The organism is Actinoplanes sp. NPDC051470 (genome assembly GCF_040682035.1).
Taxonomy (GTDB): Bacteria; Actinomycetota; Actinomycetes; order Mycobacteriales; family Micromonosporaceae; genus Actinoplanes.
The window spans coordinates 1-57,671 of the sequence record NZ_JBFBAA010000040.1 but is presented as its reverse complement, the minus strand read 5'-3'; the positions used below and the strand labels follow the sequence as shown (position 1 = coordinate 57,671).

The 57,671-nt window shown below is 69.1% G+C and carries 50 protein-coding genes, 3 tRNA genes and 2 pseudogenes (1 of these 55 running past the window's edge); 25 read left to right on the top strand and 30 right to left on the bottom strand.

Annotated elements, in window-relative coordinates; genetic code table 11:
* The 4 genes from AB0M54_RS42225 to AB0M54_RS42210 all read right to left on the bottom strand — a co-directional run.
* Positions 1-35, bottom strand: the 5' end (the start) of a protein-coding gene (locus AB0M54_RS42225; RefSeq protein WP_364330240.1) for a hypothetical protein. The gene continues 127 nt to the left of window position 1, outside the view; the window shows 35 of its 162 coding nt (coding positions 1-35); the start codon lies at positions 33-35; its stop codon lies off the left edge, out of view.
* Positions 36-117: 82 nt separating this feature from the next.
* On the bottom strand, positions 118-681 hold the full coding sequence (locus AB0M54_RS42220) for a dihydrofolate reductase family protein (protein ID WP_364477974.1): 564 nt from the start codon (positions 679-681) through the stop codon (positions 118-120).
* A 46-nt stretch (positions 682-727) separates the two neighbouring features.
* Positions 728-1,468, bottom strand: a complete 741-nt coding sequence (locus AB0M54_RS42215) for a DinB family protein (protein ID WP_364477971.1) — start codon at positions 1,466-1,468, stop codon at positions 728-730.
* Positions 1,465-1,830, bottom strand: coding sequence for a MerR family transcriptional regulator (locus tag AB0M54_RS42210; RefSeq protein ID WP_364477968.1), 366 nt, complete (start codon positions 1,828-1,830; stop codon positions 1,465-1,467). Before AB0M54_RS42210 ends, AB0M54_RS42215 begins: the two co-directional genes overlap by 4 nt.
* A 29-nt stretch (positions 1,831-1,859) precedes the next feature.
* Here AB0M54_RS42210 and AB0M54_RS42205 point away from each other — a divergent pair, with 29 nt between their 5' ends.
* The 5 genes from AB0M54_RS42205 (at position 1,860) to AB0M54_RS42185 (ending at position 6,176) form a co-directional block, all read left to right on the top strand.
* Complete coding sequence (locus AB0M54_RS42205; RefSeq protein ID WP_364477965.1) at positions 1,860-2,597, top strand: nucleotidyltransferase domain-containing protein; 738 nt, start codon at positions 1,860-1,862, stop codon at positions 2,595-2,597.
* 9 nt (positions 2,598-2,606) lie between these two features.
* Positions 2,607-3,347, top strand: a complete 741-nt coding sequence (locus AB0M54_RS42200; RefSeq protein ID WP_364330226.1) for a class I SAM-dependent methyltransferase — start codon at positions 2,607-2,609, stop codon at positions 3,345-3,347.
* A gap of 189 nt (positions 3,348-3,536) precedes the next feature.
* The gene (locus AB0M54_RS42195) at positions 3,537-4,487 is read left to right on the top strand and encodes an S-4TM family putative pore-forming effector (protein WP_364477962.1); all 951 of its coding nucleotides are present in this window, start codon (positions 3,537-3,539) and stop codon (positions 4,485-4,487) included.
* Between the two features lie 145 nt (positions 4,488-4,632).
* Positions 4,633-4,872, top strand: coding sequence for a hypothetical protein (locus AB0M54_RS42190; protein ID WP_364330220.1), 240 nt, complete (start codon positions 4,633-4,635; stop codon positions 4,870-4,872).
* Positions 4,873-4,979: 107 nt separating this feature from the next.
* Positions 4,980-6,176, top strand: coding sequence for an HEXXH motif-containing putative peptide modification protein (locus tag AB0M54_RS42185; RefSeq protein ID WP_364477959.1), 1,197 nt, complete (start codon positions 4,980-4,982; stop codon positions 6,174-6,176).
* A gap of 20 nt (positions 6,177-6,196) precedes the next feature.
* Here AB0M54_RS42185 and fxsT read toward each other — a convergent pair whose 3' ends face one another.
* From fxsT to AB0M54_RS42145, 8 genes are all read right to left on the bottom strand, one after another.
* A complete protein-coding gene (gene fxsT / locus AB0M54_RS42180) occupies positions 6,197-10,495 on the bottom strand; it encodes an FxSxx-COOH system tetratricopeptide repeat protein (protein ID WP_364477956.1) in 4,299 nt (1,432 codons plus the stop codon).
* Positions 10,496-10,802: 307 nt separating this feature from the next.
* Positions 10,803-10,885: transfer RNA gene (locus tag AB0M54_RS42175), tRNA-Leu, on the bottom strand.
* 102 nt (positions 10,886-10,987) lie between these two features.
* Entirely contained in the window at positions 10,988-12,577 is a 1,590-nt protein-coding gene (locus AB0M54_RS42170) for a methyl-accepting chemotaxis protein (RefSeq protein WP_364330212.1), read from the bottom strand.
* Positions 12,578-12,654: 77 nt separating this feature from the next.
* Positions 12,655-13,119 (bottom strand): thioredoxin-dependent thiol peroxidase, encoded by a 465-nt coding sequence (bcp, locus tag AB0M54_RS42165; RefSeq protein WP_364330209.1) that lies wholly within the window; start codon positions 13,117-13,119, stop codon positions 12,655-12,657.
* The gene (locus tag AB0M54_RS42160) at positions 13,116-14,081 is read right to left on the bottom strand and encodes a hypothetical protein (protein ID WP_364330207.1); all 966 of its coding nucleotides are present in this window, start codon (positions 14,079-14,081) and stop codon (positions 13,116-13,118) included. The genes bcp and AB0M54_RS42160 overlap by 4 nt, the downstream gene beginning before the upstream one ends.
* On the bottom strand, positions 14,078-14,791 hold the full coding sequence (locus tag AB0M54_RS42155; protein ID WP_364477953.1) for a thioredoxin domain-containing protein: 714 nt from the start codon (positions 14,789-14,791) through the stop codon (positions 14,078-14,080). Before AB0M54_RS42155 ends, AB0M54_RS42160 begins: the two co-directional genes overlap by 4 nt.
* Entirely contained in the window at positions 14,788-15,279 is a 492-nt protein-coding gene (locus tag AB0M54_RS42150) for a MauE/DoxX family redox-associated membrane protein (RefSeq protein WP_364330201.1), read from the bottom strand. Before AB0M54_RS42150 ends, AB0M54_RS42155 begins: the two co-directional genes overlap by 4 nt.
* Before the next feature lie 77 nt (positions 15,280-15,356).
* Positions 15,357-15,905, bottom strand: a complete 549-nt coding sequence (locus AB0M54_RS42145; RefSeq protein WP_364330199.1) for a sigma-70 family RNA polymerase sigma factor — start codon at positions 15,903-15,905, stop codon at positions 15,357-15,359.
* A gap of 81 nt (positions 15,906-15,986) precedes the next feature.
* Between AB0M54_RS42145 and AB0M54_RS42140 the strand changes: the two genes are divergently transcribed.
* The 3 genes from AB0M54_RS42140 to AB0M54_RS42130 all read left to right on the top strand — a co-directional run bounded on the left by AB0M54_RS42140 (position 15,987) and on the right by AB0M54_RS42130 (position 22,579).
* Positions 15,987-17,648 (top strand): copper resistance protein CopC, encoded by a 1,662-nt coding sequence (locus tag AB0M54_RS42140; protein ID WP_364330196.1) that lies wholly within the window; start codon positions 15,987-15,989, stop codon positions 17,646-17,648.
* A 103-nt stretch (positions 17,649-17,751) separates the two neighbouring features.
* The gene (locus tag AB0M54_RS42135) at positions 17,752-21,999 is read left to right on the top strand and encodes a hypothetical protein (protein WP_364477950.1); all 4,248 of its coding nucleotides are present in this window, start codon (positions 17,752-17,754) and stop codon (positions 21,997-21,999) included.
* 61 nt (positions 22,000-22,060) lie between these two features.
* A complete protein-coding gene (locus AB0M54_RS42130; protein WP_364477947.1) occupies positions 22,061-22,579 on the top strand; it encodes an aminoglycoside nucleotidyltransferase in 519 nt (172 codons plus the stop codon).
* 616 nt (positions 22,580-23,195) lie between these two features.
* Here the strand turns inward: AB0M54_RS42130 and AB0M54_RS42125 are convergent.
* From AB0M54_RS42125 to AB0M54_RS42115, 3 genes are all read right to left on the bottom strand, one after another.
* Positions 23,196-23,271, bottom strand: a tRNA-His gene (locus AB0M54_RS42125).
* A gap of 95 nt (positions 23,272-23,366) precedes the next feature.
* The gene (gene orn, locus AB0M54_RS42120) at positions 23,367-23,957 is read right to left on the bottom strand and encodes an oligoribonuclease (RefSeq protein WP_364330187.1); all 591 of its coding nucleotides are present in this window, start codon (positions 23,955-23,957) and stop codon (positions 23,367-23,369) included.
* A 356-nt stretch (positions 23,958-24,313) separates the two neighbouring features.
* A complete protein-coding gene (locus AB0M54_RS42115) occupies positions 24,314-25,015 on the bottom strand; it encodes a GAP family protein (RefSeq protein ID WP_364330185.1) in 702 nt (233 codons plus the stop codon).
* Between the two features lie 100 nt (positions 25,016-25,115).
* Here AB0M54_RS42115 and AB0M54_RS42110 point away from each other — a divergent pair, with 100 nt between their 5' ends.
* From AB0M54_RS42110 to AB0M54_RS42100, 3 genes are read left to right on the top strand one after another with little or no spacing between them, the layout of a single operon-like run.
* Positions 25,116-26,429, top strand: coding sequence for a serine hydrolase domain-containing protein (locus tag AB0M54_RS42110; protein ID WP_364477944.1), 1,314 nt, complete (start codon positions 25,116-25,118; stop codon positions 26,427-26,429).
* Entirely contained in the window at positions 26,426-27,331 is a 906-nt protein-coding gene (locus AB0M54_RS42105) for a histidine kinase (protein ID WP_364330179.1), read from the top strand. Before AB0M54_RS42110 ends, AB0M54_RS42105 begins: the two co-directional genes overlap by 4 nt.
* Positions 27,328-27,978: a response regulator transcription factor gene (locus tag AB0M54_RS42100; RefSeq protein ID WP_364477941.1), complete on the top strand. Its 651-nt coding sequence runs from the start codon at positions 27,328-27,330 to the stop codon at positions 27,976-27,978. Before AB0M54_RS42105 ends, AB0M54_RS42100 begins: the two co-directional genes overlap by 4 nt.
* Positions 27,979-28,031: 53 nt before the next feature.
* Here the strand turns inward: AB0M54_RS42100 and AB0M54_RS42095 are convergent, their stop codons facing one another.
* From AB0M54_RS42095 to AB0M54_RS42085, 3 genes are all read right to left on the bottom strand, one after another.
* Positions 28,032-28,493, bottom strand: coding sequence for a hypothetical protein (locus tag AB0M54_RS42095; RefSeq protein ID WP_364477938.1), 462 nt, complete (start codon positions 28,491-28,493; stop codon positions 28,032-28,034).
* Between the two features lie 51 nt (positions 28,494-28,544).
* Positions 28,545-29,780: an Ig-like domain-containing protein gene (locus tag AB0M54_RS42090; protein ID WP_364477935.1), complete on the bottom strand. Its 1,236-nt coding sequence runs from the start codon at positions 29,778-29,780 to the stop codon at positions 28,545-28,547.
* A gap of 111 nt (positions 29,781-29,891) precedes the next feature.
* Positions 29,892-31,127 carry an Ig-like domain-containing protein gene (locus AB0M54_RS42085; RefSeq protein ID WP_364477932.1) on the bottom strand — a complete coding sequence of 412 codons (1,236 nt, stop codon included), beginning with the start codon at positions 31,125-31,127 and terminating at the stop codon, positions 29,892-29,894.
* A 164-nt stretch (positions 31,128-31,291) separates the two neighbouring features.
* On the opposite strand from AB0M54_RS42085, the gene AB0M54_RS42080 reads away from it, so the two are divergent.
* Positions 31,292-31,364, top strand: a tRNA-Lys gene (locus AB0M54_RS42080).
* Positions 31,365-31,618: 254 nt separating this feature from the next.
* On the opposite strand, the gene AB0M54_RS42075 is transcribed toward AB0M54_RS42080, so the two are convergent.
* The 3 genes from AB0M54_RS42075 to AB0M54_RS42065 form a co-directional block, all read right to left on the bottom strand.
* Positions 31,619-32,035: a hypothetical protein gene (locus tag AB0M54_RS42075; RefSeq protein ID WP_364477929.1), complete on the bottom strand. Its 417-nt coding sequence runs from the start codon at positions 32,033-32,035 to the stop codon at positions 31,619-31,621.
* Between the two features lie 540 nt (positions 32,036-32,575).
* Positions 32,576-33,310, bottom strand: coding sequence for a dienelactone hydrolase family protein (locus tag AB0M54_RS42070; protein WP_364477927.1), 735 nt, complete (start codon positions 33,308-33,310; stop codon positions 32,576-32,578).
* A 354-nt stretch (positions 33,311-33,664) separates the two neighbouring features.
* Positions 33,665-34,579 (bottom strand): aminoglycoside phosphotransferase family protein, encoded by a 915-nt coding sequence (locus tag AB0M54_RS42065; RefSeq protein ID WP_364477924.1) that lies wholly within the window; start codon positions 34,577-34,579, stop codon positions 33,665-33,667.
* A gap of 295 nt (positions 34,580-34,874) precedes the next feature.
* Between AB0M54_RS42065 and AB0M54_RS42060 the strand changes: the two genes are divergently transcribed.
* On the top strand, positions 34,875-35,114 hold the full coding sequence (locus AB0M54_RS42060) for a CPCC family cysteine-rich protein (RefSeq protein WP_364330542.1): 240 nt from the start codon (positions 34,875-34,877) through the stop codon (positions 35,112-35,114).
* A gap of 64 nt (positions 35,115-35,178) precedes the next feature.
* Here the strand turns inward: AB0M54_RS42060 and AB0M54_RS42055 are convergent, their stop codons facing one another.
* Positions 35,179-35,469, bottom strand: a complete 291-nt coding sequence (locus AB0M54_RS42055) for a hypothetical protein (protein WP_364477921.1) — start codon at positions 35,467-35,469, stop codon at positions 35,179-35,181.
* 353 nt (positions 35,470-35,822) lie between these two features.
* Here AB0M54_RS42055 and AB0M54_RS42050 point away from each other — a divergent pair, with 353 nt between their 5' ends.
* The 3 genes from AB0M54_RS42050 (at position 35,823) to AB0M54_RS42040 (ending at position 38,728) form a co-directional block, all read left to right on the top strand.
* Positions 35,823-36,611 carry a tetratricopeptide repeat protein gene (locus AB0M54_RS42050; RefSeq protein ID WP_364477918.1) on the top strand — a complete coding sequence of 263 codons (789 nt, stop codon included), beginning with the start codon at positions 35,823-35,825 and terminating at the stop codon, positions 36,609-36,611.
* Positions 36,612-36,757: 146 nt separating this feature from the next.
* Positions 36,758-37,297 (top strand): hypothetical protein, encoded by a 540-nt coding sequence (locus AB0M54_RS42045; RefSeq protein ID WP_364477915.1) that lies wholly within the window; start codon positions 36,758-36,760, stop codon positions 37,295-37,297.
* 726 nt (positions 37,298-38,023) lie between these two features.
* Positions 38,024-38,728, top strand: coding sequence for a DUF6082 family protein (locus AB0M54_RS42040; protein ID WP_364478039.1), 705 nt, complete (start codon positions 38,024-38,026; stop codon positions 38,726-38,728).
* A gap of 1,051 nt (positions 38,729-39,779) precedes the next feature.
* Here AB0M54_RS42040 and AB0M54_RS42035 read toward each other — a convergent pair.
* The 3 genes from AB0M54_RS42035 to AB0M54_RS42025 all read right to left on the bottom strand — a co-directional run bounded on the left by AB0M54_RS42035 (position 39,780) and on the right by AB0M54_RS42025 (position 40,698).
* Positions 39,780-40,019: a hypothetical protein gene (locus AB0M54_RS42035; protein ID WP_364477912.1), complete on the bottom strand. Its 240-nt coding sequence runs from the start codon at positions 40,017-40,019 to the stop codon at positions 39,780-39,782.
* A gap of 165 nt (positions 40,020-40,184) precedes the next feature.
* Positions 40,185-40,421: a hypothetical protein gene (locus AB0M54_RS42030; protein ID WP_364478041.1), complete on the bottom strand. Its 237-nt coding sequence runs from the start codon at positions 40,419-40,421 to the stop codon at positions 40,185-40,187.
* On the bottom strand, positions 40,312-40,698 hold the full coding sequence (locus tag AB0M54_RS42025) for an AAA family ATPase (protein ID WP_364478036.1): 387 nt from the start codon (positions 40,696-40,698) through the stop codon (positions 40,312-40,314). The genes AB0M54_RS42030 and AB0M54_RS42025 overlap by 110 nt, the downstream gene beginning before the upstream one ends.
* Before the next feature lie 92 nt (positions 40,699-40,790).
* Here AB0M54_RS42025 and AB0M54_RS42020 point away from each other — a divergent pair.
* From AB0M54_RS42020 to AB0M54_RS42010, 3 genes and pseudogenes are all read left to right on the top strand, one after another.
* Positions 40,791-41,441: pseudogene (locus tag AB0M54_RS42020) on the top strand (response regulator transcription factor).
* 650 nt (positions 41,442-42,091) lie between these two features.
* Positions 42,092-43,222, top strand: a complete 1,131-nt coding sequence (locus AB0M54_RS42015; protein ID WP_364478033.1) for a M23 family metallopeptidase — start codon at positions 42,092-42,094, stop codon at positions 43,220-43,222.
* A gap of 33 nt (positions 43,223-43,255) precedes the next feature.
* A pseudogene (locus tag AB0M54_RS42010) lies at positions 43,256-43,609 on the top strand (VOC family protein); the annotation flags it as partial.
* A gap of 351 nt (positions 43,610-43,960) precedes the next feature.
* Here AB0M54_RS42010 and AB0M54_RS42005 read toward each other — a convergent pair.
* Complete coding sequence (locus AB0M54_RS42005; protein WP_364478031.1) at positions 43,961-44,467, bottom strand: SMI1/KNR4 family protein; 507 nt, start codon at positions 44,465-44,467, stop codon at positions 43,961-43,963.
* Between the two features lie 87 nt (positions 44,468-44,554).
* Entirely contained in the window at positions 44,555-45,217 is a 663-nt protein-coding gene (locus tag AB0M54_RS42000) for a DUF5074 domain-containing protein (protein ID WP_364477909.1), read from the bottom strand.
* A gap of 20 nt (positions 45,218-45,237) precedes the next feature.
* On the opposite strand from AB0M54_RS42000, the gene AB0M54_RS41995 reads away from it, so the two are divergent.
* Complete coding sequence (locus AB0M54_RS41995) at positions 45,238-45,453, top strand: hypothetical protein (protein WP_364477906.1); 216 nt, start codon at positions 45,238-45,240, stop codon at positions 45,451-45,453.
* Between the two features lie 473 nt (positions 45,454-45,926).
* Entirely contained in the window at positions 45,927-47,009 is a 1,083-nt protein-coding gene (locus tag AB0M54_RS41990; RefSeq protein ID WP_364477903.1) for a serine/threonine protein phosphatase, read from the top strand.
* A 355-nt stretch (positions 47,010-47,364) separates the two neighbouring features.
* Here the strand turns inward: AB0M54_RS41990 and AB0M54_RS41985 are convergent, their stop codons facing one another.
* Positions 47,365-48,984, bottom strand: coding sequence for an ATP-binding protein (locus AB0M54_RS41985; RefSeq protein WP_364477900.1), 1,620 nt, complete (start codon positions 48,982-48,984; stop codon positions 47,365-47,367).
* 150 nt (positions 48,985-49,134) lie between these two features.
* On the bottom strand, positions 49,135-49,572 hold the full coding sequence (locus AB0M54_RS41980) for a chemotaxis protein CheW (protein WP_364477897.1): 438 nt from the start codon (positions 49,570-49,572) through the stop codon (positions 49,135-49,137).
* A gap of 566 nt (positions 49,573-50,138) precedes the next feature.
* On the opposite strand from AB0M54_RS41980, the gene AB0M54_RS41975 reads away from it, so the two are divergent.
* The 3 genes from AB0M54_RS41975 (at position 50,139) to AB0M54_RS41965 (ending at position 56,150) form a co-directional block, all read left to right on the top strand.
* Positions 50,139-50,504: a hypothetical protein gene (locus AB0M54_RS41975; RefSeq protein ID WP_364330576.1), complete on the top strand. Its 366-nt coding sequence runs from the start codon at positions 50,139-50,141 to the stop codon at positions 50,502-50,504.
* A complete protein-coding gene (locus AB0M54_RS41970; protein ID WP_364477894.1) occupies positions 50,498-52,480 on the top strand; it encodes a PAS domain S-box protein in 1,983 nt (660 codons plus the stop codon). The genes AB0M54_RS41975 and AB0M54_RS41970 overlap by 7 nt, the downstream gene beginning before the upstream one ends.
* A gap of 529 nt (positions 52,481-53,009) precedes the next feature.
* Entirely contained in the window at positions 53,010-56,150 is a 3,141-nt protein-coding gene (locus AB0M54_RS41965; RefSeq protein ID WP_364477891.1) for a PAS domain S-box protein, read from the top strand.
* Between the two features lie 59 nt (positions 56,151-56,209).
* Here the strand turns inward: AB0M54_RS41965 and AB0M54_RS41960 are convergent, their stop codons facing one another.
* On the bottom strand, positions 56,210-56,779 hold the full coding sequence (locus tag AB0M54_RS41960) for a Tn3 family transposase (protein ID WP_364478028.1): 570 nt from the start codon (positions 56,777-56,779) through the stop codon (positions 56,210-56,212).
* A gap of 140 nt (positions 56,780-56,919) precedes the next feature.
* Between AB0M54_RS41960 and AB0M54_RS41955 the strand changes: the two genes are divergently transcribed.
* Positions 56,920-57,519 carry an integrase core domain-containing protein gene (locus tag AB0M54_RS41955; protein ID WP_364477888.1) on the top strand — a complete coding sequence of 200 codons (600 nt, stop codon included), beginning with the start codon at positions 56,920-56,922 and terminating at the stop codon, positions 57,517-57,519.
* The last annotated feature ends 152 nt before the right edge of the window (positions 57,520-57,671 follow it).

The following is a 57,671-nucleotide window of genomic DNA, read 5'->3' as shown; positions in this document are numbered from 1 at the left end:
TCGAGAAAGGCCTGGGTACGGCGGAGCCCGTCCACGCCGACGGCAACGTCGATCTCACCCGCGCCGATGGTGTCAGCGTCGCTCCAGGCGCCGGTTCCTGGGCCGCCTGAGCGGCCGTCAGCGGGACGTCACGCGGTAGGCGAGGTAGACGACGCCGTTGGCGAAGCGGCGCTCGTCGGTGAGGTCGAGGTCGAGGCGGACGCGGTCGGCCAGGAAGTGGGTGCCGCCGCCGACGATCACGGGGGAGAGGAAGACGCGGATCTCGTCGATCAGGCCGGCGCGCAGAGCATGCGCGGCCAGGCCGGGGCCGCCGATGGTGAGGTCGCGGTCGCTCGACTCCTTCAGGGCCCGCACGGCCTCGGCGTCGAAGGACCGTTCGACGCGGGTACGCGCGCTCGACGGCTCGGCCAGGGTCGTGGAATACACGATCTTGTCCGCCGCCTGCCACAGGCGCGCGTAGTCGAGCTCGACGGCGGGCAGGCCGGGCTGCTCGTGCGCGGTCTCCCAGAACGTCATCACGTCGTAGAGCCGCCGCCCGTACAGGTAGGTGCCGATCGGGCGTTCGAGGTCGTTGACGAACGCGTGCACCTGGGGGTCGGGCACGCCCCAGTCGAACTTGCCCTGCTCGTCGTTGATGTAGCCGTCCAGGGACGTGATGGAGGTGCTGATCAGTCTGCCCATGCCGACGAGCCTACGGTTAACCGTAGGCAAAGCGCAACCGGTTGCGCTAAGGCAGCAGTTTGTCGAGGTCGCGTTCGGCGTACTGCCGGTGCGAGTACTCCTCGCTCAGCACGGTGACGAACACCTCGCGTACATCCATCGCCTGGGCCGGAGGCCAGGAGCCGGGGCCGTGGACCGGCTGCGTCTGCCCGTTCAGCCGCTCGTCGGTCAGGCCCGCCAGCACCTCGCGTACGCCGGCGACCCGATCCTCGCGAACCGCGAGCACCTCCTCGAAGGACGGGCGCGACGTGCGGTCGACGGTGAAGCCGACGTCGTCGCCCGCCTCGTCCCACGGCAGGTCGAGCGGGTGCCACGGCGCGGGATCGCCGAGGTAGGCCCGGCGCACCCAGGCGTCGGTCGCGTAGCAGAGGTGCCGCAGTGTCTGCAGGAACGACCACTCGTCGTCGACCGAGGCGTTGAGCTGGTCGGGCGTCAGCGTGCGGGCCCGCTCGATGGTTCCGGCCCACAGCTCCTCGAGGATTGCCCACGCCTCGCGGAAACCGTCCGCGTCGGCCGGGCGCATCTTGGCCAGCAGCGGGTCGCGGCGTTCCAGCTCGGCCGCGATCAGCGGCGCCACGTCGACCCCGTTGATCACCACGTTCTTCAGCTCGCCGCTGATCTCGACGTCGCACAGCTCGACGCCGCGCATGCGGACCTGGAAGAAGCTCACCGCCCGGAAGTCGGCGCCGGCCAGGTTGACGTCGCGGAAGGTCGAGCCGCTCAGGTCCTGCCGGCTGAACTCGGTCATGCCGGGACGCTCTCGGCGGTCAGGCGCTCGCGCGCGGCCTCGATCACGCCGTCGAGGCGGTCCCGGGTCGCGGCGAGCGTACTCATCTGCTCGTCGATCCGGTCCCGCTCGGCGGTCAGGTGGTCGAACATGGCCGGCGTGATCTGCCCGGTGTGCATGCAGGGCATGATCTCGGCGATGCGCCGGCTGGGGATGCCGGCGGCGAGCAGGATCTGGATGAGGTGTACGCGCTCCACGGCATCCGGCGGGAACGTGCGCTGCCCGCCCTGCGTACGCGTGGGAAGAATGAGGTCTTGCTCCTCGTAGTAACGCAGCGAGCGGACGCTCACCCCGGTCTGCTCGGCCAGCTCACCGATGCGCATGACGTTCTCCATACGGACTCGAACCTCACATGAACGTCAGATTCTACCTTCTGGACCGCGTGACCTTCATGACCACGTGCCATGCTCGGGTGGTGCTCGACGACTTCGCCTCGCGGCTCGCGGCTCATCCCCGGGTCACCGATCTGCTGGTCGCCGGCTCGCTGGCCACCGGCGACCATCTCCCCGGGGTCAGCGACCTCGACCTGGTCGCCATCTGTTCCGCGCCGCTGACCGAGCCCGAGGTCCGCGCGCTGCACGACGGCATCGACCCGGCGCTCGCGCTCGGCTGCGTCTACGTCGACCAGGCGTCGGTCGCCGACGTCGCCCGCCGCCATCCCACGTGGACACACGGGGTGCTGGTGCAGCGCATCCTCTCCGGGGTCACGCGCGCCGAGCTGGTCCGGCACGGCTACGCCGTCCTCGGCCGGGCGCCGGGTGAGATCTTCCAGGCCATGACCGACGATGACGTACGCGAGGCCGGCCGCGCCGAGCTCACCGGCTACTGGTCGTGGGCCGCGCGCCGGCCCTGGCTGTTCCTCGACCCGGTGATGGCCGACCTCAGCCTCACCTCGATGGCCCGCGGCCGGCACACCGTGGCCCACGGCGCCCTGCTCACCAAGTCGCGTGCCGTCGGGCAGGCCGCCGCCCCGCCGTGGCTGATCGACCAGCTCGCCGCCCGCCGCCGCGGCGAGCAGGTCACGTCCCCACGGCTGCGCACCGCGTGGATCGCCTGGCGGGACGCTCGCCGCACCGTACATCTGACGTAGATTCTCGCCGTGGACCGACAACGGCTCAGCAGCATCGCGCACTCGCACCACCCGATCGCCGCGCCCATCTCCGGGGTGAACGTCAACCGCCTCCTGCGCCGCGCCGGCCGCGGTCCGGCCGCGCGCATCCTCGACCTGGGCTGCGGCGAGGCGGCCTGGGCGATGCAGGCGCTGGCCCACTACCCCGACGGGGTGGCCGACGGTATCGACCTCAGCCCGTACGCGCTGGAGCGGGCCGCCGAGGCCGCCGCCGTCCGCGGCCTGACCGAGCGCCTGACCCTGCACGAACGGGATGCGAGCGGCTACGTGCCGGACGGCGACTACGACCTGGTCATGTGCGTCGGCATGACACATGTCTTCGGAGGCCTCGGCGAGACGATCGCGTCGGCCGGCCGGCACGTGCGCCCGGACGGCGTCCTGCTCGTCGGGGAGCTGTTCTGGGCGTCCTCACCGACCCCCGATCTGACGACGTTCTTCGGCGAGCTGACCGACCTGGCCGGCCTGGCCGACGCGGCCGAGGGGAGCGGCTGGACCCCGATCTACGTGCACGTGAGCGACCAGGCCGAGTGGGACACGTACGAGTGGTCGTGGGTCGGCTCGCTCACCGAATGGGCATTGGACAACCCCGGTCACCCCGACGCCGCGGACGCCCTGGACGAGGCCCGCAGCCACCGCGAGCAGTGGCTTCGCGGCTACCGCGGCATCGCCGGCTTCGCGACGATGGTGCTGCGCCGCGTCGAGAAAGTCTGATGTCCGCCGGGATACCGACGTCGACCGCCCGGGCCTGCTGGTCTCGATCGCCATGGTCGCGATGATCGACTGAGGCGCTGGCCGATCCGGCCGACATCACCGGTTGGCGTGAACGGCCAGTACCTAAGCCATCACTCCTCGTGCAACCATGACGCAAGGCGGCTGGGATGTTCGAGCGGTGCGGGGTTGATGATGCGGGCCGAGCGGCGAATCGATCTATTGCAGAACGACGCTCGGTCCGTCGTGCTGCTGCGCGCGATCGCCGTGACGCATCGCAACGTGCAGCGGGTCCAGGCGGTGAGCCTCGCGATGTCCTTGGTGATCGCCGGGTCCGGCATCGTCGCCCGGATCACCGATGCCGGCCTTTCCGCGGTCGCCGTCGCCGGAACGCTCTGGGCCGCGCTGTATGCGCTGGTCCTCGCCCCGTCCGCCCGGCGTTATCTCCGAACCAGCGCGACCCTGCAGGAGTTGTTGGACACGACCCTGTTCAACCTTCCGTGGAACAGCGTGCTCGCCGGTGATCCGCTGTCCGAGGAGGAGGTCAGCCGGCTCAGCCGGCGGTACCGAGGCGACCAGAAGCCGCTGCTGGACTACTACCTGGTCTCGACGGCGGGGTGGCCGTACGACGTGCTCTTCTGTTTCGAACAGAACCTGGCCTGGGGGTCGAGGGTCCGGCGTCGCCTCGCCGACGGGCTGATCGGTCTCGCCATCGCGTGGTGCGTGGGCGGCGTGGCTGTCGCGTTCGCGACCGAGGCGACCGTGACGGCGCTGGTCAGCTCGTGGCTCATTCCGTCGCTCGGTCTGCTGCTGTTCTGTTCGGACCAGGCTCGCGCCCAGAACGCGGTCACCCAGGAGCGCTCCCGCGTCCTCGGCCTCGTCCGGGCGGTGATCGACGACCCGACGTCATCGCATCTCGCCGACGAGGCCGAGTTCACCCGGTTCGCCCGTCAGGTTCAGGACTCGCTGCTGCTGGCGCGCCGGCAGCAGCCGCGTACGCCGCAATGGTTCTTCCGGCTGTTCCATGACGACGATCTGAGCGACTTCCGCTACAAGATGCGTGCCCTGGAGAAGAGGATCACCGCGGCTGATCTTGACTCCAGATTGGACTCACAGTCACATCGTGATCGCTTCCAGTTATGAAATAATGACGGTCGTCAACGTGTCGTCGCCGGAGGGTGCCGTACCGAGTCGCCTCGCTGGAGCGGCTGCTCACCGCGATGGTTCACCGGACCTGGTCTGACGATCTCAGATCGACGTCCGCTCATTCTCCCAGGGAGGCCCACCCATGCCCCACCGCGAGGAACCGTCAACCAGCGCGGCCTCCGACGAGGAGACGGATCAACCGGTGGTGATCGCCGACGTCTCCGGCATGACGATGCTCGAGCTGCTGCAGTGCGAGGACGCGAAGGTCGTCGAGGGCGCTCGGCGGCTGGTGGCCGATTATCTCGTTCTGCCCGTCACCTCCAGTTGGAGCAGCTTCCTCGATCCAGGCGCGCGGCCCGTCGAGAGCCGTGAGGACTCTTGATCCAGCCCCACGCATTGCCGGTCGGGTCCTTTGATCAGCTGGCGAGCGGACGGTGCGACGCCGGCACCGTCGAACGCATTCGCGCGGCCCAACACAGCAAAGACCTCTTGCTGGCCAGTCATGTGCTGCGAGATCGTCTCGGCGACGACCCACGAGTTCTCGGCGTGGCCGAGGTTCTCTCGCGGGCGCAGTCGAGGTCGCCGGTCCGGGCGGCCGAGACGTTCCGCCGAGGATGGCTCGGGAGCTGGGCCAGCCGATGCCTGCACTCGGGGCCGGAACGGACGGCTACTGCCGACGACGTCAGCGCCCTGGGGAACCTGGCCGCGGCCACGGCCCTGCGGACGGGCGTCGACGCTTCCGTCGATGTCGCCATTCGCGCCGGCCGGATCCACCTGCCGACCATGGGTTCGGCGACGGTCGACCAGTCCGCCGGGACCGACGGGACGGCGACGTTGATCGTCCGGCCGGGACGCCCGAGGCTGATCAACGACGGCGGTCATGAGGAAGACCTTCCGATGGGCGATGATCCCCGCTGGATGAGCTTGCGCGAGATCCGTCTCGGTTCGGGCCGGCGATCCCTGACGCTGACCATCGACGATCTCGACCCGACCCGTGACTGTTTCGTGAGCCGACCGGCCGACCGGTTGACGCCCGAGGCCGTCCGGCTGTGGTGGTCGCGTGGTGAGCTTGCCTGGTCGCTTCTGCGGAATCACGCGCCGGAATCGAGCGAGCTGACCGCGCGCTGGACGGACACCTTGGTTCCGTTGGAACCCGCCGCCGACGATGCCAATCTGAGCATCAGCTCGCGTGCCGCCCTCGGAAGTATCGCGTTGAGCCTGCCCGCGGGCCCGGCGGAGTTCGGGGCCTGCCTGGTACACGAACGAGCTCACTCCATGTTGAACGGCATCCTGCTCTTCTGGCGGCTCGCGGATCCGGCCGCGACGGCGACCTACTTCGCGCCATGGCGAAGAGATCCGCGACCCATTCTCGGCGCGTTGCACGGCATCTACGCGTTCACCGCGGTGGGCGAGCTGTGGCAGCAGCTGCTGGCCGTGCCCGAACTCCGAGGCGAGGCGGCCGGCCAGCTCGCCCGCCGGCGCGTCCAACTTCGCGCCGCGATCGAGGCCGTGACCGGCTCGCCCGAACTGACGCGGGCCGGGGAGGCCCTGGTCGCCCACTCCCGCCGGCGGGTCGAGCGGCTGGAGGCCGTCGAGCTGCCCCACGAGCTGGGTCGCCGTGCCGAGGATGAGCTTGTGCAGGCCTACGACGCGTGGATGCTGCGCAACTCAGCGCCGAGGGGATAGGCCGGGTCACGCGACGCGACCTAGCTGGGCGGCGGCTCGATATCGAGCTCGGCGCGTTCCCCGCCGCCGATCTCGGTCACGATCGGATGCTCCGGATGCAGGACCTCGCGGAGCTGCACACGGGCCTTGAGCAGCAGGTCGCTGCCGGTCGGGTCGCCGGTCGCCTGGAGATCGATCGCGGCGTTGACCGCGGTCAGCAGCGTCTCCGGATGGCCCGGACCGAAGAATCGCTCCGCCCGTTCGTACGTGGCGACGGCCAGATCACGGGCTGCCGCGGATTCGCCCGCCTCGGCGAAGGAGTTGGCCAGCCCGGTCGCCGCGGCGAAGGAGTACGGGTGGTCGTCCCCGAACACCTGGCGGGCGAGCGCGAGGTTGCTTTCGGCGAGCCGGCGTGCCTCGGCGTTGTCGTCCCGCAACCTCCGCAGAATGATGGCGAGGTTGATGCTGGCGGCGAGGGTGAGGGCATGGCTCGAGCCGAACAGCCGTCGATAGCGCTCAACGGTGTCGCGAGCCATGCTCCGCGCCGTCTGCAACTCGTTGCAGACCCGCAGGGCGTTGGCGAACGTGAGTGCCGCGGACAGGCTGTGTTCGTGGTCCTCGCCGAAACGCGCGCGGTGATCGTGGTAGTTCTCCCGGGCGCTGTCCCGGGCATCCGCGTAGGAACCCGTGCGCCGCAGGGCGATCGTGATGGCTCGGGCGGCCATCAGCACGGCCGCGTGCCGGGCCGACAGCAGGTCTCGGTAGATCGGCAGACCCCGGCGCTGGAGTTCGAGCGCGGCCGAGTATTTCCCGAGTCCGATCAGGTCCCGCGTCAGGTTGGTCAGCGACTCCTGAGTGGAAACGTGGTTCTCGCCGAACCGATCCCGTCTCTTGTCGAAAAGGTCGCGGTCGATCTGCTCGGCCTGGGCGAAGAGGCCGAGGAACCGCAGGTTGACCGCGAGGTTGCTCCGCGCCCGGAGGGTGCTGTCGTCATCCGGCCCGAAGGTGATGGTGTGCAGCTCGACGTTGCGTTCGTCGTGCTTTCTGGCGGCGGCGTAGTCGCCCAGAATGCGAAGGTCGTTACTGACGTTGTTGGCCGTGTACAGGGTGTGTTCGTGGTGCTCGCCGAAGCGCTCGGTGTCCTCGGTGAGGATCCGGAAGACGTGTTCGTCGAGGTCCCGGGCCGCCTGGGATTCGCCCAGCAGCCGGAAGGCGTTGGCCAGGTGACGACCGGCGATCAACGTGATCTCGTGGTCGGAGCCGAGTGGGTCCTGCGGATCGGTCCACGCCTCGTAGGCGAGCATGCCGAGCCGGCGGCTGGCCTCGTAGTCGCCGATCGTGAAGAGGTACCGGATCTGGTCCAGAACGACCGTGCGTGCGTCCGGCGACACCGCGCTGATCAGTTCGGCGGCCAGGATGTGCGGGCCGATCTCCTTATGGGCCCGGCGGGTCTGGATGTCATCCGGCTCACCCGGGTTGGCCGACGACAGGATGTTCTGTACGTTCCGGCGGGCCTGCCGTAGCCGGTCCTCGACCAGTTCTTCGCGTAGCACTCGCTGAACCAGGCGGTGGACCTGGAGCCGCTGCCCTTCGGAGTCGGTGATCTTGACAAGGCCGTAGGCGTTCACCCGGCGGATGGCGCGGTTGAGGTCGATCTGGTTGCGCAGCGCCGCGGAGAGGTCGTCCGACAGATCGGCGAGCCGGCCACTGCGCAGGACGGAGACGGCGACTGGTTCGGCGCCGAAGAACGCGAACGCCTCGAGCAGCTCGGCGGCTCCGGGGGCCTCCCGGCGCAGCTGCTGGACGGCGAGCTTCACGATGGCGAAGACGGTTTCCGGGTACGCGACCGGCCGGCCCTCGGAGAGGAGCTGCTCGATGTTGCGGTCGAACAGTTCCAGGTACTCCGGCACCGGCATCTTGGTCTGGGCGTTCCAGATCGCCGCCTGCTCCAGCGCCAACGGAAGGTCGCCCAGCTTCTCGGCCAGCCGGTCGGCATCCTCGGGGCTGATGTTCTGCCCGTGTCGTTGCAACAGTTCGATGCTTTCCTGGCGTTCGAAGATGTCGACCTCGATGGAACCGCTGTCCGTCGCGAACTCGGCGGTATTGCGCGAAGTGATGATCACATGGCCGCTGCCGGCCGGCGGCACGATGCCCGCCAGATTCGCCCGGTCGGTGACGTTGTCGTAGACCAGGAGCCAGCGCCGATCGCTCTCCGGCGCGGCCAGGGCTTCGAAGAGCAGGCTGATGGTCTGCTTGACCTCGTCCCCGGCCGGCAGGTCGAGGCGGGTCGCGAGTTCGGCCAGCGTCTGGCGAACCTGGGCCGGATCCTCGGCGGGGATCCACCAGATCAGGTCGTACTCGCCGGCGTGTCGATAGACGTACTCCACGGCCAGCTGGGTCTTTCCCACGCCGCCCAGGCCGTGCAGCGTCTGGGGCACGACCGCTGCGTGCTGCCGGGCCAGCAGAGTCGCGGTGAGCCGCTGCAGGAGAGTCTCGCGACCGGTGAAGTTGGGGTTCTTCGACGGCAGAGCGGGCCCAAGGATGAGCCGGCGTTGATTCGCTCGGGAATCGTTGGGCGCATCTTGCAGCGGGCCGGCTGTGGTTCGCGCGTTCACGGTGTCTCCCGGCTCTGGATTATCACGGGGCAGGCTACGTGGTAGGACTAATCGGGACGTATCACCCGGGGGTGATGGTCTCATCTCCTGAGATGAAGATCCGGTAAGTTCGCTCATTGATCCGGCGGCGAACCGCTCGGAGATCTGGCACAGACGTGCTCGCAGGACAGACTGACTCACCTGCAGACGACGTTCCGCACACTGGTCCAGCCACTCGTGCAGACGGTGCGAGGCGACGCCGCCGACCAGATGGGCGCAGCGGTCGACCAGCACCATAGACCGGGGCATCTGGTCGTGCGAGGTGCCGTCGCCGATCAGTTCGCCCACCTTCGCCATGACGGTGGCATGGTCCGGCCGGCCCGTGCCGGGGGCGGCTCCGGTCACGTCGTCGTAGGCCATGGCCAGAACGGCGACATCGACGTCGGACAGCAGGCTCAGCGCCGCTTCGTGGTCGGACCGGCTCAGGCGGTCACCGTCGTGCGGGGTTCCGGCGAGGACTTCCGGCGCCGTCACCGTGGGCCACGAGGTCGGACGATGCAAGGGGCGGGTCGATGCGGGCAGATAGTGGTTGTGAAATTGAAGGAATCTGCGTCCGGCATGCGCCGCCAGGCGGAAATACCACCATCGTCCGCGTGGAGTCAGGTTCTCATAGCAGGCGAACAGCATGGCGCCGGCGAGGACGGAGAGCAGGAATTGTGATCGCCAATCGCCCTGACGCATGATTTTCAGCGATTCGTAGCCGGCTTCGTGAATGGTGTTCAGGGTCGTCCTGAGGTAACCGGTGAGACGAGGTGATCCCGCCGTCCAGGGGTGCAGGACGAAATCGAGCAACGCGTCCTGCTCCTCCATCCGGAGTTCGTCCACCGTCTGGGCGATGACCGACAGCATGAGCGTCACCGGGTCGCGGCTGAGGGGCGCGTCGGCCTCGAAGGTCGACAGATCGACCAGCCGGAAGTTCTCCGCCTGTGGCTGGTCCCGCTCGACCGGGACCAGGACGTTCTCCAGATGGAGATCGCCGTGTGACGCGCCGGTCGACACGTCGAAGGTGATGGCGCCGCCGATCCGGCCCGCGGCCATCAACACCGGATTGGGCAACGGATTGGTGCGGTCGCTGCCCTCGAGGAACCAGGACGTGTCCTGTTCGAACAGTCCCAGAGCGGTGGCCCAGTCATGAATCGAGCCGCCCCCCTCCAACGCCCCGTGCAGTTCCCGATCCAGGAAGCCGGCCGTCGTCATCTCGACGGACCGCACCACGTGGGGGGCCCAGTCCCGGAGGACAGATTGGACGATGATTCCGCACGTCTTGTCGAAGTGCACGTCGGGCACCTGGGTCAACGGGGTCAGCCCGAACGTCGCTCCGGCGACGTCCTGGAACATCAGGTGGCCGCCATCCCCGACGGGGTAGGGGTCGAACGGTTGGTCGACGAGGTGGTCCGTGATGAAGGCCGCGGCCGAGGCGGCCTGCGCTCGTCGATGGGCCGCCGGCTCACGGGCGTAGACCCCGGCCGGGCAGACCTTCAGCACCAGTTTGACGTCGGCTCCGCCGGGCTGCCGAACATTGATGGCGGCCAGCTTGGCGCCGGTGTAGCCGCCGGCCCGCCAGACCGGTCGCGTCAGCCGGACGGCACGGCCGTTGGCCTCGGCCCAGCGCGACAGGGCGGATGCCGCCGGCCCGCCGAGCACGCGGGCCAACTCCTCCTGCTCCGGGTGCGCTGTGCCGGACAATATCGACCTCACCGAAGTTCGGATTGATGATCCGTTGGTCATGGACGGGGTGGAGAAAGGACTTCATGCCGTCCGTCCACCGTATCGACGCCAGGAGGTGTGGGTCCAGCCGCGACAAATTGTCCGTAGCCTATTTTGGTTGATCGAATAAGACGCGGCAAATGCTCGTCCGGTCAACAAGATCTCGACCTCTGCGCGCCGGCCGGGTCGGCGACGGGATCGGTCCGCACGACCGACCCCGGATGAGGGACATCGATCTCGCCGGGCCGCGGACCGCGTCACCCGCGACCCGCGGGCTCCACCCACGTGCGGAAGGGGGGACTCGAACCCCCACGCCCGTTAGGACAAAGGCTCCTAAGACCTTCGCGTCTGCCATTCCGCCACTCCCGCGTTCCGGTGAGTGTAAACACTCCTCGGCGGACGTATGTACAGGCCACGGCGGTCGCCTCGCGGATCGGGCCGCGTGACGACCGCCGTGGGTCTGTGGTGTTTCTAGAAGCGGAACATCGCCAGGCTCCGGCTGATGTCGCTCGCCACGCGGGAGAGTTCGTCGGCCGCCGCCTCGGTGTGGGCCGCCGCGCCGGTGGTCTCGGCGGCCGCCTCGGCGACCGCGGCCATGTTGGTGGAGATGTCGGCGGTGCCGGCCGCGACCTGGGACACGTTGCGGCTCATCTCGTCGGTGGTCGCGGTCTGCTCCTCGACCGCGGCCGCGATCGCCGTCTGGGTCTGGTTGATCTGGTCGATCACGGCGCCGATCTCCGCGATCGCGGCGACCGCGGCGGCCGAGTCGGTCTGGATCGCGCCGACCCGGGTCCGGATGTCCTCGGTGGCCCGGGCCGTCTCGCCGGCCAGCTCCTTCACCTCGCCGGCGACGACCGCGAAGCCCTTGCCGGCCTCACCGGCCCGGGCGGCCTCGATGGTGGCGTTGAGGGCGAGCAGGTTGGTCTGGCCAGCGATCGACGTGATGATCTTGACGACCGAGACGATCTCGGCCGAGGACGTACCCAGCTTCTGCAGGATGTCGCCCGCCTCGCTGGAGATGCGGACGGCCTTGCCCGCCACCTCGGCCGCGCTGTTGGCACTGCGCGCGATCTCGCCGATGGAACTGCTCATCTCCTCGGCGCCGGCCGACACCGTGGTGATGTTCTGGCCGATCTGGCTGGACGCGGCCGACACCGTGCCGGCGCCGGACGCGGACCGGCCGGCCGAGGCGTTCATCTGCCCGGCGACCGAGGTGAGCTGCGTGGCCGACGAGGCCAGCGTGGTCACGTTGTCGCTCACGTCACGCAGGGTGCCGGTGAGCCGGTCGAGGGCGGTGTTGAGGGCGTTCGCCATCCGGCCGACCTCGTCCTTGCCCTCGACGTCGAGCCGCTGGTCGAGCCGGCCCTCGGCCAGGCCCTCGAGGACCTCGACGGTGCGGCGCAGCGGCCGGGACATGGCCCGGCTGACCAGCAGGCCGAGCAGCAGGGCGATCAGCAGCGCGCCGCCGATCAGACCGCCGACCAGCAGCTTGGCCCGGTCGGCGGCCCGCTGGGCCAGCGTCATGTGGTGGGCGGTGTCGGCGTCCTCGGCCATGGCCAGGGAGTTCAGCGCGGTGGTCATGGCCTCGGCGAGCGGCTCGGCCAGGCTGCCCTGCGCGGCCAGGTAGGCGTCCATGTTCGCGGCGCGACCGGCCGTGAACAGCTTGTCGTTGCGCACCTTGCGGTAGTCGGCCAGCGCGGTCTCGAACGTGCCCCGCTGCGCTGCCTGCCCCTCGACCCCGCTGGTCCGGTACTGGGCCCAGGTGCCGTCGATCTCGGCGTCCTTGCGCTTGATCGCCTGCTCGATGTTGTTGGCGTCGGCGGCCGGCGAGTGCAGGATCAGCGACCCGCTCAGCACCCGCAGCTCCTGGACGTCGGAGCGCACCTCGCCGAGCAGGTCGGCGGCCCGCAGGTTGTCGCGGCCCACCTCGGACAGGCGGTCGTTGGCCGCGTCGACCTGGATCAGGCCGGTCGCGCCGACGCCGATCATCAGGAGGCACAGCACACCGAAACTGACGAGCAGTTTCTGCGCTACCGGCAGATTGCGAAGCAGGGCTGACATCACGTTTCTCCGGAAGGTGGCGGGGCGGGTGCACCGCACCTATCGGCAGTTGCCGCCGGGACGTGAGGGAAGAGAGGTCAGTCGATGCCCAGATCACGCCGCAGCTTGGCGACGTGCCCGGTGGCCTTCACGTTGTACATGGCCCGGTCGACGGCACCGTCCTCGTCGATCACGAAGGTCGAGCGGATCACCCCGGTCACCGTCTTGCCGTACAGCTTCTTCTCGCCGTACGCCCCGTACGCCGTCAGCACGCTCTTGTCCTCGTCACTGACCAGCGGGAACGTGATCGCGTCGCGTTCGCGGAACTTGGCCAGCTTGGCCGGGGAGTCGGGGGAGATGCCGATCACCTCGTAGCCGGCCGCCTGCAGCGAGGCCAGCGAATCGCGGAAGTCACAGGCCTGCTTGGTGCACCCGGGGGTCATCGCGGCCGGGTACGCGTACAGAACGACCTTGCGCCCCCGCAGATCCTTCAGCGCCAGGCGGTCGCCGGAGTCGGTGGGCAGGGTGAAATCGGGGGCGGTGTCGCCGTGGCTGAGGCTCATCCTGCGACCTTAGCCGTGGCGCCGGGCTGGTGACGCAGCCGCATCATGCCCTGGACGACCAGGCCCAGGCCCCCGCCGATGGCCAGCGTCACGGCCGTCCGGGCGATCCAGGCCGGCCCGGCCACCGGGACCACGGCCTGCTGGAGGACGCCGAGGTCGATGAGGCCGCCGAAGACCGCCACCACCGCGCCGGCCAGCGTGGTCAGGAACGCCGACCGGGTGAGGAAGGCCGAGGCCAGGCCGATCAGCCCGGCCGCGTAGGTCACCGTCGGCGCGGGCGCGTCCAGGGTGCGGAGGATCGCGTACGCCAGGAGCGCCGCCCCCGCCACCGGCCCGGCCGCGACCGACCACCGCCCGGCCGCGGCCACCGCCAGCATGATCGCCACCGCGCCGGCCCACCACAGCCATTCCGGAGGCGGCGGCAGGTAGTCGAGGGTCCCCTGGATCCGCAGCTCAGTGGTCTCCTGGCGGAGCGGGACGACCCAGTCGCGCAGGTGATGTCCGCGGTAGGGCTCGGCCGTCGCGGCCGGCGGCAGGCCGTCACCGGTCCAGTGCGTGCGCTGGTCGTGCCAGCGCACGGTGAGGTCGCCCGAGACGCGTCGCCATTGCGGGGGTGCGGCCGGGTCGGCGGCCGCCGGCAGCGGGGTCTCCCCGGCCAAGGTCTGGTTGAGGTACGTCGCCGGCGAGTGCACGTTCTCGTACGTGCCGTCCGGTCGCACCTCGAGATAGGGCTCGCCGGAGTAGCCGAGCACCTCGACCGTGCGCCCGGTGTCGTTGGTCAGCTCGAGCCGTGCGCCCGCCTCGATCGCGGTCACCACCAGGCCCGGCACGGCCGGGGCGAGACCCGTCACCTCCGTACGGAAGGAGGTCGCGTCGGGGGTGTCGCCGCCGTGCGCGAACGCCGGGGCGGGCAGCAGCACCACCCCGGCGACGACCGCGACCGTGAGGAGAGCTCGTCTCACCCGACCGCGCTCGTGATGGCCTGGGGGGTCGGGTTGGACAGCCGCTTGCCGTTGACCAGAACGGTCGGTGTGCCGGTGACGCCGCGCTTGGACGACTCGGCGGTGACGTTGGCGGCCCACCCGCTGTACTTCCCGTCGGTGACCGCGGCCGCGAATTTGTCGCCCAGCCCGGCCGACTTGCCCAGCTCGATCAGCTTGGCGTTGTCGAGGCCGTTGCTGCCCTCGGTGGGCTGGTTGTCGAAGAGCACCTGATGATATTGCCGGAACTTGCCTTCCTCGGCGGCGGCGGCCACGGCGCCCGCGGCCCGCGTCGAGTACTTCGTGCCGTTCGACTTGTCGTCGAGGATCGCGATCGGGTGGTAGCGCACGGTCACCTTCTTCGCGTTGACCAGCTGCGTCAGCGTGGCCCCGGACTGGTTCTCGAACTCGTGGCAGATCGGGCACATGAAGTCTTCGTACACGTCGATCGTGACCGGGCCGTCGCCCACCGCGAACGCCGTGCCGTTGTCGACCGTGCCCGGCGGGACGGCGGCGTTGCTCGTGTCGGAGCGCTGGCCGGCCAGCACGCCCCAGCCGATCAGGCCGGCGATGAGCAGCACCCCGACCACCGCCACCGTGGTCCACAGCGTGACGGTGCGGCGTTTGTCGGCCGCCTTCTGCTGCTCGACGATCCGCTTGGCGGCCGTCCGCTGCTTCGTGCCCTTGCTCATCGCGTACCCCTCATCAACAAACCGTCCAGCGAGAACCGTGTCCGCGGACGCCACACCAACAAACCCGCCAGCGCCAGGAAGCCCACGTCTCGCGCGATCTCCCAGCCGTACGCCGGGCTCTCGCCCGCGCCCAGGTCACCGCCCTGGCTGAAGCAGCCGCAGTCGATCTGCAGGCCGCGGGCCCAGGCCGAGACGATCCCGGCGATGAAGATCACCATCAGCAGCCCGCCGATCACCGCGGTCAGCCGCGTGGCCAGGCCGATCAGCAGCAACAGGCCGAGCGCGATCTCGAGGAACGGCTGGACGGCGCCGACCACCTGGGCGGCCTCGAACGGCATCAGCCGGTACGCGTTCACCGCGCGACCGGACGCCGCCAGGTCGGACACCTTGAGCCCGCCGGCGATCAGGAAGACCGCGGCCAGGCCGAGCCGAGCCACCGTCGAGACCCACGGCCACACCGCGGTCCGGCGCACAGCAGTCACCGTCATCACGTTCCATTAGTCGGCGGGGGCGCCGCCGCGGTTCCGTGATTTCGGCTGGGGGTTTCCTGGGGTCTTCTTGTGAGTCAGCTGGCCTGGGCGTCGGCCACGGCCGCGGCCAGGTCGTCACGCGCGCGGGCCACCCGCGACCGGATCGTGCCGACCGGTACCTCTTCGATCTGGGCCGCCTCCGCGTACGACATGCCCATCACCTGGGTGAGCACGAACGCGGTGCGGCGCTCGGGGCCCAGCCGGCCCAGCAGATCGGCGGCGCTCAGCCGGCCCGAGGAGTCCGGCGCGGGCATGTCGGTGTGGGCCTGGGCGGTCAGGCGGGCCCGCAACCGCCGGCCGCGCACCACCGTGCGCAGGTGATCGGCGCAGGTCCGGCGGGCGATGCCGAGCAGCCACGTGCGTACCGAAGAACGCCCCTCGAAGCGCGGCAGCGCCTGGAACGCGCGCAGAAACGTCTCCTGCGTGAGGTCGTCGGCGACGCCGGGATCGACCAGCGCGGCGGTGAAGCGCCAGACGTCGGCCTGGGTCGCGCGGACGAACGCGGCCTGTGACCCGGCGTCGCCGGCACGCGCCCGGAGCGCGAGGACAGTGGTCTCGTCCAGACCGTTTTCAGCCGGGGTCACGACCCGAGATCGTACGCGGGGCGAAACTGGCAGGCGTACCCACGTTGGGCGACCCGGGAGCAATCGGGGAACATGGCTCGCATGCCTGGTGATCGACGATCGTTGCGCCGCGTCCTCGCGACCGGTGCCGGTCTGCTGTTCGGCCTGCTCCTGACGTTGCTCGGCCCGGCCGCGCCGGCCAGCGCCCACGCCGCGCTGGTGGGCAGCGACCCGAGCAACGGCACGGTGGTCCCGGACGCGCCCAACCGGATCACGCTCTCCTTCAGCGAGTCGATCCAGCTGCTGGCCGGCAAGATCCAGGTGCTCGCCCCCGACGGCAGCCGCGCCGACCAGGGCGAGCCGGAGGCGTCCGGCACGTCGGTCACCATCCCGCTGCGCTCCGGCGGTGCCCGGGGCACCTACCTGGTCAGCTACCGCGTGATCTCGGCGGACAGCCACCCGGTGGCCGGCAGCCTCACCTACTCCGTCGGCGCGCCGTCGGCGGCGCCCACCGAGGACGCCGTCAGCGAGAGCGTCGACCCGGTGGTGCGCGCGCTGATCCCGATCGGCAAATACCTCGGGTACGCCGGACTCGTGCTGCTCGTCGGCCCGGTGCTGGTCCTGGCCCTGCTCTGGCCACACCGGCTGTCCCGGGTCGGACCGGCCCGTCTGGTCTGGTCCGGCCTCGGGCTGATCGGGTTCAGCACGCTGATGGGCCTGTGGCTCCAGGCGCCGTACGCGATCGGCGCCGGCCCGTTCGGTGCTTCGCCGGCCGACTTCCAAGACGTGCTGGGCAGCACATTCGGCGCGGTCATGCTGGTCCGCCTCGGCGTGATCTGCGCGGCCGCGTTCCTGCTCCGCCCGCTGCTCCGCGGCGACGGCGGCGAGTCCAAGGCCGACCTGGCGCTGCTCGGCGTCCTCGGCGTGGCCGCGCTCGCCACCTGGCCGCTCACCGGGCACCCGACCGCGTCACCGGTGGCCGGGGTGTCCGTGGTGGTCGACGCGGTGCACCTCTCGGCGATGTCGGTGTGGCTCGGCGGCCTGATCATGCTGGTCGCCTTCCTGCTGCCCAAGGCCGACGAGCGCGAACTCGGGGCGATCCTGCCGATCTGGTCCCGCTGGGCGTTCACCGCGGTCGGCGCGCTGGTCCTGGCCGGCGTGGTGCAGGCGCTGATCGAGGTCAGCTCGATCTCCGGCCTGTTCAAGTCCACGTACGGGCAGCTCATCCTGGTCAAGTCCGGCCTGGCCGCGGTGGCGATCGGGGTGGCGGCGCTGTCCCGCAAGATGGTGCTCAACCGGTCGGCGGCGGCGGGACCGTCCCGGCTGCGGCGGGCGGTGCTGGTCGAACTGGCCGTCCTCGCGATCGTCCTCGGTGTCACGTCGGCGCTGGTCCAGATCCCGCCTCCGCGTACGGCCACGGCGGCGTCGACCGGCACCACCAGCACAACGGTCACCCAGACGCTGCGGGACAGCTCCGTCTCGCTCCAGGTCGACGTCTTTCCGGCCAAGATCGGCAACAACAGCATCCATCTGTACGCGTACACGCCGGACAACAAGCCGCTGCCGGTCGTGGAATGGACGGCCACGGCGGCGCTCGCCTCGGCCAACATCGAGCCGATCGAGATCCCGTTGCTGCGCATCACCGACTTCCACGCCATCGGCGACATCGCGCTGCCGCAGGCCGGCGACTGGAAGCTGACGTTCACGGTGCGCACCACCGACGTCGACCGCTCGACGCTCACCACCACCGTCAAGGTCAACTGAATCTCCCCACTTCTCTCCTTCTCGTACGCCTGGACCGGCCTTTCTGGCTTGTTGCCGTCCGTTTGACCACTTTGGTGGCATTTCGGTATGTATGGTCCTCGCAGTGACACCCGAGAAGGGGGAGAAGCTCATGCGGGCGCTGCGCACGATCCTCGGCATGCTGTTGCTGCTCATCGGACTTCCGGCACTGCTCATCGGGGCAGGCTTGTGGTCCGCCATGCAGCACCGCGACGCGGGTGGCGCGTTCAGCGGGCCACTCCAGACCATCACCACCAGCGGCCACGCCATCGTCGTCGACGACGTGGACGCCCTGCTCCGCACGGACGCGCCGTTCGCCCGCCTGGGCAACGGCAGCCTCCGCCTGGCCGCCAGTTCCTCCGGCGCCCCCACCTTCATCGGCCTGGCCCCCCGAGCCGACGCCGCGCGCTACCTCCAGGGCGTGCCGCGCTCCGTCGTCGGCACAGTAGACATCGGCACCGGCGCCCTGCCGGTCAAGACCGCTCGCGTCGCCGGGACGAAGGCCCCCGCGAAGGTCCCCGCCGCCGAGACCTTCTGGCTGCGGGCCGGCCTGGGCACCCTCGACTGGAACCCCGCCGAGCTCGAAGGCCGCCCGTACAGCCTGGTCATCATGAACCGGGCCGCCGAGCCCGGCCTCCAACTGACCAGCGCCGTGTCGCTGAGCCCTCGCTGGCTCAACTCGAGCACCTGGGCCCTCCTCATGCTGGGCAGCCTCACCCTGATGTCCGGCCTGATCATCATGGCTTGGCCCGGTCGCCGCCGCGAGATCGTCTACGTGGTCGAGCCCAGCCAGGTCCCCGACCTGATGAAGGCCATCGGCGCCCCCCTGTCCCTGACCCGCCAGGGCGGCCGCCACGCCGCCACCGGCCGCCCCCGAACCCTCGCCGACACCCCATCACCCGCGGCTGCTCCTTCCTTGACCCCCGCCGCTTCTCCCGCTTCCTCTGCTTCCCTTGCGACCGCGGCCTCCATGGCCGCCTCCTCCGCGGCCGTAGCCACCACCGCCGGCCTGGCGTCCGTTGCCGCCTCCGCGTCCCGCTCAGCCACCGCCCTGGCCGAGCCACCCGCATCCCAGCCGTCGTCATCCGCCTCTTCTTCCACCGCGGCCTCTTCTGCCGTGGCCTCTCCTGCTTCTGCGGCCTCGCCCGCCCCGGCCACCGTGCCGATGGGATCCTCGATGGACAGGCCCGGCCCGACCTGGCCGCCCGCCGTCCCCCCATCCGCCGCGGCCTACGCGGCAGCAACCGCCCTCCCACCCCGCCCCGGTTCCCACCGAGCTCCCGCCCCCGGCGCCAAAACCCCGGCCCCCGGCGAGCCCTTGGAGTTCTTCGGCAGCGGAAGCACCTCAGCATCCGGCCTCCCACCCATGGCCGGCCTGGTAGGCGCCCCCGGCCCAGCCGCAACCACCACCCGCGACCCGCTGTTCACCCGCCCGTCCCGCCGCAAGCCCACCCAGCCCGACGACACCGCCCCCTTCGAGGCCTCCGCCGTAGGTGCCTGGGTAGCCGAAACAGCAGCCGCCCGAGCCCGCGAAACCGAGGCCCGAGCCGCGGCCGCCCTGGCCCGCGAACGCCGCAACGCCGCAACCGAGGACGCAGCAGCCGCCGCCGCAGGCGCCTGGGAGGCAACCGGCCTACGCCGAGCCGAAACCCGCAAGGTAGGCCTGACCCTCCCGCCCACCGCGACTCCCACTCCCGCCTCCGCGTCCCCGTCACCGGCCGAGCCCACGCCCGCCGCAGCCGCCACCGACTTGAAGCCCGCGGCTGCCGCCACTGACCCGAAGCCCGCGGCCACCGACTCGAAGCCCGCGGCAGCTCCCACCGGCCTCAACCCCGCTGAGCTTTCCACCGCCTCCGCCGACAAGCTGAAGCCCGCAACGGCCTCGACCAAGCCGCAGTCCCCGGCAAACCCGGCTGAGCCCAAGCCGGTCGCCCCGCCCGCCAAACCGGCCAATACTCCGGCCTCCACCAAACCTTCACCGACTGAACCGCCGGCCCCGCGCCGCGAGTCAACGCCGACCACAGCCACATCCACGGCGCCCGCCGCCAACGCGAAGCCGTCCACCTCCTCCGCAACGCCCACGCCCAACGCAGAGCCGGCGAAGGCCTCCGCAACGCCCGGCGTGGAGCTGGCCAAGGCCTCCGCAACGCCCGACGCGGAGCCGGTCGACGCCTGGGCAGCCGCAACAAGCGGCTCAACCTCCGCCGCCTCAGCCGGGACGTCCACGAACGGCCCGAAGCCGGTCACGCCCACCAATCCCGCCGCGCCCACCGCAACACCGCAGCCCGCCACGGCGTCTGCCAAGCCAACGGGCTCCGACACCAAGCCTTCAGTGACTGAAACACCGTCACCGCGCCGTGAGGCCACAAAGCCTTCGCAGTCCAAGGCGTCAACGGCTGCGCCGTCCACGACCACCGCGCCGGCGGCATCCACAGCCACGACGTCGACGGTTCCGCAGTCCGCAGCCGCTTCGCGGCCGGGCTCGCAGTCCGCGAAGGCCACGCCGACGCCAGCGTCCACGAGCGTCACGCGGACGCCGACGCCGTCTCTGGCGAAGGTCGCTGATCGCGCTGATAGCAACGGCGGGGCGGCATCCGGAACGGCGACCAAGGAGAGCGAGCCGACGGTTGGCGCTGGCTCTGAGCAGTCGGCGGATGTGCCCTCCAAGGGTGACCCCGCGGAAGGCGGCGCGAAGCAGTCGTCGGGTTTCGCTCGATTGCTCGCGTCGTTGTCGGCGCCGCCGACGCTGCCTGGGCAGACCTCGGCCGCTCCGAAGCCTGCCGCAGGCTCGGACCGTAGCGGGCAGCCATCCGCGACGACACCCGCCCGCACGGACGACACGACGGGCGACAAGCACCAGCCCATGACACAGCCTGCTGCACCGTCCATGGCCAAGCTCTCGCCGTCCGAGCGCACGACCAAGCTCTCACCGTCGAAGTCGGACGGCGAGATCGCCGCCCTACGCCAGGGCGCGGCGGACGCAGCCGCCCTCCGCGCGGCGATCGGACTCCCGAAGAAACCCACCAACTCACCCGCCGCGGGAACCGGACTGGCCACACCAGGATCGGCGTCAGAGGCGTCGCGGGCGTCGGCATCCGCCTGGGCGTCGGCATCGCAGCCCGGCGCGGCCCGGCCTGGAACGACTTCCGCGCCCACGGCGAACGCCCCGACGGCGACGAGGCCGTCAGCCCCGGCGTCCTCGGGTGGGTCGGCGTCACCGCGTTCCGCGCTCGGCGGTGCTGGTCGTTCGCTGCTGAGCGCGGCGATGGCCCGCACCGGACAGCCAACCGCAGGCAAGACCGCACTGGAGCGGTCGGCTCAGCAACCTGCCGCGAGCAGCGCGGCCGGAACGTCGGCCCGGCAACCCGCTGCGAAGGACGCGGCCGGAACCCCGACCCTTGGCAGCACATCGGAACCGGCGGGCACGAACGACGCGCCCGGCGGGTCGGCCACGAAGCCGGGGGAGCAGGGTGCCGCCAAGGCCGGACCGGCTGCCGCGAGCGCCCAGTCGGTGCCGTCACAGGCTGTCGGCTCGGAGGCGGGCGATGACTCGGCCGGGGGTGGGGCGGCCCGGTCGAGCCGGCCCGTTACCCCTCCGACCGGATCTGCTGGTAGCGCTGCCTCGGCGGCCGGTGTGGTCGGCGCGAGTATCGGTTCGACGCACTATCGGGATCTGACCACGGTGGCCGCCAAGCCTGCGATCGCCGAGGCGGAGACCGCGACCGCTCCGGCGCCCGCCCCGCCGAGGCCCACACCGACGCGGCCCACTGTGCCGGCGCCGTCCAGGCCTACCTCGCCCAATCGCCCGGTGGCTCCTGAGCCGGCCCCGAGCCGCCCGGCCGCCACGAAGACTCCGTCCCGGAACTTGGCAGCTCCGAGCGGCTCTGGGGCGGCTGAGGTAGGCGGGGCTTCGGCCGCCGCGGAAACTCCAGCCCGGAACTCGGCAGCCCCGAGCGGGCCCGGGACGGCTGAGGAAGGCGAGGCGTCGGACGCCAAGGCAAAGCTGGCCGCGGGGGCGCCGGCGCGAGCCGCTGCCACGGGAAATGACGTCGAGGCGGGCGCTCCCACCCGGGATGAGCTCAACGCGCTCGGCCGGCCGGGCTCGTCGCTGCGGCGGGACTACCCGGCCACGGGAAAGTCCGCCGGCAAGGGCAACGACACCGCCAAGAGCAGCGGCCCCGGCAAGAGCGAGGGCGCGGGCGCCGGCAGGAGCAGCGAGGGCGGGCCGGACGACAAGCAGAGCGCCGCGGCTCGGCTCTCGGGGTATCAAGCTGAGGCGGCCAAGCTTCTCGCCGGGTCTCGGCTCGGCCGGAAGAAGCCCAAGACCGACTGACATCCAAGATCGACGAGGGCCGTCCCACCACGGGGGCGGCCCTCGTCGCATGCTGGGCGGCATGCACACGATGTCCGCGGCCGACGCGGTGGATCTGCTGCGTTGCCTCGAAGCTCATGATGTGCCGGTCTGCCTGGGTGGCGGCTGGGCCGTTGACGCGCTGCTGGGTGAGCAGACCCGCGAGCACTCCGACCTTGACCTCTGGGCGCCCGCCGCCCGGCTGGAAGGGCTGTTCGCGGGCCTGGCCGAGGCCGCCGTCGACCGGGTCTACCCGTGGCCGGGCGACCGGCCCTGGAACTTCGTCCTGCACGACGGCGCTCGCCGGCGGGTCGACCTGCACCTGTACGAGCCTCGCCCGGACGGCGACCTGCACTACGGCTCGGCGCTCGACGGGGTCGGCTTCCCTGCAGCGGCCGTGGCCGGCCGTGGCCGCATCGCCGGCACGGAAGTCCGCTGCGAAGCCCCCGAATGGTCGCTCCGGTGGCACACCGGCTACCCGCCACGCCCCACCGACCATCACGACATGTCAAGGCTGTGCCGACGCTTCAACTTGCCGCTGCCAGAAGATTTCAGCGACTGAAACGCGGTTGGTCGCACTCACGCGAGACCCGCGTTCACGGCCTGTAGTCCCGCCAAGATCGCGGAGTGTCACGTCGCCCCGCCGCTGCGCTTGGAAACCCGCCGCCCGTACTCAAGCACCTATGTGAGGATCCGCCGCTGATCGACGAACACGTCAGGCTCGCCAATGAACATGTCCGCAGAGCACGCCCCATACGCGACGTTGAACGTCGCCAACCGGTACAGCCACTGCCCACCGCTCGTCCTCTGGAGATAGCGATAGTTGATCATCCACCGTGCCCACTGGCCGGGCCCGAGCCGCGCGGCCGGAGGATGCTGCCGCCGCCGGAGCATGAAGAAGTCGCCGCCTTGATCCGCAGTCGGCCATCACCCTCAGTAAGCAGAAGCTCGCTCTCATGCTCGGACCGTCGCATCGGCGGCACCACGTCCCGTGACGACGAGGAGGATAGACCCGCCACCACCGTGAACCCGACGGGGCAGGCGTTGCGCAACGCCGCCGCCGGCCCGCCGCGCGACCGCTTGGACCATGACGTACGCACCCGCTGCACGATCGCATCCACCGGACCGCCCCCAGAGACGCCGAAAGGGCCCCCGTGCAAAAGGGGCCCTCTCGAAGATGGGGTGACCGACGGGACTTGAACCCGCGACCCCCGGGACCACAACCCGGTGCTCTACCAGCTGAGCTACGACCACCATCGCGGCACGCGGAACCGAATCCCACGGCGCCGGACCATCATAGCCACACGCCACCGGCCGCCGTCGACCGGGTTTGGGAGTGGCGACGTGACCTACAACTCGGCAGCGATCGCCTTCGCTTGCTCGACGTCGGGTCCGGGCGGTGGCACAAAGATCGTGCGACGGTAATATTCCAGCTCACGGATGCTCTCGCGGATGTCGGCGAGCGCCCGGTGGGCGAGCCCCTTGGCCGGCTGACCGAAGTACACGCGCGGGTACCAGCGCCGGGCCAGCTCCTTGATCGACGAGACGTCGATCATGCGGTAGTGCAGGTAGTTGTCGAGCGTCGGCATGTCCCGGGCGAGGAAGCCGCGGTCGGTCGCGATCGAGTTGCCGCACAGCGGGGCGGTCCGCGGGTTGGGCACGTACTGCTTGACGTACGCGAGAACCGCTTCTTCGGCCTCGGCCATCGTGACGACCGAGCTGCGCACCTCTTCGGTCAGCCCGGACTTGGCGTGCATGTTGCGCACCACTTCGGGCATCGATTCGAGCGCGGCCTCGTCGGCATGGATGACCAGGTCGACGCCCTCGCCGAGCACGTTCAGCTCAGGATCGGTGACCAGCGCCGCAACCTCGATCAACTTGTCTTTGCCGAGGTCGAGGCCGGTCATCTCACAGTCGATCCACACCAGAAGATCCGCCACGCCGTTCAGCCTAGTACTCGCCGGTCCCGGCGTGCGGCGCCTACTTCTTTTGTCCGTTTCGGGCAGGGACTTCCTAGATGCGCGTTCGCCGGATAAAGTGGCGCTTAACGGACGAAGCCCCCCTTCGGTTACTCCGTTTCCCCGGTAAAGGGCCCTCCGCGTCGGCAGCGCGGAGGGTTCTTTCGTTGTTTCCGCGAAGATCCCAAGATCAAATTCCACCGCCTTGGGTACGCCCGACGCCCTACCCCAACCGCAACACCGGAGCGACGTGGCACTCCGCGACCCAGGCGACAGCGCAAGGCCGTGAACGCGACTTTCGCGTGAGTGGTCACCCGAGCCGCGCTGCTCGTGGCGGGTCAGGATCCCAGGAGCTGCGGGAACCAGAGCCGGGCCGCGGCGTCCCGGGCGACCAGGAACCCGGCGATGCCGAGCGCCCACGACAGCATGGCCCCGCCGCTGCGGAGGGCCCAGGCGTTGAGCCGCGCCAGCAGCCGGTCGATCCAGGCCGGCCCGAACGCGCGGAGGGCATAGAGCCCCAACGCCGGCAGGACCATGATCAGGCAGTACGCCCCCAGCAGCGGGACCACGGTGTACCAGGCCAGACCGGCCGTGGCCAGCAGCCCGATCGCGCCCAGGTAGGGGAGCATCGTGGCCACCTCGGCCAGCGCGGCCAGCAGGGCCAGCCCGGTGAGGCGGCCGGCGGCGCCCAGGGTGGCCCGCTCACGCCAGCGGGCGATCGCGGCGGCGGTCTGGGTCTTGCGGCGGTCGACCCAGAAGCTCAGGGCGAAGAGGACGACACCGATCGCCAGCTGCACGATCAGGAACGGGCGGCTGACCGTGACGCCCTCGAAGGCGCCGGCCAGGCGGCTGCCGCCCAGGGCCAGCCCGGCGCCGACGACGAAGTAGAACCCGGCGATCGTCGCGAGGTAGCCGAGGAACTTCGCCGCCGGGATGCGCGTGGGGGCCAGCAGCAGCCAGATCGGGATGAACAGCGTGCCGATGCTGGTGCTGTCGATGATCGCGAGGACGGCCAGCGACAGGATCAGAACAGCGCTCATGACCAGACATCTTGGCAAGAACCGCCTACTACTTTCGTCTAGGAATGGCGGCGACGATCGTCAGATTCGTGCGACGTTCGCCATCCCTAGCGTCGGTGACATGCGAATTCTGCTCAGCCTGGTCGGCGTCCTGGCCCTCCTTCCCGTGCCGGGGAACAGCGCGCCGGCGAACAACGAGCCCGGTCTGGCCTATGTGGTGACCAAGGGCGACGGGGTGGTGCGGGTCGTCGGCGAGGGTCGTGACTCGAACGGCGACCCGGTCGGTCCCGACACCCCGATGCGGGTGGCATCGGTGAGCAAGTCGTTCACCGCCGCGGCCGTGCTGACGCTGGTCGACGAGGGCCGGGTCGCGCTGGACCGGCCGGTGGCGAGCTATCTGCCGGAGTTCCGGATGGCCGACCCCCGCGCGGCCTCGATCACCGTGCGTCAGCTGCTCAACCAGACCTCGGGCCTGTCCGACCGGACGGTCGACATCGACGCCACCCAGGAGGCGCCCGACCTGGCCGGCTATGTCGCCGCGCTGCGGACCGGCCGCCTGGCCCGGACGCCGGGCACGGACGGGGAGTACTGCAACGTCAACTACGACGTCGCGGCGCGGCTGGTCGAGGTGGTGGACGGGCGGCCCTTCGCCGAGGCGATGCGCGGGCGGATCTTCGGGCCGCTGGGCATGACCCGCAGCAAGGTCGGCGACACCCCGGCGAACGGCTACAACTCGGTGTTCGGGGTGTGGGTCGAACGGCGTGAGCTGCCCGCCTTCCGCGGCGGCGCCGGCGGGGTCGTCACCACGGCCGCGGACATGGGCCGGTGGCTGATCAGCCAGACCGGGCACGGCCCCCGGATCGTGTCGGCGGCCGGCCTGCGCGAGATGCACACGCCGGGACCGGCGGCCGGCACCTACGCCATGGGCTGGGGCGTCGAGCACGCCGACGGCCGTACGCTGCTGGTGCACTCCGGGAACCTGTTCACCTACACGGCCGTCGAGGCGATCGACCCGGCCACCGGCGAGGGCTGGGCGGTCATGACCAACAGCGCTTCGCCCGTCGACCGTACGTACGACCAGCTGCTCGCCCTGGCCGGCGGCCGGGAGCCCGAGCTGAACTGGCGCCCCGGGACCCTCGAGACCGCGCTGGGCGTGATCGCGCTGCTGGCCCTGGGTCTCGGCGTGCTGGGCGTGCTGCGGGCCCGTCGCTGGCGGGGCCGGACCTGGCGCCTGGTGCCGCTGCTGGTTCCGACGGTGGTCCTGGCGACCTGCCCGCTGTGGATGTCGGTCCTGATCGGCCGCACGGTCACCTGGGCCCAGATGACCTACTTCCCGGTGCCGCTGACCATCACCCTGGCCGTGGCCGCGCTGGCCGGCCTGGCCACCGCGGCGGCCCGGGTGCTGGTCCGGCGATCGGTAGGGTCGGCCCGGTGAGGAACGGACTTCTGCTGGTCGCCCTGTGTGGCGCGGTCGTGGCCAACGGCCTGTTCCTGGACGCCATCCCGCCGTCGCGGCAGGCGCTGTTCCTGGCCCTGGGCATCCTGGCCTACCTGCACGGGCGCTACCTGCCGGCCCGCCGCGGCCCGGCCCTGATCGGGCTCTGCGCGGTGCCCGCGGCGGCGGTGGCGGTGTGGTCGGTCTCGACCGCGGTCGGCGCGGTGTTGGCGCTCGTGGTCTTCCTCGCCCTGCCGTGGCTGCTCGGGCACTTCCAGCTGGGCCAGGCCGGACGGGTGGCCCAGCTGGAGCGCGAGCAGGAGTTCGTACGCCTGCGTGAGCGGGCCCGGATCGCCGCCGACATGCATGATTCGCTCGGCCACGACCTGGCGCTGATCGCGTTGCGGGCCGGCGCGCTCGAGCTGGCGGCCGGGATGACCGACGCCAACCGGGCGGCGGCCACGCAGCTGCGTGAGTCGGCGGTGTCCGCCACCGACCGGCTTCGCCACACCGTTCATCTGCTGCGGGAGGCCGGTGTCCCACCGCTGCCGTCGTCGCTGTCCGAGCTGGTCGACGGGGCCTGCGCGGCGGGCATGACGGTGCACGTCACCGGCCCGGATTCGGCCGATCCGACCGTGCACCGGGTGGTGCAGGAGTCGCTGACCAACGCGTCGCGGCACGCCCCGGGCGCCCCCGTCCACCTGGCCGTGACCCAGCAGCCGACCCACACGACGGTGACAATTCACAACCCCGCGAGGGGTACGCCGACAGCGGCGTCCCGTGGCACCGGCTTGGCCGGCCTCCAGGAACGGGTGACCCTCCTGGGCGGCACCTTCGAGGCCGTCCACACCGACGGCACGTTCACCGTGACCGCGACCATCCCGGCCGGTGGGGCCGGATGATCCGCCTGGTCCTGGCCGACGACGAGCCGATGATCCGGGTCGGTGTGCGGACCATCCTGACCAGCGATCCCGGCATCGAGGTGGTCGCCGAGGCGGCCGACGGCCGGGAGGCGGTCGAGGCGGTGCGCCGGCACCGTCCCGCCATCGTGCTGCTGGACATCCGGATGCCCCGCTTCGACGGCCTGGCCGCCGCCCAGGAGCTGGCCGTCATCGCGCCGGAGGTCAAGGTGGTGATGCTGACGACGTTCGACGAGGACGAGTACGTCGCGCGCGCCCTGGCCGTGGGGGCGAGCGGTTTCCTGCTCAAGGCGGCCGACCCGAAGGAACTGATCCTCGGGGTGCGCTCGGTGGCCGACGGCGCCGCGTTCCTCTCGCCGCGCATCGCCCAGAAGGTCATCACCCGCCTCGGCGACGGCCTGGCCCGCGGCGACACCGCCCGGACCCGGATCGCCCGGCTGACCGCCCGGGAACGTGACGTCCTCGTGCTGGTCGGCCGCGGTCTGTCCAACCAGGAGATAGCCAGGACCCTCAAGCTGGCCGAGGGAACCGTGAAAGCGCATGTCAGCGCCATCCTGCTGCGGCTCGACCTGAACAACCGGGTGCAGGCCGCGATCCTGGCCTACGAGGCCGGCCTGGTCACCGGCTGACCGCCGCCCCCGCCGCCGGGAGCAACCGGCTCGGCGATGCGCCTGGGCGTGGCTCAGCCCACCGTGTCGAGGCCACTCTCGCCGCAGATGTCGGACATGTCGGCGGCACTGGCGCTGACCTCGGCCACCGCGTCCGGCTCGTCCTCGGTCCCCACCGCGGCCGTGGCCGTGGCGTACGAGGCGGCCAGCCGCTTGGCCGCATCCGCGATGGGCGCGTCGGCCGTCCCGGAGGCGGCCACGATCGCGTCGACGATGCCGGGATTCATCAGGGTGCCGTCGTTGATCGCCGAGGCCAGGGCCCCGCAGACCACCGTGCCCGGCTCGTCGTCGGTGGCCGAGGGGTCGGTGGTCGAGGGACCGGTGGCCGAGGGGTCGGTGCTGGGCGACATCGCCGGTGACGCCGCCGCGGGCGGGGCGGACCGGGCGCCGGACGAAGACTGCTCGCCACCCGAAGAACAGGCGGCGAGCAGCATCAGAGCGAAAACCAGAGGCACGAAGGCCGGACGTCGCAGCACACCCTCAGACTACGAGCGTTATGCCCGATTAGCCCGACACCGGGCGGAGTGTCAGAGGGCGCTGCCCTTCTTGTACTCGTCCCAGCTGAGGCTCCAGTCGGTCCAGCCGTTGCCCTGCTGGAGCTTGCGCCCGGTGCCCGTGACCGTGATCGGGTCGCCCATCAGCGTGCGGGAGAACAGCCAGGCGCCCATCTTCATCGACACGTTGACACAACCGTGCGAGACGTTCACGCGGCCCTGCACGCCGTCGGACCACGGAGCGGCGTGGATGAATTCCCCGCCCCAGGTCAGCCGCTGCGCGTATTCGATCTTGGTGCGGTAGCCCTCTTCCGGGCCAAGCGTGTCCGTCGTGTCGAAGACGGTGTGCCGCTTCTTCTCCATCACGATCATGGTTCCGCTGGACGACGGCGTGGACTTCTTGCCCAGGCTGACCGGGATGGTCTGCACCAGCTTGCCGTTCTGGCGTACCTGCATCTTCTTGTTCTGGTTGTCGACCGTCATGACGAACGAGCGGCCGACCTTGAGGCTCACGTCGATGTTGGAGCGGCCGTACCAGCCCTTGCCCATCGGCACGCCCTGCAGGTCGGCGTTGTACGAGATCTTGGTGCCGGCCTTCCAGAACACCTTGGGCCGGTAGTGCACCTCGGTCCCGCTGTACCAGTGCCAGGTGCCTTCCTGCTTCGGGGTCGTGGTCACCGGCATGCGGCGCTCGACCTCGGCGCGGTACTTCTCGGGCACCGACCGGCCGAACCGCATGATCAGCGGCATCCCGACGCCCACGGTGTTCTTGCCGCCCAGGAAGCTGGTGACGCGCACCAGGTTGGCCGGCTTCTTCATCACCGTGAAGCTGCTCTCGGTGGTGGTCGTCTTGCCCGCCTGCTCGGGGGCGCTGACCGTCACCGTGTACTTGCCGCCCCAGGCGAGGCCCTTGGCCGGCGTCCAGGTGCCCTTGTCGGTGTCGAGCTTGCCGTCGATCTCCTTGCCGTCGGCGTTCTTCACCGTGACCTTGGTGTTGGCCATGTCCTCGCTGGCGAACTTCACCGGCTCGAGGGCCTTGACGCCGCTCGCGCCGGCGGCCGGCGAGCTGACCGAGACGATGCTGGGCGGGGGAGCGGGCGATTCATTGCCGCCGCTCGGCCCCTCGGCGCCCGGCTTGGCGCCGTCGCCCTCCCAGGAGGGTGACTTGTCGCCGCTGCAGCCGGCCCCGAGCAGGACGGCGCCCGCGGCCACCACGGCCATCGCGTACCGCAGCCCGCGGCGGCGGTTGAGCCGAACCACACTCGTCACCTTGGTCTCCTCATCAGGACGTGATCCCGGCGACCATCCTCCGTCATGAATGCCCGGCCGCCCAGTCCCGCGTGTGCCACCACGTCACGTCACCGGATGATCACGCAAATCTCAACCCAGGTCCGTGGGTACGGGCAGCGCGCTGCCCTTGGCGAACTCTTTCCAGCTGACGTCCCACGGCGTCCAGCCGTTGCCGTAATCCAGCTTGTCGCCGGTGTTCTGGACGGTGACCGGGTCACCGATCAGGGTCTTGTCGAACAGCCACCGCGCGTTCGCCGGCGACATGTTCACGCAGCCGTGTGACACGTTCCTGCGGCCCTGCGCGCCCGCCGACCACGGCGCCGAGTGGATGTACTGCCCCGACCAGGTCAGGCGCTGGGCGTACTCGATGTTGGCGCGGTAGCCGGCCGCGCCGTCGGTGTCGGTGGTGTCGAAGACGGTCGACGCCTTCTTCTCCATCACCACCAAGTTGCCGCTGGACGACGGTGTCGACTTCTTGCCCAGGCTGACCAGCATCGTCTTGATCGTCTTGCCGTCCTGGATGACCGTCATCTTCTTGGTCTTGTCGTCGACCTTCATCTGGAAGTCGCGCCCGATCTTGGCGGTCGCGCTGCGGTCCTGACCGCCGTACCGTCCGCCGCCCATCGGCAGGCCGGCCAGCCCGAGCCGCACGGTCAGCTTGGTGCCCGGCTTCCAGTGTTCCGGCGCGCGGTAGTAGGCCTGGGTGCCGCTCGAGGTCCACGACCAGGTGCCGGGCTGCGGCGGGTCGGTCTTCACGAACAAGCGCTTCTGTACGGCGGCGCGATCGGCCTTCTTGATCCCGGGTGTGAACTCGGCCACCACCGGCATCGCCACGCCGTAGGTGTGGTCGTCGAACAGGTAGAGCCCGGAGCCGGTCTTCTTGCCCGGCTTGGCCATGGTGGTGAACTTCGTGGTGGCGGTCTTCTCGGCGCCCGCCGCATCCGAGGCGACGACCGTGGCCTCGTACCCCACCTTGTTCTTGAGGGGCTTGGCCGGCACGAAGCTGGAGCCGTCCTCGCGCATCTCGCCGGCGACGGCCCCGCCCTTGGCGTCCTTCAACGTGACGGTCTTCACCGTGCCGCCGTCGACCTTGACCCCGATCTCGGCGCTGATCGGCACGTCCGTCTTGCCCGTGGCGGGCGTCACGCTGATCTGGACGTCACCCGCGGGCGCCTGTTCCTGTTGAGCGACCTCGGAAGGGGTGGACGAGGCCGGCGGCGCATCGCCGTTCGAGGTGACCGGCTGCTTGTCGTCACCGCACGCGGCGAGACCCAGCGGGGCGAGAACCGTCACCGCCATGACCGCTATCAGGCGCCTGCTGACCATCCGTGATCCCCGTTCTCGTGTTGTCGCGCGCACATCTTGCCTTACTCAAGCAACTTTCGCTGTCAACCTCTTGGCCCTTATGACGCGTCAGGACTGCCCTGGCGTTGCCCGGTTGGAGTCACGATCTGGGGCCGTGCTAGAGTTTTCCTCGTTGTCACGAGCAAGCGCCGCTAGCTCAACTGGCAGAGCAGCGGACTCTTAATCCGCGGGTTGTAGGTTCAAGTCCTACGCGGCGTACGGGTGATCATGGCCCTGATCAGGCGTTTCGTGCCTGGTCAGGGCCATTTCTTCGTCCCTTGTGGACGAGGCGTGATCCGTGCGTGATCTGGAGGCGCTGACACCTGGCGGCAGCGGGCGGCATTCGCCGCCACGGCGGCCCCAGGTGATCCAGGCCACCCGGGGAAATGGTGGCCGTCGCCGCCCGGATCCGTGGTTCGCGGGGCCCGCGTGCCGTCTCGTTCCCGACGCTCAGGATCGTCCGATCGCGGAGCCTAGGTGCTCTCGGATTCTGGGTCGGTTGCGCCAGTGAGAGGCTGGGCTTGGGTGGCCGTGAGCGCGGAAAAGTCGGACGGTTGGCTGTGGGCGAGCAGCTCTGCGGCTCGGGCCAGCGATGCGATCGATGCATCTCCGCGCCCGGCGGTTACGGTCATTTCCGTAAAGTCAACGTTCAAGTTTCCGAGCTTCTCGTCGTCGTCGGGCCGGCGGACGTGAACCTTGCTGACTTGGTAACGGTCATCGATCGATGACCGGATCCGCGCAACGTCTGACCTGACGTCACCGCTCCCTTCGGCACCGACGTAGATCCGCCGCGACAAGCCGCGAAGGTTGACTGAGTCGAGCGCGAATTCGCTGATCAGTGGCGAGATGTCGTCCCAGTTCGCGGCGGCGCTGTCGGTGCGTCTCTTCAACCTGCGAGCATCGGATGCGATGAATAGCCGCCACGGACCCGCGTCGGCGGTAAGCAGCCGGGTGCTGAGGGGACCAGAAGGAGCCGCCGCCGTTCAGGCCTGCCAGCTCGGACTCGTCTTCCACCTTCCTAGAACTGCCGCGTCGGACGTCCGACGCGGCTCGCCGCTTGCTCACAGACTGCGGATGGAACATGTGTACGACGGCGGGGAGCGGAGTCGCCGTGGGAGAACTCGGCCAGAGAGTGTGTGACTTTCGGTCCTAGTTGGCACTTTTCGGCGGTGGTCGGCACCGATCGCTGACCTAGCGAACCGGGAAGTCACTCCTGCGGCTTCCGACTACCCTCCGTCACAACGTGCGGCTCCACCGATGTCCGGATCTGCCGAAAGTAGTGCGTTCACGTCCGGGCGTGCGGAGCGGAGCCGATCGGTCGAGGCGTCGATTCGAGGTTGGTGGTGAGCGTCTTTGCATCAGCAGTGACGAAAACGTTGCGGGGGCCAGCCCGCCGCTCGGGCAGCCTGACCCCAGAACAACTCGAACGATCAGCTGGTGGTCAGGGTGTTGCCGAGTAGGGACAAGAGGCGGTCCCAGTGGCGTTGCAGCGCGGCCGGGTTGAATGCGTCGGTGTCGGACATGGTGAAGCCATGGATGGTGCCGGGATAGATCTCGGAGGTGTAGCTGACGCCCGCGGCATTCAGGGTCTCGTTGAGCTCCTTAAGAGCCCCAGGGGTTATGTCGCCCTCGGCGTGACCGAAGTGGAGCTGGGCGGTGAGCTTGGAGAGGACATCCGGCCCGTCGGCGCCTACGGGGGCGTGGAATCCGGCCACCGCAGCCACCTGGTCGGGGTAGGCCGCAGCGGTGCGTACCGCCATGAGACCGCCTATGCAGTACCCGGTCACCGCGACCGGTCCGGTACTGACCTCGGGTTGGGTGGTGAGGAACCTGAGATAGGCGTCGGCGTCGCTCAGGGCCCGTTCGGCGGTGTGCGCCTTGATCATGGGCATGAGTCGAGCGAAAATCGCGGGCCGGGCTTCGTCTCCGATGTGCTCGGGAAGCTCGATCACGGGTGTCGGGCCGTGCCGATAGAAGACGTTGGGGACGAGCACGTAGTATCCGTGCTCGGCCAGTTCAGAGGCCATCTGCCGCAGCACGGTCCGGATGCCGAAGCCGTCCGGGTACATCAGCACTGCTGGGCATCGCCCGCTGGCGTCGGGGAGAGCGGCGAACGCGTCGGCCTGGCCGTCTGCAGTGGGGATGTGCAGCGTCTTGGTGGGCATGACTTCTCCTGTCGTCGTTGAGGTCTCGACCTTGATCAACACGACAGAGGTGGAGCCCGCGCAGAAGTGCAGGATTCTCGATCCATAAGCGGGCCGGTACCGGCCCGTACGGCGCTCAGAAGGGCACCGGGTCACCAATCTGTGCGTGGCGTGATGCCGTCCCGGTAGTCATGACTGCATAACTTAGCCGATCGGATGAGGACGGATCCGGCCGCCGGCCCGTGCGTCCGCATCTGCCGCGATCCGCTCGGCGGCATGCCCGTCACGGTGTGAAGTGGGCCTGGTGTTGCTGTTTGTACAGCTGTCATCGGGCAGGCGTTGGCCGATCTCGGCTTCGCTTGGTCAGCTCGGCGATCAGTGTTGTCGCAACTGTGCGATGGCGGCTCGAAGGAAGTCGTCACGCCGACGTGCGGCGTGGGGGCCGTAGGACTCGGTGGGCGTGTTGAGAGCAGCCACGGCGTCCCAGTAGGGGAGGTTGTCGGCCCGCGTGCCGCTGGCCCGTTCCCAGCCCTGCAACACGTGCCTGGGGGCGGCATCGTCGTAGAAGATCGCGACTTGTTTGCGGAGCTCGCCGAGATCCACGCCAGGGTTGCCGACGCCGGCGGTCTTCCAGTCGATCAAGGCGCGGACCCGGCCGTCGGCAACCACCGTGTTGCCGGGCCACACATCGCCGTGCACGAAGACGCCCGGCAGGTCCGGAGCCTTGATCGCCTGAATTTGTTCGTCGGCCAGCTGGAGTAGTGCGGTGGTTGGCATCCGGCCGACTCGGCGGTCGTGGGCGAAGTCGTCAACCGCGATAGGGCGGGGCCGGAGTGGGAGCTGCGGTTGCGGGTCGAGGATGACGGTGTGGACCTGGGCGATTGCGGCGCCTGCCGCCAGAAGCAACTCGGTGGAAGGCGCAGCGGGCCATGTGCTCGTCCCGGGCACGACGGTCTCCAAACTTGCTGATGTCTCAGCCACGCGACCGTCGAGATCGGCCGCGAGCAGGCGGGGAGCTGACAAGCCGTGCTTCTCGGCGACAGTGAGCGCCGCGGCATTCGTCGCAATTTGATCCGGCGAGATACGGCTGCTCGGGAAGCGAAGGACCGCTGAGAATGTCGACCCGTCGGGCGCCATGAGATCGATCCACCACGGGCTTTCCCCGTCGTGCAGAGAACGAACGGCACCGACAACGATCCGACTGCTCAGCTGTGACTCAAGCCAAGCGAGCAGCGGCTCCGAAAGACCAGGACTGCGCTGGTTACCCTTCCCGCACTGGACGACCCTCATACAGGTAGGGCCACCTGTCAAGAGCCCCACCAAGCTGCAGATTCGCGCGCGGTACCGCCCATGAGAAGGCGTGACCTGGTGCGGGATCGGTTCACTCTCAAGTAGCCGCGATTCGCTCGCTGCCCGCCGCTGCACCCGGGACCATCGGCTGGATCCCGGCCATGCCGATGACAAACGCTGCGGAGGGCAGCCATGCCCATCCGCTGCTGGGCGCGCGGCGATGCGAGGATCACGACATGAGTGACCCGTTCATCAACGTGATCCAGCCACCCGAAGGCGGCCCGTATGCCTGCCCTTGCTGCGGGTTGTCACCCTGAGCCAGCGTGGCTACTACGAGATCTGCCCGGTGTGCTACTGGGAGGACGACGGACAGGACGATCATGACGCTGATCAGGTTCGCGGTGGCCCGAACCGCTCAATGAGCCTCTCTCAAGCGCGGCGGAACTTCGTGAGCTATGGCGCCTCAGAGGAACGACGCCTGGCCCACGTTGGTGCGCCACTGGACACAGAAAAGGCGGGAAGCGGGCAGCAGTAGCGGCAGACGCGGGCCATCGGCACCACCCGGCGCACCTGACCGCCGACGGGCCCACAGCGGGTAGCTACCCCGTGGTGGAGAGGCGACGCAGCGCCGGCGGCGCGACGATCCGCAGGGCCGCGTTCTGGTCGGCGCACACGGCGAGCGCATCCCCCAGGGCTTCCCGGGTGGCCACGACCGCGTCGTCGTCGGCGATCGTTGCGGCCTCGTCGAATGCCAGGGTCAGGGTGGTGAGCGGTTTGTCGCGCAACTGGAACGCGCCGTTCACCAGCGGTAGCAGCCGGCGCATGTCTTCGGCCGACAGCGTTCCGACGATGTGGATGGTGTCCTGGTCGTCGGCAAACATTCTGCTCATCACAAGATCGTAGACGGCACGCGCACCGACGGCCCCTATGCGATGGCCTAGGCAGGCTCGAGAGAACCCTCTTACCAATGAGCCTTTTCCAAGCTGATCTTGCAGCTCAGGGCGGGGGCGGCGGGCCCGGTGATCGATGGAGGCGAGGCTCCAGGTAGGACAGCAAATCGACCAAACCCGATGCCCCGACCGGGAGCCTCGCCATCATGGCGTGCCAGGCTGGAACTGCTTAGGCCAGACCAGTCTGGCCTTAAGAGTTTCGGAGACGGTGCGGTCGTCCTCGTTTACCTTGGTCCTTTCCTGGCCGGTGCGGAACGCTGGTCCTGCTGGATCGCGCGGCCGCGGCGCGGCCGGTGGTCGAGGAGGCCATCGCCCTGCTGCGCCGCCCCGGCGAGACCGGCCGCTGCGCTCATCAGTCCGATTTGGCCAAAGCGCTGCTCAACCTCAGCACCGTCCTGGGCCGGCTCGGCCGGCATGCCGAGGCGGTGGCGTCGGCTCGGGAAGCCGTCGAGATCCAGCACGAGCCGGCCATGGACGATCCCGACCGGTACCTCCTGGATTACACCCACGCGACCACCAACTTCGCCCTGGTGCTGTCCCGGGCCGGCTGCCACGACGAGGCGACCACGGTGGCCCAGGAGGCCATCATGCGGTATCGGCGGATGCTCGACTACGGGCCGGACGATGTCCGGCCGTGGTTGCCCGTTGCGCTGACCAACCTCGGCGTGGTGCTGACCGAGCAGAATCGCCACGAGGAGGCCGTGCCGTTCATGACCGAGGCAGTCGAGCGCTATCGAGACCTCGTCGGCACCGACGAGAGCTACCGGGCGAAGTTCGGCGAGTCGCTGTACTACCTCAGTATCGGCCTCGCCGCGATCGGCGACCGCGACTCGGCGCTCAAGGTCAACGAGGCGGCGATCCTCGTGTTCCGTCAGGCTGCGCATACGGATCCGGGTTATCTGCACATGGTTGCCACGGCGCTGGAAACTCACAGCCTGCTGCTTTCGGAGATGGGCCGCCCGGACGATGCGGCCGGGTACGAAGCCGACGCCGCCGAACTGCGCGGGACGCTGCGTCTGCTGCTGTCCGAGGCGGACAACCCGGACGAGGTGGTTCCGCCCCGGACGTCCGGCTCCGGCTAGGCGCGCTCGACGATGCTCGCCAAGACCTCATGGGTACTCCTGCCGGTGCTTGACGGGTGGGGTCGGCGCCCGATCGCCGGACGGCGACCTCAGCGCCTCCGATATTGCCTTGATAACGCCGCGCCGATGCGGATACACAGGGCCGCATGTCCACCGTGCTTATCATCGCCGGGCCACCCGGAGCCGGGAAGTCGACCGTCAGCTCCATCGCTTCTTCGCGTCTCTCGCCTAGCGTCCTGATCCGCGGAGACGCCTTCTTCCGATTTCTGGACCAGGGTGCGCAGACGCCGTGGCTGCCAGAGGCGAAGGATCAGAACCAGACGGTCATCCGCGCCTCGGGTGCGGCAGCTGGGCAGTTCGCGCGGGGAGGATACGAGTCCGTCTTCGACGGAGTCATGGGGCCATGGTTCCTGCCGACCTTCTTCGAAGCTACAGGACTGAACGAGTTGCACTACGCCGTTCTGCTGCCCTCGGTAGAACGCTGCGTGCAGAACGTCACCACCCGTGAGGGCAACCGTGACGACGAGCCCGGTACGCGGCATATGCACAAACAGTTCGAGCAAGCCCGCATCGACGCCCGACACCTGATCATCGACCCAAGAGGGACTCCGGAGGAAATGGCTACAAGCATCTTGTGTCGCTACCGTCAGGGCGCCTTTGCCTATAGTGCTCGAGACGTCACATAGCCCGAGCGACCCATCGTATTGGCGCTGCGCCTAATGCTCGGTCTACCGCGACCCGCGGGGGCGATGGTCTCGTTGTCTCAACTCCGACCCCGCAATTTCCTTGACTCAATACACCGGATATTCAGCAGTGACAGCCGCGCGAATGGACTTGATGATCGCGGCCGATGCACTGATCTACCGCAGATATTGCGCGATACCCGCGCACCGCGGGCCCGCCTCCAAGCGGGGACGCCCGCCGGTGACGTCGGGCTCGGCGGAGTGAATCTTCAGCGGGGGAAACAGCCGGACTTCCACGGGAGCGCCTGGACGGTCAATCGCCTGCTGGACAACGGATACGTCAAACGCGGTTGAGTTGCCGATTGCCGCTACGGGCCAGGCCGTGGCGGCTGGTGTCCTCACTGCGGTGGTTGCTCCGGCCGTCGGTAGAGATCGAGTGGATGGCGGGCCGTCGACATGTCCCGCAATAGCCCGCGAGCCTGGCGCTGCCTGCTACGCTTCTGCTCCCAACTCTCGCGCGCTCGCGTTCGTCTGCGACGCAGCCGCCGAACATACGCCAGAACTCCAGTTCACACCCGGTGAGCCTGTACAAGGTGTCGTCTCTTCCTGTATCCGATCCTTTATGACCCCCAAACAACTGGTCGCCACGCTAGTTCTCGTCGTTACGGCAATCGCCACCCTCGCAGGCGCCGCGTGACCCCATATGCGCTCGCCGCCGCCAGCGAGCTCATGCACCTTGATTGGAAGACCCTCGCCGATATAGGACAGACCTACGGTGGTGCCTCCGCCCTGATCTCCGCCGTAGCTCTCTCCGGTGTTGCAGCGTCCATCGCTTACCAGGTGCGAGCCGTCCGTCAGCAACGCCACCAGGCCGTCCGCGACCAGCAACGGGAACTACTCCTATTACTGGCTAGCGACCCGGAGACGTACGCTCACGCCTTCACGCGGGAACGCGCGGCGATGCACCCGTCGGAATTGCGGCGCGACGTTTATGCGCAGATGTGGCTGCAGTCTTTCTCTTTTGCCTACGAAACTGGACATTTCACCGAGTCGGATATTCGATCCCCGGAAGGCGAGAGCCTCTTCAGCACTGAAGCCTTGAGAAGCCACTGGGCCGGCCACCGAGACGGGTGGATGTCGAGTCCCAATTCAAAGGCTCGACGATTTGCCGAGGCGGGCGAGCCGGCTGAGCACGGCGGGGAAGGCCGCGGCCGCACACAAAGATTAGGTGCGGTCGGCGCAATGGCGGCCGATCGCGGCGGGGCGCTCCACCCGCCGCAGGCAAGCGCGTGTTGGGCCGCAGCCTACGTGCTGCGGCCCACTTGTTCGCGGTGCTCGGGTGTTCTGCCTTCGGTGGGGAGATTGCGCAGCCAGGGGGGACCAGATCGGCGTCCTGACCGTGCAGGTTGTGGGGTGGTTCGATGGCGGCGGTGAGTTCTGGGCGCAGCGGGAACCGGGGCACGGTCGTGGCCCCGGCGTCGGCCTGGCGTGTCCTGGCGGTGTGCGAAGGCCCGCGAGGGTTCCGGATCCAGGTGCGCCGCCACCAGTCGGGTTCCTCGGCGCGCCATCGCTGGTGCCCTGGCAGGCCGACAGCCAGCCTCCGCGCGTAGATGTCGGTGGACCCTGACCGGGTGACTCGGTCGGCGAGGTCACCGACGCCGATGCCCGTCGACCGGGGTCGACGCGGCAAGGTGCAGGCGGGTGTGGGCCAGCTGCCACACGGCGAGGACGTTCTCCACGGCCGGTGGGCTCTTCCCTCACCGGTGGTCTGGGTGCGCATCCACTGCAGGAACGTCAGCAGCCCGTCGAGGTCGCCGCGTCCGGCGCCGTCGGGCGGTGCCTCGAGCGCCGTTCGTTCATCGCTCTGAGCCGCGCCGGTGCTCATGTCCGGCGTTTGGATCCGTTGCTGCCAGCTTGGTTCACCGGCCAGCCAGCACCGGTACCGGCGGTGGCCATCCCACAGCCGGTACCGATACATCGTCGCCGAGTTCGCGGCCAGGCCGTCGGCGACCAACCGCTACGCCGTCGGCGACCTGCGGTGCCAACCGTATGGCGCCTGCGTCTTTGGCGTCTGGGTCGACGTCGCCGTGCCACCGACGGCGTGACCGGCCGGCGTGGACCAGTCAGGTCGGGGTGGATCGGTCGCTTGCACTCAGGTCGGTTGCCGCAGGCGCGGGCGCGTCGCGGGAGTCCGGCTCCCGAGTGTCTGGGCTGATCTCGGCGAGCCAGTCCAGCAGCTTCGGCAGGTTCCGGTTCGGGCCGTAAGCCAGGAACGTTCCGTCTGCGGAGTGACAGCCCATCGCGACGGCCCGAAGCAGTCTGCGGCGGCTATTGACCCGGCTTCTGTGGGCAGTAGTCCTGTCCGGCTCCGTTCGTGTTGCGGATGTGGTGGAGCCTGAAGTACGGCGACAGGGATCGACTCATTTCGCGCGCCGCCATGCTGGCCCACGCGCGAAGGTGCGCCGGTGCGGCTGGTCGACACTGATTAGGTGATGGTGTTGCCGGCGCGGGCGAGTTTGAGCCAGCGCGGCACCGGTGTGCGGCTGCCGGCCAGGTCCGTCGTGGTGCCGGTGCGCGTCCGCACGCCGTGGCCGGGGGTGACCATGACCGCCGCGTACGCCGTACCCTCCTTGATGATGACGCCGGCCTTGGCCCACGGGTGGCTCGCGTCCTGGGTGCGCACGTGGGCGACGACCGTGACGTCGCCGGCAGCCGGCTGATGCACGAACTGGAAACCGGTCGGCCGGCCCGGCGTCGGTCCGCGGCGGGACGGTGCTTCCCGACGACTGCAGCACGGCGAGTACCACGATCATGCCCACTGCGGCGAGCAGGCACCACACGGTGGAGCGCACGGTGCGGAACTTCGTCCACTCGGACCGCAGGACCGCTGTCATGCGACCCTCGCGGCGGTGTACTCGGCCCCGTCGCGGGTGAGTTCCAGGTATGCCTGTTCGAGCGATACGCGGTACGCGGTCAGCTCGGAAAAGGGCAGGCCGGCGAGCAGGGCGGTGATCCGCTCACCGGGGAGGCCGGTGACGGTGAGCGTCTCGGGACCGGTCAGCGCGGCCGTGGCGCCGCCGGCGGTGAGGGCGGCCATCGCTTCGGCCGTCCGCGTGGTGCGCAGCACGACCCCGGTCGCCGGGCGCCCGGGCGAGCAGGCCGGCGATGCTGATGTCGGCGACGAGCCGGCCCCGGGCCACGACGATGAGGTGGTCGGCGGTGTCCTCCAGTTCGCTCATCAGGTGGCTGGAGACGAACACCGCCCGTCCCTGTCCGGCGAGCCCGCGCAGCAGCCCGCGGATCCAGTGGATGCCCTCGGGATCGAGACCGTTGACCGGCTCGTCGAACAGCAGCACCGGCGCGTCACCGAGCAACGCAGCCGCGATGCCCAGCCGTTGCTTCATGTCGAGGGAGAAGCCACCGGCCCGGCGCACGGCGGCGCGCTGACCCTGTCCAGCCCGCCCGGCGGACCGACCGTCCTGCGACTCGAACTGCCATGCGCGTAGTCCTCGCCGACGACGCGGTCCTCCTGCGCGAGGGCCTCGTCGCGCTCCTCGTCCGGTTCCACCGCCACGTCGTCGCCGTCGGTGACGCCGCCGCCCTCGCCGCCGCCGTCGACGCCGAACGCCCCGACGTGGTCGTCACCGATGTCCGCATGCCGCCCTCGTACACCGATGAAGGACTGCACGCGGCCGTCGTCCTGCGCGTGCGATACCCGGGCCTGCCAGTGCTCGTCCTCAGCCAGTACGTCGCCACCGCGTACGCCGCCAAACTCCTCGAATCCACCGACGCCGGCGGGGTCGGCTAACTGCTCAAGGACCGCATCCTCGACGTGGCCGAGTTCGTCGACGGCGTCCACCGGGTCGCTGCCGGCGGCTGCGTCATCGACCCCGAAGTGGTCCGGCAACTGCTCACACGCCGCCACGACCCGCTCCGCCGGCTCACCCCACGCGAACGCGAAGTCCTTGCCCTGATGGCCGAAAGCCGCTCCAACGCCGCCATCACTACGGCGCTGACCATCAGCGAGAAGGTCGTCGGCAAACACATCAACGCCATCTTCACCAAGCTCGACCTGCCCGCCGACAGCTCCGACGACCACCGCCGGGTCCGCGCCGTCCTGACCTATCTCCAGCGGAAGGAACCCTGAGCCTAGTCGTGGACGGCGCCGGCGCCTTCGTCGCGCGCTGGTCGCAGCATCTGGCGGCGCACGTGCGCCGGCCGGGTCCCGACCAGGAACGTCTCGGGCTCAGTGGGCCGGTTCCTGCCGTGCGCCGCCGGTAGAAACCGGGGGTGTCGACGAACTCGACCGCCGATGGCCCGTCCGGGTCGATCTCCACCACGAGCCCCTTGTCGAGCAGCCTGATGCTCGACGGCGTTACCGGCAGGGGGCCGGGCGTAGATCAGGTTCGTGACACCCTCACGGCCGTGCGGTCAGCCGCTTGGCTCTGCTCGTGAGTAACGGGTTCTGCCCCGTGAAGAGTGATCGATACTCGTCGTGATCGATCGTTGGGTGGATGGTGTGATGAGGTCATCGGCAGGCTGCTGCCGTATCCGCCAGAGACTAGAGGTCTTTTGAGCTGGGAGGGCGCCGCACTGGTGCTAGCTCTAGCATGGGAGTGGTGCTGGCAGGATCGATCCGCGCCGTCGGTGACGCATAGCGTCACGGATATGCCGAAAGTCAAGGGGATCGCGTCCGGGGTGGACACGCATCGGGTCAGGAGCCGATCGAGAGTTCGTGGCTTGCCGAGGTTGTTCGTGGGTCCGAAGCTGTTGTCGGCCCTGACCGCCGTCGGGTTGGTGCTGATCGCGTCGGGCGTGGTCGCGGCGCCGGCAGGGGCCGGTCCGCTGGCCCCACCTCCGCTCGCCGTGAAGGTCCTGGCCGCGCCGCAGCCGTTGCCCGCCACCGATTGGCGTGCGCATCTGGTGTACGAGATTCTGCTGCGCAACGAAACGGACCACGCGGTCCGGCTCGACCGGGTGGAGGTCCGTGCCGTCACCATCCTGGCTGTGCTGGATGGTGACGCGATCGAGCGGCGGCTGTTTCGCTTCACCGACGACGCATTCAGCCGGACGCTCCCGCCGGGTGGATCCGGCATGCTGCTGCTCGACGTCACGCTGGCACCAGGCGCGCGGGTACCGACCCGTCTGGATCACCGTTTCGGTGTGGCCACCGGCGACGGCGACGGCGTGACCACCTTCACCGGCGCCCGAACCACGGTCGAGCGGCGGGAGCCGCTTCGGGTGAGTGCGCCGCTGCGCGGTGGCAGCATCGCCGTGTTCGGCTGCTGCGGCCCGCCGTTCGGGCACCGGCGGGCACGAGTCGAACTCGACGGCCGCATCTACCTCGCGCAGCGTTACGCGGTCGACCTCGTCCGGATGGACGCCGCGCTGAACACGAATGCCGGTGATCCGACGCGTAATGAGAGCTACTACATCTTCGGCGCCGCGGTCATGGCCGCCGCGCCCGGCCGTGTGCTCGCGGTCCGTGACGGCGTGCCGGAGAACACCCCGCCGGCCTTTCCGCCCGATCTCGGGGACAACGACGTGCTCGGCAACTTCGTGCTTCAGGACCTCGGCGGTGGCCGCACCGCCGTGTACGCTCACCTGAGCACGGGCAGCGTGCGGGTCCGGCCCGGCGATCGGCTTGACCGCGGCCAGGTCCTCGGCCAGGTGGGTAACAACGGCAACTCGTTCCAGCCGCACCTGCACTTCCAGGTCACCGACGCCCCCGGTCTTCCCTTCGGCCTGACCGCCAACGGTGTGCCCTTCGTCTTCGACCGGTTCCGGCTCGACAGCCGCGTCGCCGGATTCGACACCTTCCCGCCGGCACCGGTCAGAATCCCCGTGCCGCCGCCGCACCGGCGCGCAGGAATGTACCCGCTGACCGGTGACATCGTCACGTTCGAACCATCCAGCGATCGGCGGTGAGCAACCGCACGGACGTCCCGGTCCTGCAATGGGATCCGCGTCGTTCAGGACGCCGCCACCGTGCCCATGCCGGCCACCACGCCTGCCGGGCGGCTGACCAAGGCGCCCTGGCGAATGCTGTCGTGCAGGCCGATTCCAGGGGTAGCGTCGGACAGGCAGTTCGGATCCTCGACAGCGCGTTGGCCCGCCCCGCGAGCCGACGACGACCCGGTCGAGCAGGTAGAGGTGCTGGTCTACGGCGCCGAGCTCGCGATGGTGCTGCACGATCCAAAGACCGCAGCCGAGATGCTGGCCCACGTCCAGTCCGCCGTGCTCACCGAAGGGGAAACTGGTCGAGCGGCATCCGCGTTCGACAACGCCGCCGAACTCGCAGCGGCCCTGCGGTGATTCACCATCGAACGCCTCCCTCATCTCGGCAGATCCGCGCTCGCAGCCGTATAGGCTCGCGATTGATTGCACAGTCGGTGCAGGCTCCGGATCTACCGATTGGCGCTACCGAAGTCAAGATCCACAAGTGGCGCTCTCGATGTTGACGAGCCTCACCGGATCCCGATGTGAGCGCCGGATCCGGTGATCGATGGGCAGAGCCGGGGGTGCGTTCCGGCAAGCGCCTACGGTCAGCCCTGGTTGCGGCCCTGCGGCCGCAACGCCGAGCTGGGATCGTCCTGCTGGGTGAGGACGAACAGGACCATGGGCAGCGTGATCAGATCGCTGTCCTCGATCAGATCCCACACCTCGTCACTCCCTCGACACCCAACGTAAGCGGCCATCCAGGGCACGCCCATGCCGTCCGTCCAATGGTGATGAAAATGTCAGTGCATGCGCAGTCTTGGCAACGAGATTCCTCAGATTGGGCCAGGCCCAGTCAGGATGAATTCCGCTCGATCCGTCATGAAGTAGAATTCGCCCTTCTCCGGTTGTATGATCGACAACCAATGTATTAATCCCAGTATCTGAGGCGAATGGCACCCAGTGGCGGTCCCACAAAGGGTCGGGGAACCGCGACCGGGAGAACATTTCTTCCGACGTCTCGAATAGGTAGTCGGTCCAGATATCGAGCCCATTTGAGTTCTGAGATCCGTCATGCCAGCTGAGGAGTGTCCGGAGGTCTGGGTTCAAGGGGAATCTGTAACGTAATTCGAGGTTCTGAAGTTGAGCCTCACTGAGGCCAGGCCGCAAAGTGGCGTGGCTGACGGGTGCATAGCGCGCAAGCCATGCCTCGATGGCGGTCAGGCTCTCGGCCATGTCGGGCGTTGTCGGCATGGCCGAATGGTAGACATTGGCCGGTGCCCTCATCGCGGAAATCTCGATAAGGGCACCGGCGTCCGGTGGTCAGGCGACGGTCTTGAGCCCACCATCGGCGACGAAGAGGCCGGTGTTGTCCGATGCGAAGCCGGCGACATTGCCGAAATTCGGCGTGAGCGTGACGCCAGCGCCGTTCGACTTGGCGACCCTGATCGTCTTCGTGTAATTGCTGGTACCGGAGGTGCGAACGTCAACGTACAGGTAACTGCCCGCCGATATGGCCGCAGTCGGCGCATATCCGTTGGTTGGTACCTGACTGGAGATGGTGGTGGCTTGGCCGTTGGCCGGGTTGATCTTCAGCAGGGTGGTGCCGGTGATGATCCAGACGTTGGCGTCGTCCGCGGCAATCGCACCGGTGACGCTCGAGTTGATCACCGTGGCGGGGCCGGAGCCGAGGTCGATTTTGGCCAGGCCGCCATTGACGTTGTTGACCGCGTACAGGTAGCGGCCGGCGATTGCCACCGATGCCGTCGCCGGGGCGAACTGGCCGCCCGGCAGCAGCGATGTGACCGCGCCGGTGTTGGGGTCGATGCGGCGGATGCCGCGGTCGTCGGTGGCGTAGACGAACCGGCCGTCAGAGCCGACCACCCGCAACTTTGCGGCAGCAGTCTTGAACCTCGCTTCCGCACCGGCGATCGCGCTTTGACACGACGACACCGTGACAGTGCTTCCGGCCAGCAGAGACACCACGGTGCGTCGCCAACCGCACCATGCCCCGGCTGAACATTCCTCACCAGCGCACCGAGAACCCAGCCCCGATCAGCCAACACCGCCGGATCGGGCTCATCCGCCGCGCCATCACCGACGACGCCATCCCGCTGCGAGCCAGGGTCGTGACCCTGCTCATGCTGCTCTACGCCCAGCCGATCAGCCGCGTCATGCGCCTGACCACCGACGACGTCATCCGCGACGGCAACCAGGTGTAGCTGCGTCTCGGATCCCCGCCCTCGCCGGTCCTGAGCCGTTCGTCGCCCTGCTGCTCAAGCACCTGACCAGCCGGGGGAACACCACCACCGCGACCAACCCGAACGGCACCTGGCTGTTCCCCGGCCGCCGCGCCGGCCAGCCCTTACACCCCGCCACCCTCGGCAAACTGCTCAGCGTCCTCGGGATCACCACCTTGCACGCTCGCACCGCCACGATCCGCCAGCTCGTCCTGCAGGCACCGCCATCGGTCGTCGCCGGGATGCTCGGCTACCACGTGGTGCACACCGAAGCCGTCGCCGCCCAAGCCGGAGGAACCTGGAAGAAATACGCCCCCCCGGAGACCGCACCCGACCACAACCCAAGATCCCGGGACAGAGAACACCGACTACCTGATCACCAGTTTCTGCCAGCGCCGCACCCCCTCGCCTCGCACAGACCGCCCGCCATCGGTTTCCGGTTAGGGTCCTCGATCATGAAGCAGTCACTGGAGGACGCCGACCGGTTGGCCCGATACGTCACCGTCGGGACCACCCTGGCGCTACTCAGCGACCGGCGGCTCGGGGAACTGGTGGACAGTGCGGCGCCGATCGGTTCCGGAATCGGCGGCACGGCGGTGCTACTGCGGGTCGAGGGCACGCCGGTCTTCGCCAAGCGTGTCCCGCTCACCGACACGGAGCGCCAACCGGAGAACGTGATGTCCACTGCGAACCACTTTCGGCTCCCTCCCGGCTGCCAGTACGGCATCGGCGGGCCCGGCTTCGGCGCGTGGCGGGAGTTGGCCGCGAACGCCATGACCACCGGCTGGGTGCTGGAAGGGCGGTTCGGCAGTTTCCCGCTGATGTATCACTGGAGGGTGCTGCCCGGCGCGGTCGCGCCGCCCGAGGAACACGCGGACCTGGAACGTACGGTCGGGTACTGGGACGGCTCACCGGCGGTGCGCGCCCGGATCGAGGCGGTCGCCCAATCGTCGGCCGCGGTGGTCCTCTTCCTGGAATACGTCCCGCAGAACCTGCACGAGTGGTTGACCGCGCAGGTGGCCCTCGGCGACGGCGCCGTCGAGTTGGCGGCCGCCACGGTGGAGCGCGACCTCCGGACCGCCGTTGCGTTCATGAACGCCAACGGCCTGCTGCACTTCGACGCGCACTTCCGCAACGTCCTCACCGACGGCCGGCGGCTCTATCTCGCCGACCTCGGCCTGGCGACGTCGCCGCGCTTCGAACTCTCCGCCGCCGAGACGGAGTTCCTGCGCCGCAACGCTGGCCACGACGGGTGCTACGTGACTACCGAACTGGTCAACTGGCTGGTGGCCGCGCTCAGTGGCGCTGCCGACCCGGTCGCCTTCCATCGAAAGCATGGCGTCGAGGCGATCCGCCGGTACGCCGGGGGCGAGCAGCCGGCCAACGTCCCGCCGGCCGTCGCGTCGATCATCCGGCGGCATGCGCCGGTCGCCGCCGTGCTCAACGATTTCTACCGCACGTTGTACGACGAAAGCCGGACCGCACCCTACCCGTTGAGTGAGATTGCCCGGGTAGGCGCCACGACCGGCCAGCCCTGATCGCGCGACCGCAGGCACGGCGGGAAGCCTGACCGGCGCCGCACCGACGGGGACTGACTAGTGACTTCAAGTTCAGAGACAAGCCCAACAACCGAAGACCACGCAGCGTAGGCGCATTCGAATCTTGGTCGGAGAATAGCGACTACTTGAATACCGGTCTCTGCCAGTATCGCACCCCACTACGCCGGTTCCGGCAACTCTCCGTGATGTAGCCGGAGCGCGTCGAGCCGCGAACGCACGCTCATGGCCGCCGATAGGACGCGAGATCTCGTCATGACGGCGACTTTCGGCGCAGGCATGACAGCCGGCCCGCAGGCGTGTGGGCTGTTGGTGCCCGGCGGCGTGGGCTTCGCCGTTACGGAAGGCTTTTGATGGGGAGCCGGATGGTGAAGGTGGTGCCGGGGCCCTGGTGAGGGGTGACGTGGATGGTGCCGTGGTGCCGTTCGATGATGGCGCGCGTGATCACCAGCCCGAGGCCGGTACCGGGGATACGCCGGTCCAGTGCGGTGGAGGCCCGGTAGAAGCGGCGGAACAGGCGGGGACGTTCGGTTTCGGGGATGCCGATGCCGGTGTCGGACACGGTCCACATGATGTGCTCATCCGTGTCGTTGGTGGCGGTGATGGTGATGGTGCCGCGGGCGGGGGTGTACTTGATGGCGTTGCCGAGCAGGTTGTCGGCGACCTGGCGTAGCCGGTGCGGGTCGGCGTGCAGGTGCAGTCCGCGCGGGGTGTGCACGGTGACGGTCAGGTCTTTGGCCGCAGCTGTGGTGTGAAAGGCCTGCACGCAGTGCTCGATGACGGCGCACAAGTCGGTGGGCTCCGGCTGCACGGCCAGGTGCCCGGACTCCAAGCGGGCGAGGTCGAGCAGGTCCTCGGCCATGACCGCCAGCCGTTGCGCGTTACGGCCGATGACCTGCAGGTAACGCCGTTGATCGTCCACAGTGAGGGCGTCGAGTTCCTCCTCGGCCAGCGCCGCGGTGCTGGTGATGACCGCGAGCGGGTTGCGCAGTTCGTGGGTGACCATGGCGACGAACTCGTCCTTGGTGCGGGCCAGCTCGACGGCGAGTTCTTCCGCGCGGCGGCGTTCCAGGTACTGCCCGACCTGCGCGGCGACGCCGGCCAGCAGCGCGATGAGGGTGTCTTCGGGATCTTCGGCCCGGTCGCCGTAGACGCACAACGCGCCGAGGGTGTGTCCGCCAGTGCAGATCGGCACCCCGACGGCAACGTGCAACCCGATACGGGCCGCGGCGCGGCTGCGCAGGAACGTGGCGTCCGCTGCCAGATCAGCGACCCACTGCGGCCGGGCCTGCTGGAAGACCCGGCCGGGCAGTCCGACGCCGGGATCAAGTTCATCCAGGGCGAACCGGCCGAGGCGCTGGCCGGGTGCGGCGTGCCGGGCGGCGCAACACAGCACCTGCCGGTCGTCGTCGCTGAGCCACAGCTCGACCACCGGCCAGTCCATCGTGACGCCGAGTGCCTCAGCTACCCGGGTGGCCGCGATAGTGCTGGACTGCGCTTCGGCCAACCCCCGCGCCACCGCGGCTTCCACCGCGGTGAACCGCCCGGCCCGGCGCACGACGGTGACGTCGTGCGCGAAGGCATGAAACACCCGGCCGGTCTGTTCCTGCGTGGCGGCTAGGACCAGCTCGATCGCGAACTCATGGCCATCACGGTGCAGCGCGCACAGCTGCAGCCGCTGACCCAGAACCCGCGCCGGTTCACCGGCGGCGAGGCGAGCCAGCCCCGCGTGGTGCGCCGCGCGGAACCGCTGCGGGAGGATCAGATCCTCGATCCGCCGGCCGCAGGCATCCTCCAGCGGATACCCGAACGTCGCCTCGGCGGCGGGATTCCAGCCGACAACGCGCCCTTCGGCATCGATCGCGATGTACGCCTCAGGGGAAGCGGCCAGCACCGACTGCGGCTCGTGGACCACCCCCTCGCCGCCGGTGACCTTCTGCTGCTCTGACTGAGTCATGGCTCCCCCTGTCGCCGAACGACATCCGACGGCGACCAGGCCCTGGGGGATGGGCACGACGCTGCTAAGCGAGAGCGTAGCCGCATGTCCGTTCGACCAACCCTCAACGGACGCAACGGCTCTGCCGTCCGGGCGGTCCCGCCGGCCTGTTCAGACTGCGGCGCGGGCGGTGTTGACGCATTCGTCGACATCGAGCACCAGCAGCAGCCGATCCTCGGTCTTGTATGACCCGACGATCATCGCCCGGGTCGGCCCGGTCAGGGTGTCCGGTGGCAGCTCGAACGCCGCATCGTCCAGTTCGGCGACCGGTCCGATCCGGTCCACCAGCAGGCTCATCGGTTCACCGCCGGCCAGCACGACCACGTTGGTGATCGCACCCGACATTGACCTGGGTGGCAGCCCGAACCGGACCTGCATGTCCACCGTCCCGATGACCTCGCCGCGCAGGTTGAACAGTCCGCCGCACGCGTCCGGGGCGAGCGGCATCGGCGTGTACTTCTCGTTGAGCAGGACTTCCTGCACGATTTCTACGGGAACCCCGAAGAACTGGTTCGCTACGTCGAACGTCACGAACTGACGTCTGGGCATGGATGATCTCCAGGGGTCTGCTGGCCGCCAGGCTTCGCCGGGGCGTACCCGTTGCTGTATTCGGTTCGCCACCCTTCAACTCAAGGCAATCCCGGATCGGGGCACACCTTTTGTTCACATCGAGGCCGTAGCCCGGGGGAAACGCACCCGAAGACGCGATCGCCTCGACGGTGCCCTCCACGAGTACGAACATGCCGCCTGGCCTGCACGGATTAGGTTTCCGGCAGGCGCAGACCCAGTGGTGGCCAGAACGATCCAAGGTCTGTATTCAACGCCGCATCGAACGCCGGGCACGCACGCCCCATGCGGCCACCGACGGCGTGATCGTCAAGCTGAGTCGCGCTCGGATCGTGGTATGAGAGGGCGCCGCCACGCAACCAGGGGCTACCGTTTACTACTGCCACCGACCTGGCAAAGCGCGAGGTCACCTGGCGCGCGGACTACTCATATCTTGTCCGGCCAACTCCTCACGGCATCGCGAAGCCTCGTCACCGCTCCCTTCGGGGATGCGGCGGAACTCCGCCGTTCCCGCCCGCGCAGGCGCTTGTTTCGGAAGAATCGTCGGAGTGGCGGCACTACATACCACCCGGAAGCAGTCGCGGTGGCAGATAACCGGACTGGCGTTGCTCGGCGTTACCGGTTTAACTTGCCTCGGCATCGGTGCTTGGAAGGTATTTTTCGCCGACGGTGGACCCGGTCTCACCGCGCTGCTCATCGTCGGCGCAGCATTGTTTGTTCTCGCGTTTACTCCGCCACGCCTTGCGGCTATCGCGCTGACGCCAGACGGACTCGAATTTCGGCTCTCCCAGGAGATGGCCGACAAGGGCGCTGAGGCCACCGCTCGGATGGGGAACCGGTATGCGGAGATCCCGGCCGACCAACTGTTGGCAAGCTTTACAGTGCTGGCACCGGGCGGGTGCGGGCCGTGGTGACTAACCCGGGCCGGGCTCAGGCGGAGTTGGCGGCGATCGTGCGGTCGTCGCACGACGCGATCATGGGTAAGGCCCTCGACGGGCGTATCACCAGCTGGAATCCCGGTGCTGAACGGCTCTACGGCTACACCGCCGCGGAGATGGTGGGTCAACCCGCCGCCGTCTTGTTCCCGCCGGAGCAGCAAGGCGACGAAGCAGCAATTCTGCAGCGCATCAGCGCCGGGGAACGCGTCGAGCAGTACCAGACCCAACGCGTACGGAAAGACGGCAGCCGGGTCACCGTGTCACTGACCGTCTCCCCGATCACCGACGAACACGGCACCATCGTCGGCGCCGCCTCCGTCTCCCGGGGGATGGACCCTCAGCAGCAGGCCGAAGCCAGGTTCCGGGGCCTGCTCGACGCCGCCCCCGACAGCATCATCTGTGTCGACGTCTCCGGAGCGATCGTGCTGGTCAACGCACAGGCCGAACGCCTTCTCGGCTACCGCCGTAAGGAGTTGCTGGGCCAGCCGGTGGAGGTGATCATCACCGGAGGCGTGTCCAGCGAAGGGCTCCGGCCTGCCATGCAAGCCGGCAACGAACCGGCGGTGGTGTCGTTGCATCCCAGTGTCCGCCGTAAGGACGGCACCGAGTTCCCTGCGGACATCAGCCTCAGCGCCTTCGAGACCAGCGGCGGGATGGTGCTCTCGGTCGCGATCCGGGACGCGACGGAACGTTTACAGGTCCAGGCCGAACGCGAACGGCTTATGGCGCTGGCCGAACGGGAACGGCTGCAGCGGCAACTACAGCAGGCTCAGCGGCTGGAGAGTCTCGGGCAACTGGCCGGCGGGATCGCGCACGACTTCAACAACATGCTCGGCATCATCCTCAACTACATCGGCTTCATCCAGGAAGAGGTCACCGCCGCCGCTCACGGCGAGGATCAGCAGGACTGGGCGACGGTGCGCGCAGACACCGAACAGGTCAAACGGGCCGCCGAACGCGCCGCCGCGTTGACCCATCAACTGCTGTCCTTCGCCCGTCGCGAGGTCGTGCGTCCGCAGGTGCTCGACCTCAACACCGTTGTCGCCGACATCGAACAGATGCTGCACCGCACCCTCGGTGAACACATCCGGCTGGTCACCGACCGGGCGGACGGGTTGTGGCCGATCCTGATCGATGAAGGCCAGATCGAGCAGGCGCTGGTGAACCTGGCGGTCAATGCCCGTGATGCGATGCCCGGCGGCGGCACGCTGACCGTCACGACAAGCAACCAGAACCTCGACGACCTCGCCGGCTACGATCCACCCGTGCCGCCCGGACGCTACGTATGCCTGCAGGTCGCCGACACCGGGACCGGCATACCGAAGGAGGTGCTCGAGCGCGTCTTCGAGCCGTTCTTCACTACCAAACCCAGCGGTGAAGGCACCGGCCTCGGCCTGGCCACGGTATACGGGGCCATCAGCCAGGCCGACGGGCACGTGCGCATCACCAGTGAGGACAACGTCGGCACCGTGGTGACCGCGCTGCTGCCGGCCACCGACCAAACCCCGCAGCCCGCCGCAGCGGTGCTGCCCTGCGACCGGACCAGCCAGCAAGGCACCATCCTGGTCGTGGAGGACGAAGACGGCATCCTTGAAGTCGCCCGACGGCTGCTGACCCGCAACGGATACCAGGTCATCACCGCCGCGACTGGCACCGAAGCACTGGAAAAGGCCCGCTGGCACGACGGACCCATCGACCTGCTCCTCGCCGACGTCGTCATGCCCCACATGCTGGGCACCGAAGTCGCCGCAACGGTACGCGCCCTGCGCCCCGACATCCACGTGCTGTACATGTCCGGCTACGCCCAGCCCGTCCTGTCCTCCCACGGCACCCTCGAGCCCGGCATACGCCTCATCGAAAAACCCTTCACCGAGCCCGACCTGCTCAACCCCATCCGAGAAATATTCGCTCCTGAACAGTCCGCTGGCGGCTTCCCTGACAGGCCCACCTAAATCCGCTTCAGTTCAGCCGTTGCAGCTACGCCCGGAACACGCGCAGCGCCTGCTCGACGACCCAATTGGCCACGAGCCGAGGCGTTCAGCCAGCGATGGGGCGTCGAATCCCATGAGGGCGGCAAACGCGTCTGGGTCATCCTGCGGCCCTATCCCGGCGCCGACAGCGATTGACCCCTGATCGACCACGACCGGGCGCTGTCGACAGCGCGGCTCCAGGGGCCGCGGACAATCCTCAGCCGGATTTCGGAGCCGGGGCGTTCCAGTGGTAGCAGTCATGTGCGGGGCGGAGCGGCCGATGGTACGAGAAAACCGGTCCATCGCTCGGCCGGGCGTGTGGTCGCCGGTACTACGACGCGGGTGGGCCGCGCGCTGCTGGCCGCGCGCTGCTGGCGTGCCAGCCGTCGCGGTGTTGCTGTTCCTGCCGGCCGACCACGAGTCGCGTTTCCGAACGTGCTTCGTGTTCTCGTCCTAGGCTGAGGCGAAATGTTCCGATGGCCGTGCGTTCTGCGGCGGGACCGGGGGCATCATGGCCGTTCTGGCCGTCACCGCGCTCTACATGATGATCTTCCTGTGGGTGTCGTGGTGCTATCTGCGCCGGCGTGATCCGCTGCTGCGTGACGTGATGTTGGTCTTCGCGGCGGTGGCGGTGCTGTTCGTTCTCGGCGTCGTGCGGGTGCTAATCGGCCCGCCGCCGCAGGTGGTGGCGGCGTCGGCGTCTGCGTTGTTGTTGGCGCAGCCGGTGCTGACGTTGCGGCTGGTCGGCCGGCTGCGGTCGGTGCCGCAGTGGTTGCAGGTGGCCGCCGTGGCCGGCTGGGTGTTAACCACGCTGCCGGTGGTGGTGTTACCGGCGCCGTTGCCACCGCCGGTGGTGTGGCCGGCGGTGGGCGTGTTCTGCGCCGTGGAGGCGGTCGCCGCGGGGCTGTTGGCCGCCGAGGCGCGCCGCCGTGCGGGTGCCGCCCGGGCCCGGCTGCAGTACGCCGCGGCAGGGACCGCACTGTTCGGCGTGACGTTGCTGATCGCCGGCGGCGGATCGGGGGTGGCCGTGTGGACACGCTCGTTGGCCGTTGTCTCCGGGCTGCTGTACGTCCTGGCGTTCGTGCCGCCACGCCGGCTGCGGCAGAGCTGGTCGCGGGAGGCCGCGAACACGGTGCTGCGTTACTTGCTCGCCATCCCTGCCGACGAACCAGCCGCGCGTACGTGGCAGCAGTACTGCCAAGGAGCCCGGCAGATGTTCGGCGCCGATGCGGTCGCGGTGGTGCTGCCCACCGCGGCCGGCACCGTGCGCGCGGTGACCTCATGTGGGCTGTCCCTGCCCGAGTACGAGTACGAGTACGAGCAGCGTGACGTCGATGAGGTGTTGGTTGCCACGACCACGGTCGACGCCCTGGCTGGCGCATCTGGGTCGCCCCGGCTGGCGGTCGCCCTCGCTCAGGCCGGTCACTGCCGTTTCGTGACTGCGGCGCCGGTGTCGACCGCGGACGGTCGTGGCGCGGTGGTGCTGCTCAGCCGCTACCGCCGGCTGTTCGCCGATGACGACGTCTCGCTGCTGACCGAGCTCGGGGAGCAGGCCGCCGCCCTCGCGCAGCGCGCCACCGTCCTGGCGCAGCGGGCCACCGCCCTGGCCGAACAGCAGAGCTTGGCGAAGATCGTGGAGTCATCGCACGACGCGATCATCTCCAAAACCCTCGACGGGCTGATCACCAGCTGGAACGCCGGTGCTGAACGGCTTTACGGCTACGCCCGTGATGAGGTCCTCGGCCAGCCCTCTGCCATGCTGTTTCCTCCGGGTCACGAGCTGGCAGAAGCGCAGCTGATGCAAGACGTGGCCCGCGGCGAACGCATCGAGCAGCACGAGGTCCAGCGCCGCCGTAAAGACGGCACCGTACTCACGGTGGCGTTGACCCTGTCACCGATCACCGGCCCGGACGGCCACATCACCGGCGTGGCGGCGATCTCCCGCGACATCAGCGAACGGCATCGTGCCGAGGCGATGTTCCGCGGCCTGCTGGAAGCGGCCCCCGACGCGATCATCGGGGTCACCCGCGGCGGCACCATCACCCTGATCAACGCCCAGACCGAACGCATGTTCGGCTACCAGCGCGACGACCTGATCGGCCAGTCGATCGACGTCCTGGTCCCCGAGCGGGTACGCCCCCGCCACCCCCAGCTGCGCGACGCCTATTTCGCCGACCCCCGAGCGGGGCAGCTGGGGGTCGGCAAGGACCTGACCGCGGTGCGCAAAGACGGCAGCGAGTTCCCGGTCGAGATCAGCCTGTCCGCGCTGGAAACCGACCAAGGTGTGATCGTGTCGGCCGCTGTCCGCGACGTCACCGAACGGCTGCACGCCCAGAACGAACGCGAACGCCTCATCGCCCAGGCCGAACGTGACGCAGGCGAACGGCGCCTGCAACACGCTCGCCGGCTGGAAAGCCTCGGCCAGCTCGCCGGGGGTGTGGCACACGACTTCAACAACATCCTCGCCGTGATCACCAACTACAGCGAACTACTGCTCGACACCCTGGACACCACTGCCGTCAACGCCGATGATCTGGCCGGCGCCCGCAACGACATCGGGCAGATCAGCCGGGCCGCCGAACGCGCCACCCAGCTGACCAAACAACTCCTCGCCTTCGGCCGGCGTGACATCACCCAAGCCGAAGTCCTCAACCTCAACCACGTCATCGGTGACGTCGAGCAGATGCTGCGCCGCACCCTCGGTGAACACATCCACCTGATCACCCAACTCGACCGGCAGCTGCAACCCGTCTACGCCGATGCCAGCCAGATCGAGCAGATCCTGGTCAACCTCGCCGTCAACGCCCGCGACGCGATGCCCGACGGCGGCACCCTGTCCATCGACACCACCAACGCCGACCTCGACGACGAAGATGTCGCCTCCGGCCCCCTGGAACCGGGCCGGTACGTGCGCCTACGGGTCAGCGACACCGGCAGCGGCATGCCCCCCGACGTGATCGAACGTGCGTTCGAACCGTTCTACACCACCAAGCCCCACGGCTCGGGCACCGGCCTCGGGCTAGCCACCGTCTACGGCATCGCGACCGCCGCCGGCGGTGACGTGCGGCTCTACTCCGAGAACGGCATCGGCACCACCATCACCATCCTGCTACCCGCCGTCGACACCCCCGCCGCCCTCACCCCCGCCGATGCCGCCGCCGGACCCGAGGTGCAGGCAGCCGGACCGCGCCCGCACGAGACCATCCTGATGGTCGAAGACGAAGACGCCCTACGCCAGGTCACCGGACGGATCCTGACCCGAGCCGGCTACCACGTCCTGGCCGCCAACTGCGGCGACCAGGCCATCCACCTCGCCCACACCCATGCGGCGCCGATCGACCTGCTGCTCACCGACGTGATCATGCCGAAAATGCTGGGCAACGAAGTCGCCGCCCGCATCCAAGCCATCCGCCCCGGCATCCCGGTGCTCTACATGTCCGGCTACGCCCAACCCGTCCTCACCGAAAACGGCACCCTCCCCGACGGCGTCACCATCGTCGAAAAACCATTCACCAGCCGCGAACTGCTCCACCACATCCACACCGACCTGCACCCACCCGGCACACATCAACCAGCCACAGCCGCCGCCTCCGCCTCCGCCTCCGCGCGACCCAACGCCACACCCGAACCGATCGACATCGGGCCTGCTTAACCAGGCATGGAACCCGGGCCGCCCACGGCCGATGGGCAACCGCCGCCGGCCGGGCCCGATCAGTCCTGCTCCTCGCGATCACTCTGGTCCGGGTCCCGCAGCGGCCGCCAGGCGCCGCCGAGGTCAGGCAGCCGAAACGAATAGTGACCGTGAACGTTGATGTGCCGACGCGCATACGCCGACAGCCGGGCCACGTCAGCGTCGAGGACCGGGTAGCCCTGTGATCGCAGCTCGCCCAGCGCCCGGTCCAAATAGGCGGTATTCCAGAGCGTGACACAGTTCAGCACAAGCCCAAGCGCGCCGAGCTGATTCTCCTGCCCGTCTCTATATGCCCGGTATAGTTCGCCTTTGCGGCCGTGGAACAGGTGCCGGCCCGGGTCGTGGCGGCCCTCGTTGAGGTTGCGCATCGCCTTCATCTCCCGCCGATAGGCCGGGTCGTCGGTGAAAGTGAGCACGTGCCGGGTCTTGAAGATCCGCCCGTACATGCCGAACGCCTCGCCGAGCTGGATCGGCCGTCCGTCGCGTTGCAGCATGCGGATCACGTCGTGGGCCGAGACGGTGCGGGTGTGGATCGAGCAGACGACCCGCAGGATGTCCGGCCAGTGCCGGGCGATCTTCTCCACGTCGATCTGCCAGCGGGCGGCCCGGTTCAGCAGCGCGTAGTCGGCGCCCCGGTTGATCCGCCACAGCTAGGCGTCGGGCAGGTCGGCCAGCACCGGCCGGTATTCTGCGCGCGGCCGGGATCAATCCGGCACCGGACCGCGCGACCATGACCTGGGCACAGTTCCCGCGTTCGCAGGCCGAGGCGCTGCTGGCCGCGGACTTCCTCGAAACGATCACGCTGACCGGCACCCGCATGTACGTCCTCGCGGTCATCGAGCACGCCAGCCGCCGGATCCGGATCCTCGGCGCGACGGCGCACCCGACCGCGGCGCGGGTGACCCAGACCGCCCGCAACCTGGTGATGGACCTCGAGGACACCGGCTGCCACGTGAAGTACCTGATCCGCGACCGAGACGGCAAGTACCCGACCATGTTCGACACGATCCTCGCCGACGCCGGCATCACCATGGTGCACACCGGCGACCGGATACCCCGGATGAACGCGATCATGGAACGCTGGGTACGAACCTGCCGCCGCGAGCTACTCGACCGGACTCTGATCCTCAACCAGCGACATCTGCTGCACGCGCTGCGCGAGTACGAGATCTTCTACAACGAGCACCGACCGCATCAGGGCATCGCCAACGCCCGGCCACCCGCGCCGCTACCCGAACCGATCACCGATCCAGATGGACACGCCAATCTGAACATCCACCGACGCGACCGCCTCGGCGTCGTGCTCCACGAGTACGAACATGCCGCCTGACCGGCACGGATGACATTCTCGGCAGGTACACCGTCGCGGGCGGTCCTGCCGGGCCGGCGGGACTGTGCCACGAACGGTGTTTCTGGCCCGATTCGCCGGATTTTGGTTCGGCGGGATGGGCACTGTGAGTAATGACCGCAGAGATCGTGAAC

Coding starts and splice junctions, on each gene's coding strand:
- AB0M54_RS42220 (WP_364477974.1), bottom strand. CDS start 681: ATGGGCAGACTGATCAGCACCTCCATCACGTCCCTGGACGGCTACATC.
- AB0M54_RS42215 (WP_364477971.1), bottom strand. CDS start 1,468: ATGACCGAGTTCAGCCGGCAGGACCTGAGCGGCTCGACCTTCCGCGAC.
- AB0M54_RS42210 (WP_364477968.1), bottom strand. CDS start 1,830: ATGCGCATCGGTGAGCTGGCCGAGCAGACCGGGGTGAGCGTCCGCTCG.
- AB0M54_RS42205 (WP_364477965.1), top strand. CDS start 1,860: ATGAACGTCAGATTCTACCTTCTGGACCGCGTGACCTTCATGACCACG.
- AB0M54_RS42195 (WP_364477962.1), top strand. CDS start 3,537: ATGATGCGGGCCGAGCGGCGAATCGATCTATTGCAGAACGACGCTCGG.
- AB0M54_RS42190 (WP_364330220.1), top strand. CDS start 4,633: ATGCCCCACCGCGAGGAACCGTCAACCAGCGCGGCCTCCGACGAGGAG.
- AB0M54_RS42170 (WP_364330212.1), bottom strand. CDS start 12,577: ATGTCAGCCCTGCTTCGCAATCTGCCGGTAGCGCAGAAACTGCTCGTC.
- bcp (WP_364330209.1), bottom strand. CDS start 13,119: ATGAGCCTCAGCCACGGCGACACCGCCCCCGATTTCACCCTGCCCACC.
- AB0M54_RS42155 (WP_364477953.1), bottom strand. CDS start 14,791: ATGAGCAAGGGCACGAAGCAGCGGACGGCCGCCAAGCGGATCGTCGAG.
- AB0M54_RS42150 (WP_364330201.1), bottom strand. CDS start 15,279: ATGACGGTGACTGCTGTGCGCCGGACCGCGGTGTGGCCGTGGGTCTCG.
- AB0M54_RS42140 (WP_364330196.1), top strand. CDS start 15,987: ATGCCTGGTGATCGACGATCGTTGCGCCGCGTCCTCGCGACCGGTGCC.
- AB0M54_RS42130 (WP_364477947.1), top strand. CDS start 22,061: ATGCACACGATGTCCGCGGCCGACGCGGTGGATCTGCTGCGTTGCCTC.
- AB0M54_RS42115 (WP_364330185.1), bottom strand. CDS start 25,015: ATGAGCGCTGTTCTGATCCTGTCGCTGGCCGTCCTCGCGATCATCGAC.
- AB0M54_RS42110 (WP_364477944.1), top strand. CDS start 25,116: ATGCGAATTCTGCTCAGCCTGGTCGGCGTCCTGGCCCTCCTTCCCGTG.
- AB0M54_RS42100 (WP_364477941.1), top strand. CDS start 27,328: ATGATCCGCCTGGTCCTGGCCGACGACGAGCCGATGATCCGGGTCGGT.
- AB0M54_RS42085 (WP_364477932.1), bottom strand. CDS start 31,127: ATGGTCAGCAGGCGCCTGATAGCGGTCATGGCGGTGACGGTTCTCGCC.
- AB0M54_RS42070 (WP_364477927.1), bottom strand. CDS start 33,310: ATGCCCACCAAGACGCTGCACATCCCCACTGCAGACGGCCAGGCCGAC.
- AB0M54_RS42065 (WP_364477924.1), bottom strand. CDS start 34,579: ATGAGGGTCGTCCAGTGCGGGAAGGGTAACCAGCGCAGTCCTGGTCTT.
- AB0M54_RS42055 (WP_364477921.1), bottom strand. CDS start 35,469: ATGAGCAGAATGTTTGCCGACGACCAGGACACCATCCACATCGTCGGA.
- AB0M54_RS42045 (WP_364477915.1), top strand. CDS start 36,758: ATGTCCACCGTGCTTATCATCGCCGGGCCACCCGGAGCCGGGAAGTCG.
- AB0M54_RS42040 (WP_364478039.1), top strand. CDS start 38,024: ATGCACCTTGATTGGAAGACCCTCGCCGATATAGGACAGACCTACGGT.
- AB0M54_RS42025 (WP_364478036.1), bottom strand. CDS start 40,698: ATGAAGCAACGGCTGGGCATCGCGGCTGCGTTGCTCGGTGACGCGCCG.
- AB0M54_RS42005 (WP_364478031.1), bottom strand. CDS start 44,467: ATGGCCGAGAGCCTGACCGCCATCGAGGCATGGCTTGCGCGCTATGCA.
- AB0M54_RS41995 (WP_364477906.1), top strand. CDS start 45,238: ATGCCCCGGCTGAACATTCCTCACCAGCGCACCGAGAACCCAGCCCCG.
- AB0M54_RS41990 (WP_364477903.1), top strand. CDS start 45,927: ATGAAGCAGTCACTGGAGGACGCCGACCGGTTGGCCCGATACGTCACC.
- AB0M54_RS41985 (WP_364477900.1), bottom strand. CDS start 48,984: ATGACTCAGTCAGAGCAGCAGAAGGTCACCGGCGGCGAGGGGGTGGTC.
- AB0M54_RS41980 (WP_364477897.1), bottom strand. CDS start 49,572: ATGCCCAGACGTCAGTTCGTGACGTTCGACGTAGCGAACCAGTTCTTC.
- AB0M54_RS41965 (WP_364477891.1), top strand. CDS start 53,010: ATGGCCGTTCTGGCCGTCACCGCGCTCTACATGATGATCTTCCTGTGG.
- AB0M54_RS41955 (WP_364477888.1), top strand. CDS start 56,920: ATGACCTGGGCACAGTTCCCGCGTTCGCAGGCCGAGGCGCTGCTGGCC.